We start from the raw sequence: 57133 nt of genomic DNA, 5'->3' as shown, positions 1-57133 counted from the left end.
AGCAAGCGGAGCACCTGCTCCGGGACCCCCAGACAAAAACATGGATGGACCAAGGGTTGCTGCAATATCTCGGGCCACAGGGAAGAGCCTGGTATGCCACTTCTTCTCTGCGCACCCTTTATCATCCCGAAGCCCGCTATATGGTGAAGGGATCGGTTCATATCAAAATCACCAACTCCCTCCGGCTCAATAAGTACAAAGAGCTGGAACGGGGAGTGGAGGTGTCCCGCATTCTCCAGACGAAGATCGGGCGGGAAATGAAGCAACGGTACCCTGCCTTTCAGGTGATCGAAGATCCCGCCTTTCTCACCCTGGTGGATCCCGAGCGGGAGGAATCAGGATTTGAGGTATCCCTCCGCGACAACCCTTTCCGAAGGGAAGAAGGGGAAGAGGTGACACTGATCGCTGGTCTGTGCCAGGACAGCATCCCCGGAGAACAGTCGCGCCTGGCCCATCTGATCACCTCCCTGGCCCAACAGGAGAGTCGGCCGGTGGAAGAGGTGAGTCTCGACTGGTTCCGCCGCTACCTGGACCTGGTTTTGGAACCGATGCTGTGGCTCTACATGCGTTATGGAATCGCATTGGAAGCCCACCAGCAAAACAGCCTCGTCAAGCTGGTAGAGGGATATCCCGGCCGCTTCTACTACCGGGATAATCAGGGCTACTACTACTGTCGCTCCACCTTCCCCCAACTGCAGCAACTGCTGCCGGGGATCAACGAAAAGAGCGATACCATGTGTGAGGACCATGTGGCCGATGAGCGGTTGCGCTATTATCTGTTCCTCAATCACCTGATTGGCTTGATCAACGGCTTCGGCACCGCCGGTCTGATTGACGAAAGCCTGCTGCTGAGAGAACTGAGGGAACGGCTCAGCGGGTGGCTCCCTAACAACCGGGAACCGTCCCGGTTGCTAGAAACTCTCCTGGAGGAGGAAGAGCTCCCCTGCAAGGCCAATCTGCTCACCCGCCTCCACGATATGGACGAACTGGTCGGCCCCATGGCCAGCCAATCAGTCTATGTCCGGGTCACCAATCCCATCCGAAAGGGAGTGAAGGAACCCCATGTCGTCGCACACACCAGCCGTTAACGGAAACGCCGAATCCTTCAGCCGGGTTCACCCCGCCATCGGTCGACGGATATCCTTCCGTCGGGTGGAGCTGGAGCGGGATCTGGACCGGCTCCACCGATGGCATCACGAGCCCCACGTGATTCCCTTCTGGAATCTGAATATCTCTTTGGAAAAGTACCGGCAGCACCTGACCTCCTTCCTAGCCGATACCCATAAATCCCTCCATATCGGCATGCTGGACGGTACCCCGATGAGCTACTGGGAGACCTACTGGGCGAAGGATGATATCCTCGGCAACTATTACGACTGGCATCCGGAAGATCAAGGGGTCCACCTGTTGATCGGCCCTCCTTCCTTTTTGGGGAAAGGATACGCCCTCCCTTTGTTGCAGACCATCACTCACTGGCTGTTCCAACATGAACCGACGGAAAAAGTGGTGGCGGAGCCGGATGTCCGCAACGCCAAGATGATCCACATCTTCGAGAAATGCGGGTTCCGCTTCCAACGGGAGATCGACCTGCCGGATAAGCGAGCCGCCCTGCTGTTTTGCAGTCGGGAGTCCTTTAACAACCCATTTGACAAAGGAGTGGAATCCACTGATGCCTGAGCAAGCCTTTTCCCGGGAAATCAAGGATGTGATTGGCGTGGGCATCGGCCCCTTCAACCTGGGGCTGGCTGCCATGCTGACCAAGACACCGGAGATTGACGCCTTGTTTTTGGAGCAAAAACCCCGCTTCGACTGGCATCCGGGCCTGTTGATCGAAGGAACCACCCTACAGGTCCCCTTTCTCGCCGACTTGGTCACCATGGCCGACCCGACGAGTCCCTACAGCTTTCTCAACTACCTGAAGGATCACCAGAGGCTGTATCACTTTTATTTCCTGGAACGCTTCCACATCCCCCGCCGGGAGTACAACCATTATTGCCAATGGGTCGCTGAACAACTGGACAGTTGCCGGTTCGGTCAAAAAGTGATCGATGTCCAAAAGGTGGATGAAGGGCCGGATAGCCATTACCGCGTGGAAGCCATCGATGAAGAAAACCAGGAGACCCGCATCTACCGCGCCCGTCATCTGGTGCTGGGCGTGGGCAGCGTTCCCCACATCCACGAGAAATTCGCCGACCTGCCCACACAGGATGTATTCCATTCCGCCGACTTCCTGAACCGACGGGAGCGCTTGCGCCAGGCCCGCTCCATCACGGTGGTCGGCTCCGGACAGAGCGCCGCTGAAGTCTTTTACACCTTGTTGCAGGAGCAAGAGGAGCAAGGCTACCGGCTCGACTGGTTTACTCGTTCCGCCGGCTTCTTCCCGATGGAGTATTCCAAGCTGGGGCTGGAACACTTTTCACCGGATTATATCCGCCACTTCCACTCCCTGCCCCAGGAACAGCGGGATGAAAAACTGCGCCATCAGGACCTTCTATACAAGGGAATCAGTGCGAACACCATCGCGGATATCTACGACCTGATGTACGAGCGAACCGTCGGCGGACGGGAGTTGGATGCACGGCTCCTTTCCCACACAGAAGTCCAGGAGATTCAGCCCCGGGAAGACGGCACCTACACCCTTCACTGTTACCACCGAGATCAGGGAGAAGCCTTTTCCCACAATAGCGATGTGGTCATCCTGGCCACCGGCTACCAGCACCGGGTCCCTCCCTTCATCTCCGGTCTCGGCTCTCTGATCGACTGGGACAGCGCCGGCCGCTTTATCGTGGAGAAGGATTACCGACTGGCGCTGACCCAGCGATCGTACAATGATATCTTTGTGCAAAACGGCGAACTGCACACCCACGGTGTCGGTGCCCCGGATTTAGGTTTAGGGGCCCACCGAAACTCGGTGATTATCAACACCCTGACCGGCCGGGAAGTCTACCCCATCTCTGAACAAAACGTTTTCCAACAATTCCGTGTCTCCAAAACACCTCAAGCAAGCCAAATCCCGGTGAAAGGATGAACGAGATGAAACCCACACCATCGATCACCCGCGTTCTCAATCCATCCGTCTGGGAAACCGTCTCCCGCAACCTGCTTACCAAGATGATCGCGGAGTTTATGTACGAGGATATCATCCAGCCTCAACTGATCCGCTCGGAAGGGTCCTTCAATTGCTATCTGCTGGAGCTGGATAACGGCGTTCGTTACACCTTCGCAGCGGAAAAACGGCTCTTCGACAGTTACGATGTGCGCGGAGAGACCATCAAACGGGAAGAGAAGGGACAGAGAGAACCGGCCACCAATCCCATTCGCTTTCTCCTCGATCTGCAGGGGACCATCGGCATGAGCGAAGAGACGACAGGCCATCTCATCCGGGAATACAACCACACCCTGCTTGCCGATGCCCACATGCTAGAGCATAAGCGCAGCCGGGAAGGGGATTTGACCGATCTGGATTATGCGGAACTGGAAGGGGAGATGGAAGGCCACCCCTGGATCACCTACAACAAAGGGCGCATCGGTTTCGGGTATGGAGATTACCTCGCCTACGCCCCAGAGCAAAAACAGCCTATTCGGATCGGCTGGATCGCCGTCCACCGGGACCAAACCCAATTTCACGCTGTGGACGGGGTGGATCACGAAAGCCTGATCCGAGGCGAGCTCGGGGATGAGCAGGTGGACCGTTTCCGTGAACAATTGGAGGCAGAGGGGGTGAACCCCGATGACTACTGGTTGATGCCGATTCACCAGTGGCAGTGGGACCGGTTTATCATCCCGCTCTTTGCTGAGGAACTAGCCCAGCGAAACATCATCCCTCTGGGAGAAGGGGAAGACCAATACCTCCCGCAACAATCGATCCGCACCTTTGTCAACATCAGCCACAAGGAGAAACATCATGTCAAGCTACCGATGAGCATTCTCAACACCTTGGTTTACCGGGGGCTGCCCGGGGAACGCACGGTGCTCGCACCCAAAATCACCGAATACATCAAAGGGATCCAGGCAAATGACCCCTTCCTGCGAGATGAATGCCGCGTGATCCTGCCCGGGGAGATCGCCAGTCTCAACTATGATCACCCCTACTACAGTCACCTGCCGGGAGTTCCCTATCAATACCTGGAGATGCTGGGCAGCATCTGGCGGGAAAGCATCTACACTTATCTAGAGGAAGGGGAGAAACCGATCACCCTGGCGGCGCTGCTCCATGTGGATGCAGACGGGACACCTTTTATCTCCAAACTGATCGAACGCTCCGGCCTGAGTGTCGATGAATGGGTCAAACGGCTCTCCGATGTGATTCTGCCGCCGATTCTTCATTTCCTGTACCGTTACGGGCTGGTGTTCTCTCCCCACGGTCAAAACACGATTTTGGTGCTGAAGGATCACATCCCGCATCGGTTGGCGGTTAAAGATTTTGTCGACGATGTCAATGTGAGCGACCAACCCCTGCCCGAGCTGGCCAACCTGTCCGACGATCTGCGGACGGTGCTGCGGAGTGAGCCACCGGAAGGCTTATGCCAGTTTATCTTCACCGGGCTGTTCATCTGCCATTTCCGCTACCTGTCGACCCTGTTGGATAAAGAGAAAGGCTACGGGGAATTTTCCTTCTGGTCCAGAATCCGGCAGACGATTCTTCGCTATCAACAAGAACACCCGGAACTGGCAGAGCGATTCCAACTTTTCGATCTGCTCAGGCCCCGCTTTACCAAGCTGTGCTTGAACCGGAACCGCATGCTGGACTATGGCTATGGGGATGATGTGGACCGCCCCCACGCCTCCGAATATGGCCAAGTAACCAACGCCCTAGCGGAAGTCGCCGCCAAGGAATCCATCCAGTCCTGAGCCCATAAGCCCATTTCGGTATCGTCGGTTGGAAGGAGTGTCCCTTGGATGCCGCCCCATTCCGTCATGGACATCAAAATGAATCAAGCCTCGCCTCCTGGATTGTGGACAAAGGATTTCATCCTGATCTGCCTGTCCAACTTTCTCGTCTTCGTCAGTTTTCAATTGCTTCTGCCCACCCTCCCGCTATATGTCAACCGACTCGGCGGTAACGAAGGGATGGTGGGGTGGATCGCCGGCGCCTTCACGCTGTCCGCTGTCCTCATTCGCCCCTTGATCGGGGGGATGGTGGATCGCCACGGCCGGCGGGGGATCTACTTGATCGGGCTGCTCTGTTTCTTTGCCACCACCTGGGGTTATCTCTATACCGCTGCCATCCTACCGCTGTTGCTGCTGCGGGTAGTTCACGGCTTCACCTGGGGAGCGGTGACCACCACCTCCGGTGCCGTGGCCACCGATCTGATTCCCGAAAAACAGCGAGGGGAAGGGATGGGCTATTACGGCTTGCTCACCAACCTGGCGGTCGCCTTCGGGCCGGTACTGGGATTGTGGGTAGTGGACCGTTTCTCTTATTCCCTTCTGTTCGTCCTTGCCGCCGGGCTGGTGCTGGCCGCCTGGGGAACGGCCCGGTTGATCCGATACCCAAAGGTGCCAACCGAAATCTCCGCCACCCCTTCCCAGGAGAGCGAACAGCAGTCGATCCCCCGAGGCGCTTGGGCCACCTCGATCATGGCGCTGTTGGTCACCTTTTCCCTGGGGGCGATTGTCACCTATCTCCCCCTGTTCGCAGAGGAACAAAAGATTCCCCACGTCGGTTGGTTTTTTACGGTATACGCCATCACGATGATGGCGGTCCGACCGAAGGCAGGCAAACTGTTTGACCGACAGGGGCCGCGGTTGACCATCCCCTTTGGCTTAGCCGCTATCGCTCTCTCCCTCATTCAACTGGCCATCGCTGATTCGATGTGGGATCTATTGGCCGCAGCCGCCTTCTTCGGAGCCGGGTTTGGCACGGTTCACCCCTCTCTTCAGGCATGGACCATTCAACAAGCGCCTCGCAACGCCACTGGTCGTGCCAACGGTGCCTTCTTCGCTTCCTTCGACCTGGGGATCGGAATCGGCACCGTCTGTTCCGGTTTCCTCGCGGAATGGACCGGATATCCCCCTTTGTTTTTGGCACTCACCCTCCCCCTAATTCTCGCCTTCCTCCTATTTCTCCACGCAGAGGGGCACCGGCGCTGATCCCCCACTTATAAAACCCCCCTTTCCCTCGAGTGCCGGAAAGGGGGATCTTTGTTCAAGGGTAAAAAAAATCGCGGCCCGCCTTCCAGCGAGTCCGCCACACAAAAAAAGATTCACTGACATTCATACTGTAACAAAGAACGGACCAAATGCCAAATAGCCGGCACGGATCCTCGGAAAACTGGCCATATTTTCCTCACAGGAACAAGGATCGGTTTAAACAGGGGCGGGACGTGGTAAAATGAAATTGCCTTTCGATTATCGAAAAAGGAGCAGGTAATATGAATCGGCATTTATTTTCACCATTGATCCTGAAAGGTATCACCCTTCGAAACCGCATTGGGGTTTCGCCGATGTGCCAATACAGTGCGGAGGACGGGACTCCCAACGACTGGCACCTAGTCCACCTGGGCTCTCGGGCCGTTGGCGGCGCGGGCCTAGTCATCGCCGAAGCGACAGCGGTAGAACCCCGAGGACGGATCTCTCCCGAAGACCTGGGCCTCTATAAAGAAAAACATATGGAGCCCTTCCGTCGCATCACCGACTTTATCCGAAAACAGGGAGCGGTGCCGGGAATCCAGCTGGCCCATGCCGGCCGCAAAGCCTCTACATACAGCCCCTGGAAACAGCGAGAGTTCGGCGTTTCGGTCCCTGACCAAGACGGCGGCTGGGAAGTGGTCGGCCCCAGTGCCCTCCCCTTTGCCGACGATCACCGGACCCCGAAGGAACTGAGCACCGACGAAATCAAAGAGATTCAGGAGGCCTTCCGAAGCGCCACCGCGCGAGCTCGGGAGGCGGGCTTTGAGTGGATGGAGTTCCACGCCGCTCACGGGTATCTCGCTCACAGCTTTTATTCCCCCTTGTCCAACCAACGGACCGATGCCTACGGGGGCAGTTTTGACAACCGAATTCGGTTTGTCCTGGAGACGGTCCGCCTGATGCGGAAGGAATGGCCCGAGGAGCTTCCCTTTACCGTCCGTCTCTCTTGCACCGATTGGGTCGACGGCGGCTGGACCCTGGAAGACTCTGTCGCCTTGTCCAAACGGCTAAAGGAGGAAGGCGTCGATCTGATCGACTGCAGCTCCGGCGGGAACACCCCCAACCCGAACATTCCGGTGGGAGCGGGATACCAGGTTCCCTTTGCAGAGACGATCCGTCAATCCGCCGACATCGCTACCGCCGCCGTAGGCATGATCACCCAAGGGATGCAGGCGGACGACATCATTCGCAACGGACGGGCCGATCTGGTCCTGTTGGCCCGGGAGCTGCTGCGAGATCCCCACTGGCCCCTGCGCGCTGCCCATGAAGTGCATCAACGGGAGGCTCTCCCGGTTCCGCCCCAGTATGAACGCGGCTGGAACTAAACCCAGGGAAGGATACACTTTATTACCAAGGAGGAATGGATATGTCTTTTCCCAGTAAACTGTCCGATACGGTTACCTTGACCGGCGGTGTCGAAATGCCTTGGTTCGGCCTCGGCGTCTGGAAGGCCAAAGAGGGGCGTGAAGTGGAAGAAGCGGTGAAAGCAGCCCTGCGCTTCGGTTACCGCAGCATCGATACAGCCGCCGTCTATAAAAACGAAGAAGGTGTCGGCCGCGCCATCCGGGAAGCCGGTGTGCCGCGGGAGGAGCTTTTTATCACCACCAAGGTATGGAACGACGACCAGGGTTACGACAAAACGCTAAACGCCTTTGAGGAGAGCCTGTCCAAGCTGGGGCTGGACTACGTGGACCTGTATCTGATCCATTGGCCAGTCACCGGAATGTACGTAGAAACTTGGCAAGCTCTGGAAAAATTGAAGCGGGACGGAAAAGTGCGAGCGATCGGCGTCTGCAACTTCAAGATTCACCACCTGGAAGAATTGATTCAACGGACCGATACCATTCCCGCCGTCAACCAGGTGGAATACCACCCGCGTCTCACGCAGAAAGAGCTGGCAGCTTATTGCCGCGAGCGGGGCATTCAGCTGGAAGCCTGGAGCCCGCTAATGCAGGGAGAGATCCTGCAAGAGCCGGTGATTCGTGAAATCGCCGAAGCTCACGGCCGTACCCCGGCGCAAATTGTTTTACGCTGGGATTTACAAAACGGGGTGGTCACCATCCCCAAATCGGTCAAGGAAGAACGGATCCGTTCCAATGCCGACGTGTTCGACTTTGAGCTCACTCCCCAAGAAATGGAACGCATCGACGCCCTCAATCAGGACCGGCGCGTCGGACCCGATCCCGATGACTTCTAAGCACCATCCATATAAAAAAGATCCGCCTTTTTCCCAGCGGATCTTTTTTATTTTATATGGAAGGAGACGAGGCCAACGCCGCCTCGCTTTTTACTGTCGTTCTGTTTTCCCGACACACCGCTTCCAATGATTCCGCCACCGCCAATACCCGCTCCTCCTGGCCGGGATGACCGACGATCTGAATCCCAAAGGGGAATCCTTTTTGGGTCTCTCCCACGGGCACCGTCATCGCCGGGCAGTCCAGGGCGTTCGCCATCACCAGGTAAGGGAGGACCCGGGAGCCCAGGTTATTGTACACCATCTGCGTAATCCCGCCGTGACGGGGAGCCGTTCGGGGATAAACCGGACATAAGAGCACCCCTTCCTCCCCGGTCACCTCCCGGAACTGCCGGCGAAAGGACGACAGCAGTTGCGAAAACTGGTTGATCCGCCGGGAATGGGGGCGGAACCATTTACCGCCGAGCAAAAGCTGCAGCACCCAGAGGTGGACTTTTTTCCGGCCAGTGACCCACCGCCACCATTCCCTACCTAAATGAAAGTCTGAACCCCCGACCTCTTTTCGGATGAAGGCGCCGCCGTCCTGCAGAATCATATCCAGCCAATATTGAAAAGACTCCTTGAAAAAACCGGGAGGTTTGGTGGGAATCCGCTTTCCCATCGCCTGTTCCCAACCGGAAATCACCTTCTGCAACCCCGTCCACACCTCCCTTTCGACAGGACAGCCATAAAGCGGTCCCGCCCACACCACAGAAATCGAGCGAACATCGGGTGTGGCCACCTCCTTCCCTCTCATGACCGCGTACAAGAGACGGATATCCCCTGTCCATCGGGCCATCGGTCCAATAGCATTCATATGACCATGGTGGGGGATATCCGGGTATTCTCCTTCATGGGGGATCTCCTCATGGGTGGGACGAAATCCGGCAATCCCACAGCAGTGGGCCGGCAACCGGATCGAACCGCCTAAATCGGTCCCGATTCCCCAGGGGGAGGCGAAGCTGGCGATCAGCGCCGCCTCTCCACCGGAGGAGCCGCCAGGGGTGCGGGAGTGGTCCAGAGGGTGATTGGTGCGTCCGTAAAGAAGGTTGTCTGTCTCATGAGCCATGGTCAAGGTGGATACGTTGGTTTTCCCTAAAATGATCGCTCCTGCACGTCGAATTCGCCTAATCACTTCTGCATCTTTAGTTGCCCGTCGATGTCGATGCTTAGAAAGCCCCCCTGTCGTCGGAAATCCCTCCACATCGAGGGTCTCCTTCACCGTAATCGGCATCCCCAACAATGGCAAATCTTCCTGCTCCCTCCGACGTCGGTCCGCTTCTTTCGCTTCCGCCAACGCCTGTTCAAAACGTTCACAAACCAATGCATTCAGCGACGGATGGATCGATTGAATTCGTTCGATGTGAGCGCTTACCAATTCAACCGAGGTGAATTCCTTCCTATCCAAACCTTCGATCATTTCCACTGCCGACCGGTGAATGATGTCCATCAAGGTTCCACCCCATTCAGTCCATCTTTTTCATAAGCCACATCTTATAAATGAAAAATTTCGACATTTCCGCTCAGGGAATGGACCCGAAGCGATATCGGGTCAACCATTCACCCTGTGGGTGGAAACTTCCTCACCATCCGTCGAATTCCTTCTCCGATACAATCAGATTCTTGACTTTTTCCCCATCCAACTGATCAAAAACATCACCACCCCAAAGGTGCTCACCGCCACCCCCGGGGTCAAGCGTTCCACAGCGGCTCGCAGTACCTCTTGTTGTTCCCAACCGTAGGGCAGCCAGGCGAAGACCAAAAACAGAAGCAGGAGGGCCGTCACCTGACCCCTCTTCCCGGTCCAACCCGCCAATCGGAACAAAGCCGGAATCCCTGCCGCCAGGGCGTAAATGAAAACATAGACGGTTTGCAGACGGATCACTCCTGCCGCATCCAACACGCCAAACAAAACCGCGCTGGCTGCCAACAAGCCGATTAAGATATAATAAAGCCGGTTCATGAGCGTTCCTCCTCTTCGGGGTCACCGCCCCCCCTGGAAAGGGTCCATTGGTGCCAGGGTTCGATTCTCTTCATCTTTTTCAAACAAAGGTAAGTCGATTGTATCCCCTCCACCTCGGTTTGTGAAGGCTTGGTTTAGGACGCTGAGGATTTGCCAAAATCATGCCCTTTTCATGGAGACATCTCAGTTTATCTGTTGCCCCCAAAAGAGGATTGATTTCTTTGCTGTGAAGAAGAGACTGATGTACGTTGACTACCCTATCGGCAGTCTTCCTGAAATCTTGCTGGAAGCAGCGGCACCATTGAAGTGTATGCCCACGAACAGGATAAGCCCTATATCGAGGGTAAATTCCCTCTACTAAAAGGAGTTCTCGCAATTGGAATTCCTTCCTTTATAAAAACGACGGGCCGGATATTTGTCGGCCAACACCCACACCAAAAAAGGAACGCCTTTTTTAAACACTACCTGAATCAGTTGCTTTCCGATCCCCTTTCCGACAATATTGCCAGTGCGCATTTTCGTCACTGCGATCCGGTGTTACCTGTTGTCGATTCGAAGGCTCTATTGGGCTTCCATTATCCCGGAACGATCCCTAGATAGTACTCTTCCAACGTCGACGTGAATGTTGGCTATTCCCCTAATGTCACTGGCGCTCTCTGCCAAATCTTCTCCATCCCTCCTTCTTTTCATGATACGGTTTTCTTTTTATCTTGGATACCATGGAGGTAGAGAACTTCTGCTTTCAAGTGGGAAAAGAAGCTTTCGATGCAGGCATTGTCAAAGCAATTGCTCTTCGCGACATACTGGGGGTTAGGGCCACCTGATCCAGCAGGTCGTGGTACGCTCGGAATGTGTACTGAAACCTCGGTCGCTATGGAGGATCATTCCGGACACATCCCTTCTTTTTTAAACCTCTTGTTCCACCGCCAGGGCATTATCCTTCCCGACGGCGATGAACCAACCCGTGATGCCACCCGGCGATCATCGTTTCCGTCTCTTTCCTGTGGACCCCCTTCTGCACCATCAGCAGCTTGTGCCGGAGGATTCTTTCAGTACACTGGTGACGCAGGACTGGAAGGGATCGTGATGAAGAGACTGGAAAAGCCGTTGTTTCGGTTCCCAATCCCCTGGCCGGCTCTTTCGGTGCTCCAGTGTCCCATTTAGATGTCGTTCACCCAGGCTTCTTTTACTATGATCAGGGATCGACAAATGAAATCAACTTATTCTTCCATATCGATGCCAAAATGACGCCGACAAAGCTGATGAAACCGCTCCTTATCCACTTCCTGCTTGGTTTTGTGGCCGTTGCGGGTAACGGTGAATGATTCCATTGTCAGCGTGATGTGTCCATCTTCAGTCAGTTTGGTGAAGAGAAGGGACTTGTTAAACTCGGATCTTTCATCGGTGAGAATGATATCTCGCACCCGGCTGAGATAAGCCTCATCGACGGGGTCGGTGGAAAAGGTGTAATAAATGGTCAACTTACCATCGTTGTACTTCTCGTAGGCATACTCGCCCCAGGGGGAATCCACCTTGCGGACCCGGTAGTCTCCGGTGTGGCTGGTGACAGTCTCCCCGTCCAAGGGCACCGGTTGCAACGCAAGGTTACTGCCAAAGCCGACATCCACGATATAAGACCGATCTTTGTGATGGAGGAGAGTGGCTACATGGGTGCCGATCAAGCCGTTATGTTCCCCATCGGCAAACACCGTCCCCGGCACCAGCTGTACATGAAATCCCACCTGTTTTAAGAAGGCGTAAAACAACGGGTTCAGTTCATAACAGAGTCCCCCTTCGTGACGATCCACGATTTTCTGCTTGACGCTGTCAAAAGTGATGGGGGAAGTCCCTTTTGCGATGACGGCCCGGTTTTCAAAAGGAACCGCCAGGGCAAAATGGCGTTGGATCGCCGGCAAATCAGCAAATGTAATATCTTTTTTATCGGCGCTGCCGCTGTATCGAATGCGGTCGAAAAAGGCATCGATGGGCAGGTTCATTTCAATTCCTCCTGTTTGTGGTGGATATCGCGCGATCCATGTCGCTTCTATTTTCATACTACAACAAAGGGTGCTTCAGCGGTAGCGAATACGGACAGGGTCGACATCAACCTCCCCCGCTACGCCGAATGCTATCCATAATCAGTCGTTCACCTGATTCAGTTATTTTATAATAGAGGTCGAATATATTCCAATAAAAGGAGGTGGTTGACAAAGTTACTGAAATGCGGACCCATTCCACCAATGGAATCCGAGCAAACCTTCCTGCATCCACCATTTCCCTCTCATGTTGATAAGAGAACCCTCCGCATTTTTAGCAGCCAGGAAAGGAGGTGAATCATGACTGGTTCAGAGTTGGATTTAAACCACGCTCAAACCCTTCTGTTCATCTACTTTTTTGTTTTTTTGTTGCATGAGTTGGAGGAGATCATCACAGTGGAAAACTGGTCAAAACGAAACAGAGACGACGTGATAAACCGGTTGCCCAAAAACCTGTCGTCTTCCTTTCAAGGTGTCCTCCATATGAATACATCTCAATTCGCGATCGCTGTCACCTGTGTTGTGATTGTTGCAGCCCTTGCCACCCTTTCCGCCTTTTTTTCCATTCGGGAAGGTGCTCTTTCCCTATTTTTCATATCCAGTTTCAACATTGTTTTTTTGCATTGTTTTACGCATTTAGGTCACACCCTCATTCTGAAAAAATATACGCCTGGGGTATGGACGGCTGGGCTATTGTTGATCCCCATCTCCATTTACATGTACCAATGGATGTTTCAACATGCTCTCGTCACCGGGTCCCAACTGTTCATCAGCTTGATTTGGGGGCTCCTAGCCATTCCCATCGTCTACATCGCACATGAGATCGGTCTGCGTTATAAATAAATCCAACAAAAACCAACCCGCAAACAACATCGCAAACCATCGCATGGACATGATTTTGCGCAAGAAAGCCGACTGTTTGTTCACAGACGGCTTTCTTAATCCGTTGGATTTTTTGATGACTCCATGGAAAACCAACCGGATGGTTCTTCTTCCCTGTCATCTCAACCTCGCACTTTCTTTTGTAGGGCGCACGACTTCCCCTATATAAGATGAACACCAAAGGGGTATTAGCTCCACCAGTGCTTTATAGCTCCTCTACCGTTTTCCCATCCAGCTTTTTGACCACCGCCGTCAGCAGGTCCGCCGCCTGTTCAAAATCCCTTTTCGACATGACCGAGTTGTGGCTGTGAACATAACGGGTGGGAAAACCGACGACCAGAGTAGGGCAGCCGATCCCGTGAAGGTGGAATTTGCCGCCATCCGTCCCTCCACCCATCAGGGCATCATACTGGAGAGAGATCCCTTTCTCCTCGGCAGTATCCAACACCAGATCCCTAAGCCCGGTGTGGGGAACCATCGTGGCATCCAGTAAAAGCACCAGGGGGCCGCCCCCTACTTCACAGGTTCCCGGATGGGATTCAAAACCCGGCGTATCATAGGCGATCCCCACGTCCAGGGCAAAAGCCACGTCCGGTTGCACCAGGTTGGCCACCGTCTGAGCGCCTCTAAGGCCCACCTCCTCCTGCACCGTCGCGCCGGCGTAAACCACGTTGGGGTGCTCTTCGCCCTGCAGCCGCCGCAAAACCTCCAGCGCGAGGGCGCAGCCGGCCCGGTTATCCAGGGCTTTGCCCGCCCAGAGCTCTCCCTCCCGCATGGTGAAGAAATCGGACACCGGGGTGATCCAATCGCCGGGACGGATCCCCATCCGTTCCGCATCCTCCCGGTCCTTCGCCCCTACATCGATAAACATCTGTTTCAGCTTCAACACCTTACCCGCTTCCTCCCTCGTCAGCACGTGGGGTGCCTTGGAACCGATGATACCGGTGTACGCCCCTTTGCGCGTATGGACCCTCACCCGTTGGGACAAAACATTGTGGGGCCACCATCCGCCCAACTGTTGAAAGCGCAAAAATCCTTTATCTGTAATATGGGTCACCATAAACCCGATCTCATCCAGATGACCGGCCAAAAGAATCTTGGGTCCTCCCGCCTGCCCCGTCTTTTTGCCGACAACACTGCCGAGGCGGTCTTTCAAGATATCATCGGAGAGGGGCTGGAGCATGCCCTTCATTTTGTCATGCACCTCTTTCTCCTGCCCCGGCACCCCGTCCAGCTCTGTCAGTTCTTTCATCAGATCGGTTAAACGTTCCATTTCATTTCCCCCTTCTGTTTTTTAGCCTGACCCTCCGTCGAAAGCAAACTATTGAATATTCTATCAGAAAAAAGCCTGATCTTCTTTGCCAACTGGAAGATCAGTGAAAAGTTACCCTGTATCCAGCACCCGAAACTGGGAGGTGACCAGGTGGAAATATTCGCCCTGCCGGCTCATCAACTGCCCATGGTTGCCCTCTTCGATCACCCGGCCCTGTTCGAGAACGATGATCTTGTCGGCGTCACGGATGGTGGAAAGGCGGTGGGCGATCAAAATAGCGGTTCGGCCGGCGAGGAGGGTGTTCATCGCCTGCTGGATTTTCAGCTCCGTCTCCGTATCGATACTGGCCGTCGCCTCGTCGAGAATCAGGATGCGGGGATCGGCCAAGAGGGTGCGGGCAAAAGAAAGGAGCTGTCGCTCCCCGGTGGAGAGGATGTTGCCCCGCTCCTCCACTTCCGTATCAAACCCCTTCGGCAAGCGCCGGATGAAGGTGTCGGCTCCCACCGCCTGCGCCGCAGCTTCCACGTCCTCATCGCTGGCGCCAGGGCGGCCAAAGCGGATATTTTCCCGGATGGTTCCGGAAAAGATGAAGGTCTCCTGCAACACCACGCTCACCTGGGAACGAAGATCATCCAGCTTCCACTCCCGCAGATCGCGACCGTCGATTTTGACCCGCCCCTCGGTGGGATCGTAGAAACGGCAGATCAGGTTGATAATCGAGCTTTTGCCCGAGCCGGTGTGGCCTACCAACGCTACCTTTTCCCCGGGGCGAAATTCTAAATTGATCCCGTCCAGGGCGTTCCGTTTGCCGTCGTAGGAAAAGATCAGCTCCTCCAATTCCACATGCCCGTCGATCTCCCCCATCGGGCGAGCGTCCGCTTTTTCCGGCACCAACGGTTTCTCATCCAGAAATTCAAAGATCCGCTCCGTGGACGCCATCGCCATCAAAAGCTGGTTGTAGACCTGACCCAATCGGGAGATCGGCTCCCAGAAGTTGCCCATGTAGGTGGCAAAGGCGACAAAGACGCCGATGGAGATGGACCCGATTTGGTAGAGGTGAGCCCCGTAGACAATCAGAATCACTGTCCCGATCGCCCCGGTGATCTCCACCATCGGCCGGAAAGTGGCGCTTTTTTTGGCGGCATCCTGCCAAGCATTGAAGTTGTCTCCGTTGAGCCGAGTGAAAAAGCCCATATTCTCTTCTTCCTGGGTGAAGGACTGGGTGACCCGCATCCCCTGGATGCTCTCATTTAAATGGGAATTGAGGATGGACTGCTTCACCCGCACCCTTTGCCAGGCGCGCCGAATCATCCGCCGCAATTTGACAGAGATGAGGAACATGATCGGCAGGATGATCAGGATGGCCGCGGTCAGGTTGGGGCTGAGCACCGTCAGCATCACGATGATCCCTCCGAGTAGGAGCAGATCCATGATCACGTTGACGATCCCGTTAGTCAGCAGCTCCTGCAGCGAGTTGATATCGTTGGTGATCCGCACCAGGATCGACCCGGCTGACCGTTGATCGAAAAAGCGGTGGGAAAGGCGCTGGATGTGCCGAAAGAGGTGCTGACGCAAGTCATAGATCACCGACTGTCCCAATACCTGCATCCAGCGGATTCGGAGGGTGTTTCCGATCCAGTTGAGAAGATACACCCCCGCCAGCACCCCCACAAAGGTGAACAACAGCGGCACATCTTTGTTCACCAAGGCATGGTCCACCGCCAGGCTAATCACATAGGGAGCAAACAGCCGGGCTCCGGTGGAGATCAGCATCGCCACCAGCGCTAAGGGTAAAAGCTTTTTCGTATAAGGTTTTACATAGCGGAGCAGCCGCCGCATCCGGGACCAGTTGAAAGGTTTGTCGATCACCCGCTCACTGGTATACTGAAATCGCTCGCGACGTTGACGTCCTGACAGTTCCCTCACCTCCTTCACGACGACAGGACCGCCTTCCGGTCCTGAAACTGAATCTCGTAAATGCGCTGATAGACCCCGCCGGAACGGAGCAGCTCGGCGTGGGTTCCCCGTTCGGCCACCCGTCCCTGCTCCAGCACCAGGATCTCGTCGGCTTCTTGGACGGAGGAGATGCGGTGGGCGATGATGAAGGTGGTTCTTCCCCGCATCACTTCCCGCATCGCCGCCTGGATCTTTTGCTCCGTCTCCATGTCGACGGCGCTGGTGGCATCGTCCAGGACCAGGATACTCGGGTTGATTACCAGGGCGCGAGCGATGGCCAACCGTTGCTTCTGACCTCCGGAGAGGCCCATCCCTCGTTCTCCCAACATGGTGTTGTATCCATGGGGGAACCGCTCGATAAACTCATGGGCCTGCGCCCGGCGGGCCGCCTGTCGGATCGCTTCCATGGACACATCGGGGTTGCCGTAGGCGATGTTGTCTTTGATGGTGGAGGAGAAGAGGAAGGACTCCTGAAAGACGACGCCGATGTTTTTGCGCAAGCTGCAAAGGTCATAGGCCTCCACCGGCTCTCCGTCGATGAGAACATCCCCTTCCGTCGCTTCGTAAAAGCGGGAGATCAGTTGGGTCAAGGAGGATTTCCCTGCCCCGGTGGCGCCGATCAAGCCGATCACTTTCCCCGGCGGGGCGTCGAAGCTGACCTTTTTCAACGCATATTCTCCGCCGCCGGGATAGCGGTGGGACACCCGTTCAAACCGGACATGGCCCGCCAACCGATCCACCTGGATCGCTCCGGGACGGGAGCTGATCTCCACCGGTTCATCCAGCACTTCCAAAAGACGCTCCCCCGCCGCTTTGGACTGAGAGTAGGTATTCAAAGTAAACCCGAGAAACATGAGCGGGCCGATGATATACCAGATCAGGCTGAAAAAGGCGACCAACTCTCCCAGGAGCAACTCCCCTTCCACTACCAGCCAGCCGCCGTAAGCCAACAGCGCCACCACGGAGATGTTGCCAACCAGCTCCATCAGTGGAAAATAGGTGCCCCAGATGTGCCCGGTCTCCACGTTGGTCCGTTTGTAATCCTCGTTTTTCCCATCAAACCGGCCGATCTCGAAATCCTCCCGGGCCAGGGCCTTAACGGTGTTCATCCCGCTGATATTCTCCTGCACCTTGGTGGTCAGGGCCGCAAAGGAGCGACGGATGCCCAGAAAGGCGGGATGTACCTTCCGGTCAAACCGATACACAGTCACCGCCAGAAAAGGCATCGCGAGCAGCGTCACCATCGCCAGGGACGGGTTGAGCCACACCATAATGCCTAAGCCGAAGGTGACCAGCAGGAGAAAATTGAGAAACTGCGCGCAGCCGAAGGAGAGAAAAGAGCGGAACGCCTCCACATCTGCCGTCAGCCGGGACATCAAATCCCCGGTTTTGGCATTGTCATAAAACCGGAAAGGGAGCACCTCCAGCTTCTGGTAGAGCGTGTTCCGCAACTCATAGACCGATCGGATGCCAAACAGATCCCCGTAATATTGGTGAAAAAAAGCGGCTGCCGCCTTGAGCATCATCAACAGCAGAAAGCCTGCAGCGATCCAGGGCACCCACTCCACTCGTCCCTCACCGATCACACCATCGATGGTCACCTTCAGGATCAGGGGATAGATCACCGTCACCCCAGTCACCAAGAGCAAAGTGCCAATCGATACGAAAAAATAGGTTTTGTAAGGCCAGTAAAAGGCCTTCAACCGTTTAAAGATATCCATGAAACGGCGCACCCCTCCATCCATTTCAACACGAACCCCACAAAACAAAAAAAGGCCACCCGACCGTTCATCACATGGCCAAACCCTCCTATCGATTCCATACGCATCCAAATTTATTCAATCACTTGCTCCACTATCCCTGCAAATGAAAAGAAAAAAAGAATTCTTCAGGAGGAAATAGAAGGCGGCTACCCATCTGTAAAATAACAAAAACGACTCCCTGGCCATCCAGAGAGTCATTTATGTGACCCTTGTCCGTAACCGATCCGGTGAATCGATCAAGATATCCGATCACACAACCCTCGGATACGATCGATCAGGTGGGAGGTCAACAGGATACTCAATCCTGTTTTTGCAGATTCATCTCCCCTTTTCCGATTCGCTGAGCACGCTTTCTTTCCTCCCATCATAGTTTAATAGAAAGAAGGGAGGTGAGAGGAAGGATGAAAAGCAGCCGTCGCGTGAAGAGAGGAGATTGCGTCGGGGTGCTGTTCCGGGATGACAACGGCCGCGTACGGGTCCGAAACGGCGTTCTGTTGAGGCGTAGACGACGGAGATCTCTCCGTTTGAGGCGATTAAATCGATCAGGAAAGATCGTTGTGTCACGGATTCCGAAAAACCGGGTCATCCGGCTGAGGAAACTGGATAACTGATCCCTATACCATGTTGACTGAAGAGCCCAACTATAAAGTAGAGACTCAAATAAACGGGACTGCCCAGATGATCAACCCGGATATCTTGTTAAAAACCGAAATTACTCCTGCCTTTAGCTTTTTGAGAATGTAGCCGACAACGGCAAATCAGATGAAGGAGACCAGAATGCCGGCGAAGGCGAACCAAAATGTACCGGAATCCTGATACTGGTTCGCTAGCTCTATCACCCCGGTCCTGTCCAGGATCGCATAGGGATTCAACAGGGAGAAGGAAGAAAACCCCGCCTTGAATGACGGGGTTTCGTGTTGAATCAGCTTTGAATCCGTTGTTCATAATGTTCCGGTCGGCACCGGTCGATGTATGCCTCTGCCGCCTCTCGTTCCTGTTTGGTGGGCTGGGTGGTGGTATGGACACTGGTCAGTTCACCGACGCTTTCCAAGAGTCCCGCCCGCGCCCGCCGCTCCACTTCATCGGAGGGGCCGAGAACAAAGGAGGACAGCGTGGCGACGGTATCGATATAGACAGGGCGGCCGCCTTCCGCCATCTCATAAAAGGCGTTCAAGGCGGAAACCACCCGCTCCCGATCCACCTGGGTCAGTAAAGTGGCATGGGCCAGGATATACCCGGGACGGTGGGAAACGAGCCCGGCGGGTCCCCCTTTCCAGATCTGGGAGGTGCCGACGATCTTTTTACCGCCGACCACCACATTGTAGCGGCCGTCACAGAAGGAGCCGGGAACCTCCCCGAAGTAAGCGGACAGATCGAAGGTCCGGTCCAACATCCGGATCAAGGGCAAACCCAACATGCGATAAATGTCGTCGATATTCCAGCGTATGTCCCTGGGGCGGGGCAAAAACAGGGACAGATTGATCGTCCCCGGCCCATGGGGCACGGCGGTGCCTCCGCTCTGCCGCACATAAACCGGCCAGTCCACCTGTTTCATCATCTGGGCGGCCTGCAGGGCCCGGGGCGTCCGGATATCTTTTTTGGCCACTACCAGGGCTTGCGGTCCCTGCCAGATGCGGAGCGTCGCCGGCACCTCCCTCCGGGCGACCGCCTCCCCGACCGCTTCTTCCATCGCATAATCAAGGGGGCCGGTTTCCCCATCCAGCTCATCCAGGACCCGCCACTCATCGATCTCCCGATAGTGCACTTCCGACCGTTTCAGTATGTCATCCATAGTCTACGATCCTCCCCGTTTCTCACCTCGTCCATTATACCTGAAGCTGCCTTCGGGTTCGATCCCGTCTCCAAAAGAAGGAAACGATTGGACTGTTGGAGCATCTATGGCCGACTTCGATGATCCATACCCGGCGGTCTTGGGAGTAATTGCTCTTTATCTACGCTAACTTCCTAGTCAGTATCCTATCCTACAAGTGTCCCCATACGTTTCTTGTTAAAAAGCACCACCAGCGAGTGGGGAACATTTTTGCACATTTCACTCTCTACTTTTTATGCTGTTTGATCAAAGCAATGGTGTGGTACAGTAAACTCTTATTTCCCCAGTCTCCATGCCCAGGTACAACGGTTTTGACGTGTGGGTATCTGTCAATTACCTTTTTAACGGAGTCATCCCATTGTTCTACATTTGCATCAGAAAGGTTACCAAGATCTTTTGCATCTAGTGATTTGATGAGGCAACCGCCAAATAACAATTTATATTGGGGAAGCCAAACCGTAATGTTATCTTGTGAATGGCCTTCGCCAGGATAAAAGGATTCAACGACGGTGTCGCCAACTTTCATTACGGGGTTTACATCGAGTGTCGGATTCGGCGAAGGATATCCATATTCCTTCGCTAGTTTTGCTGTCAAATGTGTGCTGCGTACATCAATTCCCTGATTCAGTAACGCCTGAATCCCGCCAATGCTATCATCATGCGCATGTGTAACGAGGGCCAAAACCACTTTTTTCTTCAAATGTTTTTTGATCATCTTTAATAGCTCTTCTGTTTTTTGGTAGTTATCCACGGTATCCCATGCTGTATCAATTAGGACGACTCCTTTGGAAGTTAAAATTATTAACCCCTTGTGGTCGTAGGTTGTGCCATTCCATTCATTATAAGATGTATGTGCCCATACTTTGTCATTCAATTTCGTTAGCACAATCGTCTTTTCTGGATTGGTAATCGGGGTAGGGGATGATTGATTAGATTGAGCCATCGTTTGATAATGAAACGATGGCATAGCAACGGATAATGTTAGTAACAAACTGACCACAACTTTTCCGATCCATCCCTTGCTAGTTTTCAAATGGAATCTCACCTTTCCAATCGGATTTCAAACCTGATAGACCTGATCGCACCTCTAATCCCAAAAGAAGGAAATTACTAGTTCATTATATACCAGAAAAGCACCTATTTCTATATTTGGAAATTTTAAATCATTCCTGGTTTAATGGAGACAACTTCTTTGCTCCTAAACATCACTATTTTCAGAAGTTAGTGGAAGGCTCGCTCCACGGATCGACGTATCGAACGGAGCAATCGCCAACTTGTATCGATTGCCAGACGGCGCTTTTTTTATTTCAACAATTGGCTTATCCACGGAAATGAGACAGCTGTGTTACGTCCCGTTACTCCAAGATTAAATGTAGTTTACAAATCGCCACACCGTCACAAATGTACCCGTTGAGAGATTATAATAAAGTTACCAAAAAGGAACGGGAGGAATAATCATGAATCAAGCCATCGGACTTTTTAATGCCATCTTGTTCAGCATCCCCTGCTGGTATGGGATCGTGTACGCTTTGGGTCATTTGGTTTAAAGCGGATCGGCAACGACGCAACATACGGGCCCGTTTTGCCAACCTATTGAGTGGATGTAGTTTAATGGAAGAACACCGGTAAGCCCGGCCGGCGGCACAGGTTCGATTCCTGTCGTCCGCGTTGACATCGGAAAAACCCGCTTCCCCGACGGGGAAAGCGGGTTTTGTTTATTTTCGTTCGTGATAGGGCCATCAGCATCGCCTGTTTCAACAAAGCTTCCCCTCCGTCAAATTAAAGATCGTTGATCACATCGATCAGGAGGAGAGCGGTATCGGGCCCATCGTGAAGGTCAGCGTTTTTCGCCGGAGACAGCTTATTGAATCCCCCCTTCTCCTTACCACCTTTCTCTGTCAGACGGTCAAAAAACTTAGGAGGCACCTTGTGCATGATTCGATCGGAATTCCACATTAAACGCTGATCATGGATAAAACATTTTGTAAAATAGGAATAGAAATACTCCTATCTCAAGGGGGAAAGGATGATAGGGAATGGACAAGCGCCTCAACCGGAAAGTGTTGATCGCCAGTCTGACCGGCAGTTCCATCGAGTGGTTTGATTATTTTTTGTATGGAACCGTGGCCGCACTGGTGTTTAATCGGTTGTTTTTCCCCAGCTTTGACCCGGTGGTCGGACTGTTGTTGGCCTACGCTTCCTTTTCGTTGACCTTTTTTATCCGTCCCTTGGGCGGCTTGGTCTTCTCCCATATCGGGGATCGGATCGGCAGAAAGAAAACCCTGGTGCTGACCCTCTCCCTGATGGGAGGTGCTACCGTCTGTATCGGATTACTTCCCACCTATGCCCAGATCGGAGTCTGGGCGCCGATACTCTTGATTCTGCTGCGGCTGATCCAGGGATTGGGCATCGGGGGAGAGTGGGGAGGCGCGCTTCTGTTAGCGGTGGAGTATGCGCCGGCTCACAAAAAAGGTTTTTTCGGGAGCGTTCCCCAGATGGGCGTCACCATCGGCATGCTTTTAAGCACCCTGGCTCTCTCTTTGATGAGCCTGTTGCCCAACCCCGCCTTTTTATCCTGGGGATGGCGGGTGCCCTTTATTTTGAGTGCGATCCTGGTCTTTCTCGGTTTGTGGATCCGGAATGGCATCGATGAAACTCCCGCTTTCAAAGAGGCGAAGCAAGCGGGTGACGTCTCCAGGGTCCCCGTCGTCGACACCTTGAAACATCACTGGCGGGAAGTGCTGATCGTGGTCGGCGCCAAGGTGGTGGAGACGGCGCCCTTTTACATCTTTTCCACCTTTGTGGTCAGCTACGCCACCGGCACCCTGGGCTATGAGCGGATTCCGGTGTTAAACTCGGTCACCATCGCCACGCTGGTCACTACAGTGATGATCCCGATCATGGGCAAATGGGCCGACAAAGTGGGGCGTAAACCCCTTTATGTCATCGGTACCATCGGCATGATTCTGTTCGCCTACCCTTACTTCCTGCTGTTAACCATCGGGAAAACCTGGGCGTTGGCTCTGGCCACAGTGATCGGCCTCGGCATCATCTGGGCCCCGATCACCGCGGTTCTGGGGACGATGTTTTCAGACATCTTCTCCACCCGCGTCCGCTATACCGGCATCACCCTGGGCTATCAAATCGGGGCCGCGGCGGCCGGCGGCACCGCGCCTTTAATCGCCACCTGGCTCCTCAGTCGGTTTAATCAATCCTGGTCCCCGGTTGCCCTGTATATCATCTTCACCTCGATTCTGTCCTTGATCGCCATCTGGTTTACAAAACAGATCAAGCCCTCAGCCAAAAACGACGACTACCATCAGAAGGAGGCCTGAACCTTTCTATGAAAGTGATCACCCATCGCGACATCACATCCGTCTACTCCATGGACACTTGTATCGAAGACATGAAGGAAGCCTTTCGTCTGTATATGGAGCAAAAGACCCATGCCCCGGTGCGAACGGTATTGGATCATACCGGCTCTGAGGCCAACACCCTGGTGATGCCCTCTTATGTCGAAGAGTTGGAAGTAGAAGCGGTCAAAGTGGTCAGTATCTTCCCTGACAACCCGGAAGCGGGACTTCCCACTTTACAGGGGATGATCTTGCTGACGGAAACGCAGCACGGACGACATCTCGCCGCCATCGAAGCCAGCGGGCTGACGGTGCTGCGGACCGGGGCCGCCGCCGGTGTGGCTACCCAGTACCTGGCCCGCGAACAGGCGAACCGCCTCTCTATCTTAGGCTGCGGCGCCCAGGCCCGAGGTCAGTTGGAGGCGGTGCTGGCAGTCCGACCCATCGATCAGGTCTTCCTCTGGAACCGGACCCGGGAGAAAGCCGTCGCCTTTCAAAAAGAGATCCAAACACAACACCCCGATTGGCACGGAAAAGTCGTCGTCTGTGACACCGCTGATGAGGCGGCGAACCAGGCGGATATCCTCGTCTTGAGCAGCCGCTCGGAGGAACCTCTCTTTAACGCTGACGTGTTGCGTCCTGGTGTCCACATCAACGCCATCGGCGCCTATCGGCCCAACCTGCGGGAGTTTGGCGTCGATACCCTGGAACGGACGGACCAAGTTTGGGTTGACTCCCTGGAAGGAGCCCGCCACGAAGCTGGAGACCTGATTCAACCGGCCCAACAGGGCTTGTGGTCCTGGGACCAAGTCCAGGGCGAGATCGCCGAGCTGGTCACCGACCAACAAAGGCTACACCGTCAACCACAGGAGATCACCCTCTACAAATCCGTCGGTGTCGCCTATATGGATACCGTCGCTGCGGCCAAAGTTTATCAACATCTATCGGCAAAAGAGAAAAACAAATCCCCGTGAATCCTTACAAAAGAATCCCTCCATCTCACAAGAGGCGGCCTTGGGGCCGCCTCTTCCCTTTGGCCAATCTTAGCACAAATGAAACCCTTCATATTATAATGGTCTTGATTGAATGCCATGATCCGCTCCATCGAAAGATTTCGATTGTCGGTTTCACTTGTCTCCTGTCTTCTTCCATCTGATTTACAGCGGGCTGCTAATATATTGGCATGCTGCTGTTGACCAATGGGTACATAACACAAAAAAGGCTGTCGAAACAGCCCGTAAAAGCCACCTGAAAGGCAGCCTGTCTCTTTTTATCGGTGGTCAGTCTGTATCAGCACCCGTTTTTGGGATCAGGGAGGGGCACTTATGTCTTGTGATGCCTCAGTTCCTCCAGAACGCGCTCCAGCAACAGCGCCTCCTCCCGATACCACTCAATCCGACGCCCCGTCCGATCGCCCTCCAAGATTTTCTGTCTCAACTCCTTGTACCGACGTTCGATACAGTTCAAGGCGGCCAGCCATTCCTCGGCAGACAAGCTCAGCTCCACTCTCATCCCTTCACGCTCCCCATCCAGCCTGGTTCACTCTTACAATGTATGAAACGGAGCTTGTCCCCTTGACCATGAACGTCCCCATTTTTCGGCTTTTCGTCGCCGGTATCCTCCGATAACGCCGACGGGGTCCGCCCGGTCAAGAAAATCAACCTGAAAAAACGCTCCCGGGTAATCTCCGGAGGGGCGCTTTTTGACGTTCCTTTAGACTTTGGAAATGACGCCGCTTTGGAGCGTTGAACTCATTTGGAAGGAACTGCTGTCACCAATAAGATGATCAACAACGCGATATAGATGGGTCATTCCTCCCCCCACAGGGAAGGTACCGGATCACCCCGCTCCCGAAAGTGGTGACGAATCCCAACACCAGGGTACCGAACAGATCGTATTTTCTTCTATCGCCACCAGTGTCCCGTGACGGCAAAAGCAACCACACCGATCAGGTTGAACGTTTCCTACAGCACCTTTTCCATCCTCCTTTCCTTGCGTCATTTCTAATCTGCAAAACACCCGCCTCATGTTTTCGACGGGTGCTCAATAGATCCCTTATTCCGCTCCCAGGGCTTTGCCCAGGTTTTTCGCGTTTTTTTCCATCAGGGTCAAGTAATCTTCCCCCTGCTCAATCTCCTCTTTCGTCCGCCCTTCCAGGGTATGGAGGGTGAGCGAGCCGACTCCCAGTTCCCGCTTCACCGTCTGGGCCACCTTGGGGTTGACCAGATTTTCAAACAGGATGTATTCCACCTCATGCTCCCTGGCTGTATGGATCACGTCCCGAATCTCCCTGGCGCTCGGTTCATCAGAGGGGGCGATCCCGGAGACGGCCACTTGTTTCAATCCGTATCGGTCGGCCAGGTATCCGAAAGCGGCGTGGGAGACGACAAAGACCTTTTTATCCCCTCGGTCCACGCTCTGTTGAAACGTATCATGCAACCGATCCAGTTTATCGGCCAACTGCTTATAATTGTGTTCATAGACCTTTCGATTCTCAGGATCCTGTTGCACCAGCGCGTCGCGAACCACGGCGGCCTGTTGTTTCGCGCGGTGCGGATCCAGCCAAACGTGGGGATCATCCTCGCCGTGGGCATGATTGTGTTCACCGCTGTGAGCATGGCCGTCCGCGTGAATCAAGGATATCCCTTCGGTGGTGTTGACAAAGCGGATTCCTTCGGAAGCGAGCATCCGTTTCACCTGATCCACCCAGCCCTCCAATCCGACCCCATTGTAAAAAAAGAGATCCGTCGCACTGATCCCGGCAATCTCTTTGGCTGTCGGTTCAAACTGGTGCGGGTCGGTGCCCGCCGGCACCAAAGAGACGACTTTTACCTTGCTGCCGCCGATCTCTTCGGCAAAAAACTCCAGCGGATAGATACTAGCTGCCACCTGCAACTTTCCATCGGCGGTATTGCTTAGTTTGTTCCCGTCTCCGCAGCCGGCTGCCACCCACATCAGACTGATAAACAGGAGGACCAGGCCCATTCGTTTCAAAACCACTCACCCCATCCCGCTCAATTCCGAGTCACGTACCTTTCTCATTATAAGGGGTGATGCCTCAGTTGTAAATCGTAATTATTACGATTTTTAAGCTGAACGACATAACAAAGACCCCTTCCCATTGACAGGGGTCTTCATCCTTTGTTACTCCAAGGAGCGGATATCTTGCAAAAGTTGGTCATAATTAGGGGAAAGCCCATTGTATGCGCCCATTACCCTACCGTCTTTGCCAACCAGATAAAAACGGGAGGAATGTCGGATCTGAGGCGGTCCGTCGTCGGCAGGGGAGGTTTGCCGTTCAACCGGTGCAGTGAAGGCTGTTTTTAGGAAGCGGTGGAGCTCTGGTTCATCGTTATGGGTGAGGAAATTCCAGTTGGAGAATTCCACCCGGAGCCGATCCGCAAATGTTTTCAGCACATGGGGGCGGTCAAACAGTGGATCAGCGCTGAAGGAGACCAACTCCGCATCCAGATGGGCCTTGCGCAGCTTTTCTTGCAATCGAGCCATATTAGCTGTCATCGGGGAGGCGATAGTCGGACAGCGGGTGTAGATCACATTGGCCACCCAGACTGAGCCCCGCAACTCCTCGCTGCCAAACCTTTTCCCTTCCTGGTTGGTATACGTAAATTCAGGAATGGGAGAGCTGGTGACTCCCATCGAAGCCGGTTGTGTCACCTGCGTTTCCCGCTCGGAATTGAGCCAACCATAGATCGTCAACACCACCGCCGCCACTATCACAGCCAGTGTCTTGCCCCCGGGAATACCCGCCATAGGCCCTCCTCCTTTCCGGGATAAAGTGGATGTTCCGACAGACTGTTTTCCTGGGTTGAATATATGCGAGGGAGCCCGGTTTATGACAAGCCTCCAACCGCTTGGGAAGGAACGTATAATCCCGATAAGCAAAACGGAACCTTATATTAGATGGAACCCGGTCTGCCGAGTTGTCATCATATGCTCACGGCCAAGGGAAACCAAACCCCTGTGAAACCCGTCTTCTATTGCAGAAGAATGTTACTCACATCCACACCCCAGCATAAGGAGTTATCGACATGAACAATCGGCTGACTGAACAACGACTCTTTCTCAGCAAATTTCTGCAGTCACCGCGCAACATCGGATCAGTTCTGCCCAGCTCCCGCTTCTTGGTGCAAAGGATGCTGCAACCCGTCAACTGGCAGCAAATCGAAACTCTGGTGGAACTGGGGGCCGGCACAGGGGTGCTCACCCGCGAGTTGGAGCGCCGGGTGCGTCCGGACTGCCAGGTGGCGATCTTCGAACGGGATCCGGAGCTGCGCAGCCACCTGGCGCAACAATTCCCCCGCTTTCGCCATTACGCCAAGGCGGAGGAACTGAACATCGCCCGACAATCCTGGGCTCCCAATCAGGTGGACTGCATCTTGTCCAGTCTTCCTTTTACCAATTTCCCGCCGGATCAACGAAGCCGCATCCTGGAAGAGATTTTCCGATCCTTAAAAACAGGGGGAACGTTCGTCACTTATCAGTACTCCTTGCAGTTAAAACGAGAACTGAGTCAATATTTTCGATTACGCCATCTTTATTTTGTCCCCCTCAATATTCCCTGCGCCTTTGTGTATGTTTGTCAAAAGTAAGATCCGTAAGGAGCAAACCCGATGCGTTTACGTCAACTGCAGCCGATCGATTATGATGCGATCATCTCCGTGCTCAATCGTTGGTGGGGCGGCCGACATGTGTCAGACATGCTTCCCAAACTCTTTTTCAATCATTTTCACCCGACCAGTTGGGTGATCGAAGCGAAGAACCGACCGATCGCCTTTCTGGTGGGCTTTATCTCTCCTGGGGAGCCGGAGGAGTCCTACATCCACTTTGTCGGGATCCACCCGGAGTACCGGAGACAGGGGCTGGGGCGCCGCTTATATCAGGCCTTTTTCCAGACGGCCTCCGATCACGGCTGCCGCCGGGTTCGCTGCCTGACTTCCCCCATCAACAAACGTTCCATCGCCTTTCACCGATCCCTCGGCTTCCAATTGGTCCCGTCCCAGACTGTTGAGGAAGACCTCCCGATCCATAAGGATTACGACGGCCCCGGTCGCGATCGGGTTCTCTTCGTGAAAGAGCTGTAAAAAAGCGACCCCCTCGTGTTCCTGCGAAGGGGTCGCTTTTTTATTGATTATCGGATCAGTCAAACCGAAGCTTCCACATAGGGAATCGGATCTTCCGCACCCGCCTCGTGAAAGCCTTTCAGGCGGAGGCGGCAGCTGTCGCAAACGCCACAAGCTAAATCTTCCCCCCGGTAACAGGAGGTGGTCAGGTGGTAGGGGACCTCCAGACGGAGGCCTTCCCGAATGGTGTCCGCTTTAGAAAGGTCCAGCAACGGCGTCTCTAGCTGGATCGGGTATCCGGTCACTCCGGCTTTGGTCGCCTGGCGGATGGTCTCTTCCATGCTTTGGATGAAGGAGGGACGGCAGTCGGGATAACCGCTGTAATCGACAGCGGAGACGCCAGTGTAAATGGCCTTTGCCCCGATTACTTCCGCATAGGCGGCGGCCAGGGAAAGAAAAATCAGGTTGCGGGCCGGAACATAGGTAGATGGGATCCCTTCCACAGCCTCATCGGCGTCTGGAACCTCCATTCCGTCATCCGTCAGGGCACTCCCACCGATCTGCCGGAAAAAGCCCACATTCACCACCCGGTGTTCCTTCACCTGAAAGTATTCGGCCACTTGCCGAGCCTGCTCCACCTCCCGATCATGCTGTTGTCCGTAGTGAAAAGTGATCGGGTAAAGCTGATACCCTTGCTCCCGGGCGATCCCCATGCAGGTGGTGCTGTCCAACCCGCCACTCAAGACGACAACCGCTTTTTTCTCCATGTCACACCCCCCTTTGTGATGGATCCCAGATCCATTTGTGCAATTGCAAACTCAGTTTCACTTGAGGAAGGGGTTCCGCCAACATCCACTTCACCAATTTTCGCGGGGGCAGCATCTCAAACACGGGGCTGAACAAAACCTGCCCCTTCCGATGATGCGCCTCTACCGTGCGAATGGCCGCCTGAAAATCTTCTCGATTCCCGATCACAAATTTGATCTCGTCCTGTTCCGTCAACAGGCGGAAATTATCCGTGATCATCCGGTGCTCTTCACCGGAGGCGGCCAGCTTGTAATCCATGATAAAGCGGATCTTCTCCTCCCGTGAGGGGTCCTGGCGACGCAGCTGATCAAAGGGTTTCAGATCGATCGCTCCATTGGTTTCCACATGGACATCCTCCACGTGATCCAGATCGGCCAAGGCAGCCAACAGCGCTGCCGATTTCTCCCGGTGCATCAGCGGTTCGCCGCCGGTAAAGCAGATCCGGCGACTGGAGTAGGATTGCACCCGATCCAGGATCTCCCCGATGGTCGCTTCAAACTCCGGCCGGGCCGGGGCATAGCTGTATGGGGTGTCGCACCAGGAACAGCGCAGGTTGCAGTGAAACAGGCGGACAAACACCGTGGGAAAGCCAGCGGCCCTCCCTTCCCCCTCCACCGTTTCAAAGATTTCCACCATCGGCAGCTTCCAATTGACGTATTCCTCCGGTGAGGGCAACTCCCATTTAGTCAACCGAATCACCTGCTTCCATCCACTCCCGTTTGATCGTGGCCCGGCTGGTGGGGGTTTCATACAAAGTCAACTCTTCCAATCGAAAACCGGCCGCTTTCCAGCCGTCCCGTTCGAGGCGGGCGTCCAGCTGTTCCCACATCCAGACCACCATATTTTCCGCCGAGGTATTCATCTTGGGCAAAACCTCATTTAGATAACGATGATCCAGCCGATATTCGATCTCTTCCTTGTACATGCGCTTCAATTCCCCAAAATCGATGGCGATTCCGATCTCATTGACAAAACCGCTCACCGTAATCACCAGCCGATAGGTGTGGCCGTGCAGGTTTTTACACTTTCCTTCATACCGATGCAGATGGTGGGCGGCATCAAAGGTAAATTCCTTGCTCACCGCCACCCGTTTCCGATGGTAGCGGAGTTCATCCTGATGGATATCTACGCCTAGCCGTTCCACCTGATCCGGGATTTTAAATTCCATAAAAAACGCCCCTTTCCACGGGGACGGAAAACAACCACAGGGGAGAGACAACTCCCCCTCCGTGTGGTTCGTATCTATCGATCAGTCCCCTAGTGTTGTTTAACGAGTGGTGGGTTCCCGACACTCATAGCTATACAGGATTTTCTTACCCGCCTCCAGTTTATCACATTTGAAAAGGGGGATGATCATAATCATGAGAGTTGATCGATGATCGGTTGTTAGCTCACCCGCTCCGGGAAAGGCCTCGACCGTCTGTTGGCCGTCATCTTGCTGATTATAAACGGGTCACTATCGAGTTGACTCCGGACATCTTGCAAAACTGTCCTCGTTTCTGCCGAATGTCGAGGGCTTACGTGACAGTATTGACCTGGACAACCGGCCCCGATCGTACTGAGCTTGTTCTGGCTGATCCCTCTTTTCCTTTGGCTGCTTCTGCAAAGGCGGTATTTCCGGCCAGGCGACCTGAGAGAACGGAACGACCTGGAGGCTTTTTAAAGGGCGCCCACACGGGACGCCCTGTCGATTTCCCCTTATTCTCCTAAACGAAAGGTAGCCAGCGGATGGTACATCGGGGAGCGGTAGATATGGGTCTCATACAGCACCAATTCCCGGACCGTCCACTCACAAACTGCGGGATCGGTCCGAAAATGTTCCTCCAGGGTCTCATGGGGAAAGTCATTGTACTTGTACTTTTTGGCCAGTGTGATATGGGGTCGATACGACCGCTTTTCCCGTTGAAAGCCTAAGGGCTCGACCGTGTCGGTCACCGCCGAGTACAACTGATGAAGCGTTTTTCGGTCCCCCCCTACGCCAGCCCACAAAATCCGGGGCCGGTGAGGGACGCCGAAAGTTCCGAGGCCGTCAATACGCAATGAAAACGGCTCCATTTGCGGAACTAGCTCTTTGAGAGCTTTTTTCACCTCTCGTCCTTGCCGGAAGGTACAGGGGCCGAGAAATTGAAGGGTGATATGGTAGTCGGAGGGATGGACCCATTTTTTAAAGGACCAACGTTCCGACAGGAGCCTGCTCCAGTGGGACAACCATTCCTTTTGTACCCGTGGCAACGGGATGGCGATAAAGAGACGGTGTAGCGGATTGGAGCCCAAAAACCACCACCTGCCTTTCCACTCATCCCATGAGTCATCAAACGAGGGACGGATTCGGGGCAAAAGCTCGCCTCTCCGCTGATATCGGAGAACCGCCGACACCTGTCTCTATCCTATATCTTATACAATGCCGGATACAGTAGTGATGTTCATGTAAAGAAAAACCCGGGCCGTATACCCGGGTTTCGGTTTTGCTGATTAGAGAGCTTTTTTGGCAGCAGCCACCGCCGCCTCGTAATCCGGGTGGTTGGTGGCTTCGGGTACAACCTCCACGTGAACCAATTTGTCGTCTCGATCAACGACAAACACCGCTCGGGCCAGCAAGCGAAGTTCTTTGATCGCCACTCCGTATGCCGTTCCGAAGGACAGGTCCCGATGATCAGAAACTGTCTGCACCCGTTCCACCCCGGCGGCACCGCACCAACGTTTCTGAGCGAAGGGCAGATCGACGCTGACAGTGATCACCTTCACATCATCCCCCAGCCCGGCCGCTTCCTCATTAAACCGGCGAGTCTGGGCATCGCAGACACCGGTGTCGAGGGATGGGACCACACTGAAGATCCGGACATGGCCTTGACTATCCTTCAAGGTGACCGGGCTCAGATCATTGGCCAACACATGAAAATCAGGTGCTGTTTCTCCTGTCTTCAACTCTGGCCCTAACAGCGTTACCGGATTTTGCTTAAATGTGATGGCACCTTCCCGTTCCTGCGGCATTCCCAAGAACCTCCTTATGTAACAGTCATCAGAATCTTTCTATAGTCTATCTTAACATACTTCCCCCTGCTTCAGGTCTCCTATGATAGAAGAGCGGCTATTTAATTACAGGAAACGTAACTGATTATTCTATCACCCTTTTATTTTTGAATTTTTATATTTATACTTAATACACATACCATTTATATTCAGAAAGGAAGAGGTATTGTTGAATCGTTTATTCCGTTATCTGATGATCCCAGCAATGGTTTTATTATTGGCGGCTTGCCAAAATTCCACCGCTGACAGCGGATCACCAAACAAAGAAGCTGCTGAGGAGGAAAAGCTGAGCGTCAATGAAGTGATCCAGAAAACACAGGAAGCCTCACAGCAGGCAAAGGGGCAAACCCTTCAGGTGGAAGGGAAACAGGACTTCAACCTGGAAGCGGAAGGGCAAAGTCAAGGGATTACTCAGAGTTTCGATATGAACATGGAACTCACCAAGGACCCCGCTGCCGTTCATTTGACCGGAACCATGAAAAGCGCTGGTGAGACCGGAGAAATGGAAGCGTATCAAGTGGGAGATGAATTCTATCAAAGTATGGACGGCGGCACAACCTGGCTGAAAAGCGAGGGCGCCGACTTGAATCAGTTTGGCGGCGATCAGGCTCAGAACCCCTCTAAAGCGCTGCAAAAGTTGGAGGAACTGGTCTCCAAGTTCCAAGGAGACAAAAATGATATGTTTAACATGAAGGAAACCGAAGACCAATACGTGATCACCCTTAATGTGGACAAAGATCTGAAGCAGGTGAAAGACCTTTACATGAAACAGCTGAAGGGGTCGGCGGTACCTGCACTGAAACAGGCGGGATTGCCCGTCAAGGAAGATGAGGTCAAACTGAACAATATCAAACAGGTCGTATATATCGACAAGAAGAGCTTTGAGCAGGAAAAGGTGGATCAGAAAACCGAAATCGAGATCCCCCTCGATGACGGCACCACATCCGGGATGATCACCGCCAAGCAAGAGATGACGATCACCCTCAAAGGGGAATACAAAGGAACCATCGAGGTGCCCCAGGAGGTTAAAGACAACGCCCAAACCGCGCCCTCCCCGGAACAATAAAACCGAATACCAAAAACCCACCGAGACTCCAGTCCGGTGGGTTTATCTTATATCGGCTTATCCGCTGTTTGGTCCCGATGGAATCAGCCGTTGACCACCACACCGCCATTAGGGTGGAGAACTTGACCGGTCATGTAGGAGGAATCCGACGAAGCGAGAAATACGTAGCTGGCCGCCAGTTCCGCCGGTTGTCCCGCTCGCCCCATCGGTGTGCTGGAGCCGAAAGATTCCACCTGCTCAGTGGAAAAGGTGGATGGGATCAAGGGAGTCCAGATGGGTCCTGGGGCCACGGCATTGACTCGGATCCCCTTTTTCACCAGCGACTGGGACAGGGACCGGGTGAAGGCTACGATCGCCCCTTTCGTGGAGGAATAATCCAATAACACGGGGTTGCCTTTGTAAGCGGTAACCGATGTGGTATTGATGATGACATCCCCGGCCATCATCTGCGGCAAAGCGGCTTGGGTCATATAAAAAAGGGAGAAAACATTGGTCCGGAAAGTCTGCTCCAACTGTTCCGGGGAAATCAGCTCGATCCCATCCTGGGGATGCTGCTCGGCAGCATTGTTGACCAGGATGTTTAAACCGCCCAGGGTACGGATCGTCTTTTCCACCGCTTGCCGGCAAAAGGACGCATCCCCGAGATCGCCGGATAACAGAAAGCAACACCGTCCCTCTTCCTCCACCTCCCGCTTCGTCTCTTCCGCATCCCCGTGTTCATCCAGATACAGAACCGCCACATCGGCCCCTTCTTTGGCGAAGGCGATAGCCACTGCCCGCCCGATCCCGCTATCCCCGCCAGTGATCAGGGCCACTTTCCCTGCAAGTTTCCCGCTTCCCAAATAATCCATCTTCTCCGCCAAGGGGCGGGGGGCCATCTCCGATTCCAACCCTGGTTGCCGGTTTTGATGCTGCGGGGGTTGAAGTTGTTTCGACATCGGATTCTCCTCCTCGCACCGTGAAATGATCAAACCTAGTTTCCCCTGACGGACCGCCGACAATCCCTTCCTTTCACCGATTTTCTAGGTGATGATCGTAAAGAATCCGTACCTCCGTTACTGCCTCCGATGGACAGATAAAACGGTTCTTTTGTCTGATAGCCACAGCTGTCGATTCACGTTATGATTAATTCATGTCGGCAGTGCTTGCTTGTGATCAACAACCTTCTTTCTTGCTCCTGGAACGTTGGCTGATTCATTCACACTCTCCTTATTCACGCATCCAATAACTTTTGGGGCTGTCCTCCGGGCAGCCTATTTTTATTTCTTTTACTCATATACAGAATGGGCCCTACCCACCATTTTCAATATTCTACTACCATTCCGAATTTTTTCTTCAGACGTCGGCGTAGACGGCGATGGTAGGCGGAACTGACAACCCCCTCACTGCCCCGCAGGATTTCTCTGGCATAATGCTCCGGGGGAGCGGTTTCTTTCTTTTTATCGATGACGATAAAGGTGAGAACATTTTCCACCATTTTTCCCTCGATCACCACGGGAACCCAGGCGGGGCGATACACTCCGCTGTGCACTCCTTCTCTCCAAAAGAGATAATCCAGCCCTCGGGGGCTGGTTCGGTAGACTTTTCCTTCCACCCTTCGCCCCCGCTGTTCCACAATGTCGGCCCTTCCCCCGTCCGAATAAGGAAGGGTGTAGCGCATAGCATGACGTCTCAACACCCCGCGGCCCAACACATCGTGAAACTCCTCTGCAACCCCTTGAGAATGAAAGCGCTCATCATCCATACAGGAACCGTAAGCGAAGTAGAGCCATTCCTTTTGCTGTCCCAAATGACGCGCTTTCCAGTCGCCATACATCACCTTTCGAAAGGGGTGGGTCTCCGGCATTTCAAAGAGATAGACGTAAGCTTTCACCGGGCCCCGGTCAGTGTATATACGCCGCCACACCCGCCGGTAACCTCCCGGTTTTACCGGAGCATCGGATTGATAACCCTCCAAATGGTCCAACCGAGCCAAGGTCTTCTCATCGACTCGATACAACTCTCCGTAAACGCGGTCTTCCCCTTCCATCAGCCCGGGATACCCCCAACCGGTATCGATCAGTTCCCCTTTGGTCCAGGCCTGCAACGCCTCCACCTTGGACTCCGCTAATAGCAAGTGGTACCGCTCGCCTCGGCGCAGGGATCCGTAGACAAACACCCGCTGTTTCGCCCCAGTCAAAGCACCCATCACCCCTTTCTGTTATTTTCCAGCCGAATCACCACTTCTCTATAATAGATGCGACGGAAACGCTTATAGTCACGGTTCTCCCTCCGATTTCCACCGCAGCGGAAGGAAAACAGCCCCAATTATCGTAACCATACCTTAATACGATAGATATAGAATTGAAGAAAGAGGGTCAAATATATGAGCGATTGGGAACCCCAGGTTGTATTCGCTTTGTGGATCGTCACCGGACTCCTGCTTTCCGTTTCGGGTGCGCTGTTGTTGGAGAAATGGATCCAGCGCCTCGCCAATCGAAAGCGGCGAAACGGCTTTACGGTCATTCATGTGGGAAAGGACAAAAGTCGTCAACCCCTTTCAGCAGACCGGCAAACCCGGAAGCCGGAGCAGGAGTGAACATCCCATGTCCTGCTGCTAAATGGTTAACCAAGATAACTGTTATCAGCGCCATGAAAAAGCGTAGGCACGAAAGGATCTTCATTCATAAACAGCCGGCTCAAGGACTTCCTTGATCCGAAGGTCAAGGGGAGAAAGCCATACCGACGGTGAAGGACCGTAACCGATGGATCCACCCGGTGGTAGCGGAGCAGCCGCTGCCGATACCAGCAGCAGCCATGGCCGGCAGGAGATCAACAAGCGTCGAATGCCGCCGATTTACCCAAGGGTGGGCAGGCCGCACAAACCAAGTAGACAGCATCCAGGCAACCAGGCCGACAGCGATAAAAATAACGGCTCTTCGAAATATATTTGATATCTCAATAACAATTCAATCATCCTCTATCGGATGCTTACGTTTTCGAACATTGAGTTACTGATCACGACATGACAGACAATTGGGGGGTCGAAGACGAGAAACGCGAAAAAACCGGCATCGCCCCAGCCACTCCGGAGCCAGCCAAACACTCGGTCCCACTGTTCAGGCGGGACTGTTTTTTCGCGACAGAGACGGTTCGATATGCTTTAACTCATCACCAGACCCCCGTCCACATACAGGATTTGCCCGGTCATAAACCGGCTGTAGTCCGAGGCGAGAAAGAGAACGGGGCCCGTCACATCTTCGGGGGTAGCGATCCTTCTCAGCGGGGTTTGGTCAGCGATGGCCTCCCGGATCGATTCCTTGGTATGACGGCTGGAATCCGTCGGATAGACCAGACCCGGAGCTACGCAGTTGATGCGAATACCATAAGCCCCCATTTCAGCAGCCAGGTTTCGGGTAAAGCCAACCACCGCCGACTTGGCCGTGGTGTACTCGTGGTAAGGAACCGTCGGGCGGGCAATCAGGTCGGTAACGATGTTGACGATGCTTCCGGACTTCTTTGCCTGCATCTGGGGCAGGACAGACTGAGTGACGTGATAAACCCCTGTCAAGACCCCCTCCAATTGATCCCGGTAATCCTTCCATTCTAAGCGGGAAAAGGGCTTTCTTCCCTCTGGATCAAAGGGATAAGGGCGAAAGGCGTTATTGATCACCACATCGAGGGCACCCCATTCTGCAAAAATATGTTCCGACATCCGACGAACCTCCTGTTCATCGGTAACATCGGCCTGGACCGGCAAGGCGTCGCCACCGAATTGACGGCAGGATCGGACGGTTGCTTCCGCCGCCTCCCGGTTCTCGCGATAGTTGACGGCCACGGCGGCACCTTGACGGGCGAAGGCCCGGGCGATCGCGGCGCCGATCCCTCGGCTGCCGCCGGTGACCAGCACCCTCTGGCTCTTGAGATCCATCTTCTATTCCTCCTGTTCACATCATTCCGAATAGGGGTTGTGGGGTTCCGCCGCCACTTCTGCAGATGGTTCCACATCAACCAGTCGGACCAAATCTTTCAAGACGGGACGTCCGTCATGATGCCAACCTGAGGAAGGTACCGTCATATGGCCGAGGGCACAGATCCTTGTGATACCCGTCTCGGCCAGCCGATCCGCCAGCTGAAACATCCGCCGGGAGGAAGCGGCGATCCCCGCGGTCTGCAGGTAGGCCCTAAAAGGAGCGATCCGTCCCGCCACCTCCTCCAGGTCGTTGACCGCCGACACCAACACAGCTCGGTTCAGACAGGTAGGCAGCAGAGAAGCATCCCCTGTCTCCTCATAGGCGACGGACCAGAAACGACCATCTCCCCCGATCCACTCCGCTTCCTCCCCTTCCAGGGCTCGCCACTCCGCTTGTTGGTTCCATCGGTTCCATTCGCCGATCTCTCTCGGGGAAAGGGTGCGGCGGGGATAGCGAATCTGCATGATATCCAGCTCATGGGCCAGCATGCGAGCAAATTGGCGAGGGGAGAGCACACCCCCTTTCTCCACATAAAAACAATGGGGAGAGTAACAACCTTGCTGGTCATAGATAGCCACATCCCGTGCCGCCTTGCGAAGGACATCCGCCACCCGGGCTGGGTTGAGTGCCTCTTTTCCCACCAGAGCCAGTCCGAAGCGATGGCCATGGGGCAAAAAGCGAGTGGTTACCGGAATCCGGCTTTGAATCGCCTCCAGGGTTTCATTGCTCCCGTAAGCGGAAACCACTTCCGCTTCTTGAAATAGCAGCCGCTCCCTCGATTCATCGCCGCCCTGCCAACCGACCACCGCCAGGCATCGGGCCAACTTGGGATCCACTTCCTCCAGAGCCTGGGCAAACCAGCCAGCCATCAAGGGCTCCGCCGAGGCCACTTTTCCAATCTGGGCCGATCGGACCAATAACCCTGAGACCAAACTCCACAGGGGAATTCCCGGTACATTGCCCGACCAGATGTGGACCAACAAATGAGGTGATATAGCCCGGGTAAACCCGCCGTTCACCCGGGGCTGAAAGCTGTCCAACATGGCCGGATTCCCAAAATCTTCAGCCAACCAACGCAGCAGCTGGGGTTTGCGGAAGGTTTTCATGGAGGCGGTCAACCCGGTGCGAATCACATCAGGAGCCAGGCCCGTCACCACGGGCAGCCAATCTTCCATCCTGCGGCGGAGCGGGTGATTCCGGTCCAGCAGACGCTCCACCGTTTGGTCGATGCGATGGACCACCTCAGACACAGAGAGTGAGGCCAAGTCGGTTTGTCTGTTTTTCCTCACCACCTCCACTAAACGCTGCAACCCCTTTTCATCGGGTACTGGAACTCGTACCCGACGCCGCTCGCCCCCTTGTTCAAAGGTTTGTTCCCGCCATTGGACCTCTGTCTCCCCCAGTCCGGGATGATAACCCGCTGTCTCCCACATTTCCATCACCCTTTGCTGGAGCGAAGGAATTCTTCAGCTGCCAGAGAGCATCCCCTGGCTTCGGCTCCCTCCGCCCGTCCCATCAGAATAAATCCGCCCTCCACCGCCTTGCCCCAATCTTCAGTCATAACGGCTAAAACCGAGTGAACATTGGCCAGATCATAGTGGACGAGCACACCGGTTTCTCCATAGGGGACGTCCTCGCCACTGACCGGATCGATCACTCGGGTCCGGATCCAATAGGGACCCGATTTTTTAGAGGGGACGGTCTCGTTCCCGTCGTCGTAGAACTGGGTGCTCAATTCCGTCAAACCGTACATATTGATGCAGCGATGACGGGGAACACCGAAGCGCGCCGCCAATCCCGCATAAAACACGTCCGGATCCACATGGCGGCTCTGCCCTTTCAATCCCCCCGTGTCCAGTATCCGGCTTCCCTCCGGCAACCGGAAGGAGAGTCCCTCCTGTTCCAAAAAGTCCATTACATGAACAAAGTGGAAGGAAGCCCCCAACAAGGCACAGGGTTCACCGCTCCTTTCCGCTTCCCGCAGAAAATGGAGCAGACGGGAAAAATGGACCTCCTCCCCGTCGACCAAATAGGAACTGTGTTCCCCGCCAAACTCCCGCACAGCCAGGGACAGGTAGTGGGCCAGGGACGAGTGGGGAAGGGTTTCCGGCCGGGGAAATAAGATTCCCATGGAAAGCACATCCCTTGCTCCCATAAATCGCTGCCGAAAGTTGCGGAGCATGGACCGGTTGTAAATATCCAGCGTCGGGTGCACATGTTTTCCCCGTTTTCCGGGCCGGGTGGTCCCGCTGGTCATAAACACTGCCTCCGCCTCTGCAGGATCGTTACAGCTAAGCGTCGCCTCTTTAAACGCCCTCATCGGCACAGCGGGAATTTCCCACCAATCCTTTACGATGCGGGGAGTGCGTCCGCGGCTTTGGCAAAAACGGCGGTATGGCGGATTGTGCCGGTATTGATATTGAAACAGCTGCAAGGCGAGGTTTTGGAAGGCCGCCTCATCCGCTTCAACCGCTTTCATCATATCTTTCAACCCTTGCAAAACCTCTTTCTCCCCCATCCCACTTCCCTCCTCAAATAAAAAAGCACATTGCGTACGCAAAGTGCTTGAAGATCACCTATCACAAGGTCACTCTCCCTACGCTGGCATTACCCAACAGGTTCCGATGGTCAACGACGGCATAGTCGTAATCTCAGCCCGCTTCCCGCGAGCTCCCATGTGTGGATATGCAATTGTCCCGTTAGCCTTAATGATAGTGGAATCCCCGTCCCCGGTCAAGATAGAATCTAATTTCCCCAGGTATCCCGGTAGATCAGCCGGTTCAGGTCCAAGCGGGATTTCCACCCGGTTTGCTGTAGCATCGGCTCCGACTGGAATTCCACCGGATAACCGATACAGAGATAGGCGACAAGTTGGACGTGATCCGGGAGACCGAGGATCGATTCGGTTTCTTTTGTATCCAGGATGCTGACCCAACCGAGGCCGATTCCTTCCGCCCGGGCAGCCAACCACATGTTTTGTACCGCCAGACAGGTACTGTAAACATCCGTATCCGGCATCGGTCGCTGACCGAGGACAAAGGGAGCATCCCGCCGCCGATCGCAGGTGACGGCAATATTGAGCGGGGACTCCATGATCCCCTCCAGCTTCAACCGGCTGTACAGCTCCTTTCTTTCATCGGCTTCCAGCCGGGCCAACTCCTCGGCATTCACCCGTTCAAACCCCTGTTTGATCCGTCGGCGAATCTTTTCAGATGTGATCAAAATAAAATTCCAGGGCTGCTTAAATCCGACGGAGGGAGCGTGGTGGGCCGCCTCCAAAATCCGTGCCAAAGCCTCCTCCGGGATCGGCTGCGGTGTAAAACGCCGGATATCGCGCCGTGCCCGGATCACTCGATAAATCGCTTCCCGTTCCTCTGGTGAAAAATCCATAGAGACCTCCCCACACTGATGATCCCTCTTCAAAACGTTTTCCATCACGACACGGTAAATCGATAAAGACGATCCTCTTGTTCCTCTCCGGAAAAGGTGCGTTCCACAAAACCAACCTGACCATTGTTGTCCACGGTCAAGATGGTGGAAGAGCGGGTGCCGTAGCCCGGAAGGTCGATCCAGATGGAAGAAAGGCCCCGCTCCATCTCCAAACCGACCCCGGTATCGGGCAGGGTGTGATCAGGAGCCGGATCAGCATCTGCCAGCACCTGAAAGAGGGCCTCCTGCTCCCAGTCGCCGCCACAGTCGCTCAACATCTCCTTTCCCCGTTCCACTTTGGGCCAGGGTGTATCGAGCAAGGCGTTGCTGAGACCGTGGATACCCGGTTGTACCTCCACAATCTCACCTTGACGATTGGAATAATACCAGAGTTGCTCCCGGTCCCCGACGAGAAGATTAAACCCCGCATAGCTCTGGGCTTCGGCCGCCACTTCGGCGAGATATTGCCGAGGTGGTACCTTCTGCATCAAGTAATCCCGGACCAGCACCCCGCGCGAACGTTTCCCCGCAGTCGATTCTTCCGGTTCCCGGTAGTTGGTCAGGGCGGCAAACCGGCCGGCACGGGTCACCCCCATCCAGGTTCCGCCACCGATCCGGTCCCGCCCGGCCAGCAATTGGGGCGCTTCCGGCCAGAAATGGGCTGGCTCCGTCGGTCGTTCGCGAAATTCATCCCGGTTGGCAGCCATCACCAGGGGCATCTGTGGATCCTCCCGAAACGAGAACAGAATCAAACACATTGGTTTTCCCCCTCCATTAGCACTCATTCCCAGAAGATCCAGCCTGTTGGAGCCGGGCCAACAGTTTGCTCGGCCTCTCCTCCGACAGCAACAGCCGGCTGCTTCGCTCCGGAATAAATCCCGCATCCACGATTTTTTGCACCATGTGGATCAGCGGGTTGTAGAAACCGCCGATATTTAACAGTCCGATCGGCTTATGATGGAGACCTAAATGCCCCCAGCTGACCACCTCAAACACTTCTTCCAGAGTGCCGTATCCCCCTGGCAAAGCGATGAAGGCGTCGGCCAGCTCCCCCATCTTCCCCTTACGTTCATGCATATTCCTCACTTCGATCAGTTGCGTCACTTGATGATGGGCCACTTCCCGATCGAACAGTTCCGTCGGCATCACCCCGGTCACCTTCCCGCCCCGTTCCAGAACCGTATCCGCCATCCGACCCATCAAGCCGACCTGGGAGCCGCCGTAGACCAGCTCTAGCCCCTTAGCGGCCAACTCCTCCCCCAATTCCCGAGCCGCCTCCATAAACTGCGGATCCCGTCCCGGACGGGATCCGGCAAAAACACAAATCCGTCTCATCCATTTTCGCCTCCTATGAAAATGGCCCGGTTGCCCGGACCATTTCGCTGTACCGCTTAGTAATAAGGTGAGATCAGGATGTAGACCAGCACCCCTGTAATGCTGACATACAGCCACAAGGGCATCGTCCACCGAGCGATTTTGCGGTGTTTTTCTACTTTCATATTGATTCCCCTGAAAAAAGTGACCAATGCCAAGGGAACGATCACCGCAGCCAGCACAATGTGGGTGATCAGGATGAAATAATAGACAGTCGCGATCAACCCTTCCCCGCCAAAACTGGTAGAGGGGGCATTGGCATGGTAGTAAAGATAAGAGATCAAAAAGAGAAAGGTGGATCCGAACGCCGCAAAGATAAACCGGCGGTGCATCACAATATTCTTTTTCCGGATAAAATAGAAGGCCACCAACAGAAACAAGGTGGTAAAGGTGTTAAAGATCGCATTTAAACGCGGCAAAAACAGGAGCTGCTCGTGCCCCGTCGTCTGTTCTTTCGGCATCAGGTACAGCCCGGTCAAGCCGGCCAGGATGAAGATCGACAACCCGATCACCCAAGGGGTGTAGTTTGCCTTTTTCCCTTGTCCTTCATCCCGACGTTTTTCGTTATGCTGCTTCATCGCATAATCACCTGTCTGTTTTGAAAGTTTCTGCCGATATTATAGCATGGCCGACATAGCAGCCGGATATGGGAAATTAACAAAAGCGTGGCGACGATTGATACTTAAGTATTAATCCGATTTAAAACTTCAAACGCATTGCGGTAAAATCATACAATCGATAAAATGTCCTCGGAAGACCATCACCGTATAGATGAAATCATCAAAGGGAGTGCGTATGTCACAATACCATGAGTGGAAGGGAACCACCCTGACTCGGAAAGAAAAATACCGATGGGCCAAATACGGTGGGTACCACCCTTTGGTTTGGTTCCTGATCGTCGGGACGGCGATCACGCGTATCGCCTCATTCATGAGCCTTCCATTCCTGGCTATCCATCTTTCGGAAAACCTCCATCTCGATGCGTTTACAGTGGGGCTCACTCTCGGTATGGCGGGCTTGACCGGATCCGTCGGCGGATTTATCGGCGGTTATCTGTCCGACCGCTGGGGTCGCGGCCGCATCATGTCGTCTTCTTTTTTTGTCTGGACCGGGGTCTTCTTCGGCTTCTTTTTTGCCGAATCTTTTCGCGATTTTTTATTGCTCAATACATTGAACGGACTGTGCCGCGCTTTTTTTGAACCCACATCCCAAGCGCTGATGGCCGATGTATCCACGCAAAAGCAGCGGCTCAAAATTTTCAGCTACCGCTACATTGCCATCAACGTTGGCATGGTGGTAGGCCCCCTGTTAGGCGCTCTCCTGTACGGCATCATCGGGATGCACGTGTTTTTGTACACAGGAATCATCTATACCGGCTATTATTTATTGCTCAACGTCATTCTGCTGATCTACCGAAAGGATACCGGTGTCCGCAGACAAAGCCGGAAGGAAGAGCGCATCCACTTCCGTGACTGTGTAAGGGTGGTTCGTCGGGACCGGGCTTTGAGATATTTCGTTTTGGCGGGAATTTTATTTTTTGTCGCCTACTCCCAAGTGGAATCCTCCCTGCCCATCTATATGGTCGCACAGGAGGGCACCGGGGAAAGCCTGTATCCAGTCCTGTTGTCGATCAATGCGGGAATGGTCGTCTTTCTTCAATACTTCATTTCCACGTGGGCAGAAAAAAGAAATATCCTTACCAGCTTGTGGATCGGATCCCTGTTCTGCGCCGGCGGTTTTTTTGCTTTTGCCGCTGGCAGCCAAGATACCGCCTTTATCAGCGGCATTGTGATGATCACCCTGGGAGAGATTTTGATTTTCCCCGTATCCAGCCTGTTTATCGACCGCATTGCCCACGAACGGATGCGGGGGACTTATTACGGCGCCAACAACCTGGGACAACTGGGATTATTTATCGGTCCTTTGGCCGGTGGATGGCTTCTCGATCAGATCGAGGGCCACAAGCTCTGGTTGCTCATGGCTTTTATCAACATGCATATTATCATTTTTTATGCTTTAGGTTACCGAGCCTATGGGAAACAACAAGGGATCACCATTCTGGATACCCTGCGCAGCATCGCCGTGGATTTAAAATTGATCTCCCCTCTCAAATGGAGCATCAAGGCGATACCCATCGTCTCTTTTATCGGACTGGCGGTGTTACTGCCTTACCCAGTCTTTGAACAAGGACTGAAAGCTCCGGCCCGCACGGAGACGGTGCAGATCCACATCCCAGAGGGAGCCTCCTATTCTGACGTCGGAAAAATGCTAGCCAACAAGCAGGTGATCCACAACCATTTGATCTTCCCCTTGTACGCCACCAGCCACACCCTGTTTCGCGACTTCCACCTGCAACCGGGAACCTATCAAATTCCGCCAGACATGGAGATCCAGCAAGTGATGTCCACCTTGTCCAAAGGGACGATCCAGTTTACCGTTCCACCGGGAAGCGATGTGCAAGATGTGGCGGATATTTTGGAAAGAGAAGGGATTCCAAAACAGTCCTTTTACCAGGCGATCAACCAGGCAAAATATGATTTCTCCTTCCTGGCTCATCACAACGCCACAGGGGACAACCACCGTCTAGAAGGCTATCTTTTTCCCGGGTCCTACGAATTTAATCGCGACGTCAAAGCGAAAACCATCGTCCATCACATGCTGCAACGCTTTGAACAGCAATTAACCACCGACATGGAACAACAATTAAAACAGGGAAACCTGTCGGTAAAGCAGTGGGTTACCGTCGCCTCCCTGATCGAAGAGCGGAGGAGCGACGATCAGCAAAAGCCTGATATCGCCCGGGAAATATACGACAAAATCAATCGAAATCAGTTGCAACTGCCTCCGGAACCCGTCAATAATCCGGGACCGGAATCCTTACATGCAGCCGCGAACCCAGCTCCTAGGGAGACGGTCCCTACTTCCCCATCGACTGTATCATCCCGGGATCGGGCCGAAGAAGGAACAGAGACAAGTGACCTGCCACAGAAAAAAGAGACCGCACCCTGATCGATCGGACCCGGTGTATCACCCGGGTTTTATCTATAACACCAACCCCCGGAAGCATCATGTGAAGAAAACCTGAATTTTTCTTACAGTCCTGTTGTCTCATTAAACGACATTCGGCTACTATTGTTATACAACAGGAGAAAGGGTGTTTCTGTGAAAACAGCGGACGTATGCGACCAATATCATGAAGAGTTGCAAATCTGTGAACCGATGTTCCGCTCCTTTGGAGGAAAACAGCAATTTTCCGGTCCCATCGCCACGGTGAAGGTATTTAAAGACAATGTACTGGTTCGCGAGGCCCTGGAAACCGTACCGGAAGGCTCCGTCCTGGTCGTGGACGGCGGCGGTTCCAAACAATGCGCCCTGATGGGGGACCGGCTGGGAGAGATCGCCGTCTCCCGGGGACTGGCCGGCGTGATTATCAACGGCTGTGTCCGGGACTCGGCTGAGTTGAGCCAGATGGAGATCGGTGTGATGGCCCTCGCCCCGATGCCGCTAAAAAGCCGCAAAGAAGGAAAAGGCGACCGGGATATCCCCGTAACCTTCGGCGGAGTCAACTGGGAGCCCGGCCACTATGTATACGCTGACGAAGACGGCATCGTCGTCTCCCCTAGGTCCTTAGAATTCTGATCCCACACAAAAAAGACCGGCTTCACACCAGCCTCCAGCTGTCGAGTACGCTCGGCAGCTTGTTTTTTGCTTCCCCACACCCATTTGAATGCTGCTCCCCTCATTCGTCTTTCCTGTAAGGTGCCAACATGTCGTCCACTGTGTGGATCCACCCGTTTTTCATGACCTTTTGCACGTGATTAGCTTCCTGCGGATTGCCTGTAACAAATACGAAGTCGGCCAGTTTTCCGCGTTCATTGGTGCCAAGATCCTCGGCGACGCCCATCTTTTTCACCGGTAGGTAGGTAACCGTGCGAAGGACTCCATCAGGCGTCATCCCATAGCGCACCATCGCCCGAAGGTTTAAATGCAAGCTGACAGCCACATCCTATATTTATACTATTACGAAAACTATATCCGACTCGGGGACGTTTTCTCGACCATGTCCGTCAACTAAAAAGAGTGTGGAGTTTCACCTCCACACCCATTTCCTCATCGGATCATTTTTTCGCCTGTTCCCCGACAAAGAGGGGATAGGCATGAGCTTCAACTTGAGTGGCTTGATCGGTAACTTCGGCCGGGAGTTGGTCATCCTGGGCTGTAAAGCCAATCCTGTCTCCCGGGCGAATGTCGCGGTTCAAATAATCGCCGATGACGGCTACCAATTGACCCTCTTTATCTTTGAGAGCGGTGACCACAAATACGTCTTGCACAGTTTCCCGGTCAGGGTTAGCCACCTTGCCTCTCACTACCGGTTGGCGATCGTCCCTCTCGTCGCGTTGGAGCTCTTTCACCTGAAGTTCCGCCGGTTCCTTATAAGCCGGATGGTATTCTGTATGTAAGGTGACCTCGCGCAGCTCCTCCGGTTTTTGGGCCGCTTCCATCGGGACGGTGCTGCCCACATAAGCGGACTCACCCGGATGGATCACCTTGGGTACGACGGCCAGGACTTCTTCCTTGGCTAACAGACGCCCATCTTTGTCCTGGAAACGGAGTTGTACCGAATCAAAACGAACCGGTTTTTTCCTGTATTTTTTATCTCAGCAGCCCCATGGGCCATCACTTTTCCCTCGGATGTCTTCCAGGAATCCCACACCGGAGTGCTTTTCACCTTAAACTGTCGGGGGGCTTCCGCTTGCGCCAACTGAACTTGTTCCTTCGGGTTTGCTTTCGCTTCCTCTGGCGTCTCACTATCGGAGGAGCAGGCGGACACCAATAGCAACAAACCCACCCCGATCCAACTCACCGATCTCATCTTTCTGGCGACCACGTTTCTCCCTCCTGTCTCTATCTCTTAACCCTTATCTGGTATACAGATCATATCTTACCACACTCGAAAGCTGACAAGGACAGTTTTTCTCACAAAAAAGCCTCCACCGATAGGTGGAGGGTTGTCGGGAGCTGATGGGGTCAGCCGGTCAGGAGAGCTGGACCAAGATACGGCCGCGCACCCCGCCTTCCAGGATCGTGGACATCGCTCGGGGCAGCTCCTCCAACGTGATTTCCTCCGCCCCGATATAGGGGAGCTGTCCTTCCGGTTTCAAGTCTGCCGCCAGACGATTCCATACTTTCCGACGAAAATCGTTGGAAATATGGGCCGAGTCAATCCCGAGCAGGTTCACCCCTCGCAAGATGAAGGGGAAAACCGTCGACGAAAACTTCGGTCCTCCAGCCAAGCCGCTCAGGGCGACACAGCCGCCGAAATCCATGGTACTGAGCAGGTAGGTCAAGGTCTCGCCACCGACGGGATCCACTGCCCCAGCCCAACGTCGCTTCTGCAGCGGACGTTTTGCTCCGGACAGTTCCTCCCGAGATAAAATTTCAGAAGCCCCCAATTGGCGGAGATAATCATGCTCGGAACTTTTCCCCGTTCCGCAAACGACAGTGTAACCTCTTTTCGCCAGCATGGCGACAGCGGTGCTGCCCACTCCGCCAGTTGCACCCGCTACCAATACGGGCCCTTTTTCCGGATTCAACCCGTTCTCCTCCATCCGCTGGATCGACATAGCGGCAGTAAAACCGGCGGTTCCGTATACCATCGCCTCCTTGAGGGTCAACCCTTCCGGCAGGGGAATGATCCAATCCCCCGGCACCCGGGCCATTTCACTAAATCCACCATCATGGGAAACCCCCAGCTGAGCACTGGCAACAATCACCTCATCCCCTTCTTTATAGCGGGGATCGTCGGAATGGACGACGGTACCTGCCAAGTCGATCCCGGGGATCAAGGGGTAGGTTTCCACCACGTTTCCGTCGGGAATGCCGGCCAGTCCATCCTTGTAATTGACGCCAGACCAAGCGACGCGAACCACCACTTCGCCCGGGGAAAGGTCGTCTACAGTCAACTCTTTCAAATCCAGAGAAAACGAATCATTGGACTTGTCCACTACCCATGCGCGAAACCGCTGACTCAAAAGGATCCCTCCCAGTTGAAAGCGTTCTTCAACATTGTACCACCTCGATGGCCGACGCAGCCATCAGCGACCCGGACGAACGGCTGGGTTCATCAGCCCATCCACCTTTCCCTATTCAACCGGCGCCGTCCATCAGCTCGATCACACCGAAATACCCGATCACATAAGCCAAGACCATGCACATGAGAGCAAAAACCCAAAAACGCATAAGCCCCTTCCCCTTCCCGTTTAGATTTTACAAATACATTTATACCACCGGTCCCATCGAGGCTCAATCCGACAAAGGATCCAGTCGATTCTCCCTTCGCCGTATTAGAATAAGGAGTTCGCTCCATAAAAAAAGCCGGCGCCAAGCGCCGACCGTACAAATCGAAAGCATTATTGGGTCATGGTATTGTACAGCATGATCCAGATCGAACCCGCCACCACCACAATGGCGACAAAGATACCATAACCGAGGGAGAGGAGCTGGTAGATTTTGCTTCCTTCTGTCACATGCATGAAATAGATCAGCTGTACGACCATCTGCAGGATAGCCAGAACAACGATTCCGATCAATTTCACCGAGGCAGGCAGCGATGTGTAGAGCGCCACAAACAGGGCGACAAAGGTTAACACCAGCGAAAAGGCGTAACCGGCCACATGATGTTTAGCCGACGCTTGTTTTTGTTGACTCATTTAGCTCACCAACCCCGTCAAGTAGACTGCTGTAAAGACGAAGATCCAGACGACATCGAGGAAGTGCCAGTACAAACCGGCGATAAACAGTTTGCGAGAAGTGATCGGGGTCAGTCCCCGTTTCACCACCTGGATGAGGAGCAGGGAGACCCACAATATCCCGAGTGAGACGTGGACGCCGTGGGTACTCAGCAGCACGTAGAACGCGGAGAGGAAGGCGCTGGTGCCGATGGTGGCGCCCTCGCCTACATATTTGATAAATTCTCCGATCTCCATGACCATAAAACCGAGCCCGAGAAGGAGGGTGAGTCCCATCCACATCAGGACGCCTTTCTTTTGGCCCAACCGCATCTTCAGTGTGGCCAAACCGCAGGTAAAGCTGGAGGTCAACAAGATTAAGGTTTCCGCCATAAACTCCTTAACCTCAAACAAATCCTTCGCTGTCGGCCCACCGGCGGTCTGATCCTTAAAAACTAGGTAGGTGGCAAACAGGGTGGAAAACAGAACCACCTCCGCCGCCAGGAACACCCAAAACCCGAAAATTTTCAGCCGGCCATCCTCGGTTTGGTACTCGGGAAAATCGGGCAGATTGACCTTTTGATCCAATTCAGCCATCGTTTACGACCCCCCTCGCGCTTCTTCCGCCGGCATTTTTGATTTCCTCCGCTGCTGCATCCCGGAGCTCTGTTACCGGCACTTCATGGTGGTCGTGGTAATCAGTGAGGGAGCGCCACATCATGCAGAGAAGAACTCCCAGAATGCCTGCAAGGCCGACTGGGATCCACTCGAAGACAAACCCGAATCCAGCAACAAACCAGAATCCGGCCATCACCGCCGGTATACCAGTGTGGTTAGGCATATGGATCGGCTTTAAGGGTGTCTTCTCCTCGAAGATGGTCTCCCCTTTCTTCTTGGCCCGCCACAGTGGATCCTGACCGGTTATACGGGGGACACGGGCAAAGTTGTAATGGGGAGGCGGCGAAGCAATCGCCCATTCGAGGGTGCGTCCGTTCCATGGATCGCTCTCATAATCCCGTTTCGCGTGACGGATGCTGTAAATGATCGCCCACACCAGCAGGACGAAACCGGCTCCCATGACAAAGGTACCGACGGTTTCGATGAAGTTTAAGCCTGTCCAACCGAGACCTTCTCGGTAGGTGTAAATCCGCCGCGGCATCCCCTTCAGACCGACCAGATACATTGGGATGAAGGTCATGTTAAAGCCGATCACAAACACCCAGAAAGCCCACTTGGAGATCCGTTCGTTGATTTTAAACCCGAACATCTTGGGCCACCAGTAATACAGGCCGGCCAGACAGCCGAAGACGGTTCCGCCGATCAGCACATAGTGGAAGTGACTGATCAAGAAGTAACTGTTGTGGTATTGATAATCCGCAGGGGCGGATGCCAGCATCACCCCGGTCACCCCACCGATAATAAAGTTGGGGATAAAAGCCAGGGACCAGAGCATCGGGGTTGTAAACTCGATACGCCCTTTGTACATGGTAAACAACCAGTTAAACACCTTCACCCCGGTGGGGATGGCGATCGCCATCGTCGTGATCGAAAACACGGAGTTGATCCAGGGACCGTTCCCCATGGTGAAGAAGTGGTGAACCCAGACGAGGAAGCTGAGTGCCGAAATGGCCACGATCGACACCACCATCGCCGAATAGCCGAAGAGACGTTTGCGGGCGAAGGTGCTAATCACTTCCGAGAAGATCCCGAAGGCGGGCAAAATCACGATATACACTTCGGGGTGTCCCCAAATCCAGAAAAGGTTGGCCCACATCATCGGCATGCCGCCACCATCGATGGTGAAAAAGTGAGCCCCCAACAGGCGATCAAAGGTGAGCAGGGCCAAGGCCACCGTCAACACCGGGAAAGCGAAGACGATGATCACCGATGTGATCAAAGTAGACCAGGTGAACATCGGCATCCGCATCAGGGTCATCCCCGGCGCGCGCATCTTGAGAATGGTGACCAGGAAGTTGATCCCTGTAGCCAGAGTCCCGATCCCGGAGATCTGCAAGCCCCACAGATAGTAGTTGATCCCGATACCCGGAGTTAACTCTTCACCGGCCAGAGGCACATAGTTGGTCCAACCCGCGTCGGGGGAACCCCCGATCACAAAGGAGAGGTTAAACAACAGCGCCCCGGCAAAAAACAGCCAAAAACTGATGGCGTTTAAGGTGGGAAAAGCCACATCCCGCGCCCCAATCTGAAGCGGGACAGCCACGTTCATCAGCCCGATCAGAAAGGGCATCGCCATAAAGATAATCATCACCGTACCGTGAGTGGTGAATATCTCGTTGTAATGCTGGGCATCCAAAAATTCCAAGTTGGGCAGCGCCAACTGTATCCGCATCAGGAGCGCGTCCACGCCTCCTCGAAACAGCATCAGCAGCGCGGACACAATATACATAATCCCGATTTTCTTATGATCGACGGTGGTCAGCCATTCGTCCCACAGCCACCGCCATTTTTTATATTTCGTGAGGACGAAGACGATGCCGAGGGTGACGAGGATAATGGATATCCACGCCCCGTTGATCAAAGGGTTACCCCAGACGATCAATTGATCCGGCATCTTCATATCAAACAGGTCCACGGCTCCGACCTCCTTTTCGCTCAATGGGAGTTAGACTCATGATGTTCTTTGGATGATCCGTGCCCGTGTCCATGATCGGATGAATCCTTCTTCTCATCTTCCGGATAAGAGGAGAACGTCATCCGTCCCACTGTGCCCGGCTCCAACAGCTTCTCAAACTCTTCTTTTGACTGGGCGGGAGCCGTCTCTTTCACCTGCTTCACCCAGTCGTCAAAATCGGAAGGCTTCTCCGCTTCCACAGTAAATTCCATCTTTGCAAAGTCCCTACCGGTAAAGTTCGCCCCTCGGCCTAGGTAAGTGCCTGGTTTATCCGCTTCCAGCCAGAGATACATCGGCATCTTGGCCATGGTATATTCCTGTCCTCCCAACTCCGGCACCCAGAAGGAGTTCATCGCATCATGGGATTCCAACTGGAATCGAACCGGCACGTTGGCAGGGATTTTTACGTAGTTCACCGTCTCGATCCCCTGCACCGGATATTTAAAAATCCATTTCCACTGAGCCGACTCCGCTTCAATGGTGATCGGCTCCTTATCCGGGCTGGGAGACTTCTCGAGATCAAAGGTGGTGGTCACTGTCGGAACGGCCAATGCGATCACGATAATGACCGGAATCATGGTCCAAACCACTTCAAGAAGTCGATTGCCCTCTTGATCCGGCGGCTCATACCCTTCATTTTCCGGGCGCGCCCGGTACTTGATCAGAATCACCACAAATAGGGTAAATACGACCACCAGGATCACCGACATCAAGATGATGGACCACATGATCAGGTCGTACTGTTTTTGGGCCACTGGCCCCTGGGGATTCAGTACCCCAGCCTTGATATTGCTGCTGCAGCCGGTGAGAAAAAACATCAGCATGCCGACGACAGTCAGCCATTTCCATCGCCCTTTCAGGAACGGTTCCATCCCCATCCCCTCCCTCGATCGTGATGTCATAGGAAAACGTGTATTTCAGTAGGTGCCAGGTCACGATGTCCACGCATCCCGGCGGGCGATCACTTGTTAAATGTGCAATACATCACGTTTATGTGTGCGTTTTATCACTTTTATCGTAGCAAACGGACCGATCGTTGACGTCTTCTGCCATCGATATTGATAAAAGTTTCACCAGTCAGTAACGAACCTGTCAGCAATCCTCCACGTTTTCGACACATCCCAGGAAATGTTTGAGAAACCAAAAAAAAGACCCTTTCGGGTCACTGGTGCTTCTTTTGCGGAAATAAAAGATCTGTTATAGTTATGGATATTGCCAAGGATCTGTAAGATAGGGAGGAAATACAGGTGAATATCCGGATCAGTAACCAGGCAGCAGCACGACTTCACGCGCTGTTACTGGAAGAGCCAGACCAGGACAAGCTGAGTGTACGATTGGTTCCTCTCACCACCGGATGCGGCACCCCTTCCTTTGCGCTGGAGCTGACCGAGGTGCGCCCTGGTTTTTTCACTACAGAAACCAAAGGCATTCGTTTCAGTTATTCAACGGAAGAAAAAGACTGGCTGGACGGCATCGTGATTGACTGGAACCGGGAAACTCACAAATTTTCCATCTTTCACCCGGATCCTCTCCTCTCAGATGATTGCCCTGCTCCTGACACAGACGGTTTTTGCCGCCAGGAGGCGAGAGAGTGATCCATGCACTGGATAGCCATCCTTATCTGCGTTGCTGCCATCACTGGCAGCTTCTGGTTGTGGGGTTCCGTTTCCGCCTACCGGAACAGAGAGACGCCATCGATCCAAAGGGAGGGGGCAATCATTCTCGGGGCTTCTCTTTCCGGTAACAGAGCCAGCCCCGCTCTGATCGAGCGGATGGAGCATGGCCTGAGCCTCTACCGGAAAGGAATCACCCCTCTGTTGATCCTGTCGGGAGGGAGTCCACGGGGAAAGCAGGTGAGCGAAACGGAAGTGATGCAGGATTATCTGCAAGCCCGCGGGGTGCCGAAGTCCGCCCTCCTATTGGAACCTCATTCATCCAATACGATGGAAAACCTGTCCCATACCCGGGACATCGTTAAAGCTCGGGGGATCGGGACCGTCTACCTGGTCACCCATGATTATCACATGTTTCGAGCCCTCCGCTGTGCCCGTGACGTCGGTCTTTCAGTGGCGCCTGCACCGGTCCACAGCCGCACCTTATGGATGCCTTACCACAAGTGTCGGGAATGCCTCGCACTGATCAAATACCTCCTGATGACAAAAGCGCGATGATAAAAGACACCGTGTTTTATGTTGTCGGAAAAGAAGGTGTGGTTCAGGGCGTGTCTCTCTCAAAGGCCCCATCCACTTCTTTGCGGTCGCAAAACGCTTCCCAAGGGTAATACCAGTACCGCACTTCTTCTTCATCGGCTGTCCAACAGAGAAGCACCTCTTCTCCCTGTCGCAGAGCAGGAAATAGCACCCTCCCGCCCTTGATCTCCTTTATCTGAACACCGGTCCGATTCATTCCGTCGATCATCGCTCGGACCTGGATGTTGACAAATTCCAGCTCCGCCTCCAATGTGAAATAGGAATCTTCCCCATCAGCACCCCCGCCGATGCGAGTCCGCTGAGCTTTCAGTTCCCGATATTTTTTCTCAAATTGGCGACGTAGTGAGTGAAGTCCATCCAAATGCTTTCTCAGCTGAGGAAGCATTCGATTCGCCTCGGCCACGGTAAAATATTTTTTCTCCTTTTCCATTTGAATCACCTGTCTCAAAAAGATCGGTTGAACAGCCGCTCCGCATTGGCGGTCGTCTGTTTAGCCACTTGCAACAGGGAGATCCCTTTTACTTGGGAGACCGCTTCCGCCGTACGCTCCACCCAAGCCGGCTCGGCTGGCCGATTGCGGAAGGGCCCCCCATGGGGCCAAGGGGCGTCCGTTTCCAACAGCAGCGAAGATAACGGAATCCGTTTGACTAACTCCCGATCCCGCTTCCGATAACACACTTCCGGTGTGACTGAGATCATGTATCCAGCACCTACAATCTCATCTACCACCTGTTCCGGTGCTTTCAGCCAGTGAAAAACCGCTTGTCTCACGCTGTGGGCCTGAAGCAGGCGAAAAACGGCCTCCGCGCTGTCATGAACCGCATGCAGGATCACCGGCACATCCAATTCCACCGCGATTTGCAAAAATCGTTCCAATACTCCCTTGTGCTCCGGGTTAGGTGGCGCTGTCCGCTCCGTTGGGGACAATGTATACCAGGGAAGTCCCACTTCGCCTACGGCACAGATCTGATTCCGGCGGGCCCGAATCTGTTGGAGCACCCCGTTCACCTCGCCCCAGTTCACTTTTTGCTCCGGATGATAGCCTAAGGCGATCTGCAGAAAATCGGAATATCGTCTTTTCATCTGGAGTAGATCCGTACAGGAAGCGGCATCCGTACCTACAGCTACGGCGCCGACCACTCCCGCTTTTCGCGCCCGATCCACCATGCTATCCAGCTTATCTTCCGGAAGCCGGTCCCAGTGTACATGGGTATCTACTAAACGAACAGTGTGCATCCATCTTTCCCTCCTTCATTCATAAAGGCCTTCCATTCAGTCGGTCAACAGACGGTGCTCCCCTCCCGGTCAAATGATCAATTATCAATCCCTCTCTCTTATCTTCCCCCCCTGTCCATCTCCCTCACACGCTTTTGCAGGCGGGGGTCGAGGATCCGAATATTCAAATCGAGAAAGGAGGAGGGGACCTCACTCTTCAGCCGTCTCAGATAGTATTCCGCATCCCGCTGAAGACGGGCCAAATCAATGCCCAACGCATCATCGGGATAAGGGCTCAGTTTATCGAGAGCCCGTTGAAACAGTTTGCGGGCACCGTTTACATTGCCGTTGCGATGATGGTACAAAGCGACAGCTACCTGCAACAACCCCTGGTACAACAGCTCCCGTCCTTCCTCCATCCACAGTTCCTCCAACACCTCATGACATTCAAAGTAATCCCGATCCACGTTAAAATGATAAAGAAATCGGATAAACAGGGGAGAAAACCGGCGATCCGGATCAGAAGTCACTTTTTTCCCTCCTTTTTCTATAGGCTTGATTTTGGTCCCTGGTTGAATGTAGCATCATGAATGAGATATGGGAGCTTCTCTTCTCACACTGAAACCGGATTCTGATCAGCGAAGACCGCGGTCAGAGAGGAGGATACGATGAATCTGGATCAACCGAGCCGGGAAAATCTGACCTTTATGATTAATGAGATCAAAGACAGGCTCAACCTGGTAAACGCCGCCATCATCCGCCCGGAAGATTACCCCATGGACGTTTACGAAGATGTGCAGGAGATTTATGAAATGGTGGAAAAGAAACAGGGTTCACTCACCATGATGGAGCTGGAAGGGATTCTGCAGGAATTGGGGGACCTCCGAAAATAAGGGGAATGAAGAAAAACCGCCGAATGGGGCGGTTTTTTGGTCAGGAAAATTGCCGGGCCAACTCTTCAGGCATAGGAACGCTCCGCCTCTCCTTCAGATCGATGGTCACACTGACCACCTCCGCATCGGCCACACGATCCCCTTGCTCATTTTCAATCACATGCTCCAGCACATAACTGCTCCGCCCCTTCCGCAAGGGGCGGGTTTTGATCGTCAGCTGTTCTCCCTGCCGAGCTTCTTTTCGATAATTGATATTGATATTGACGGTCACCGTCCCCACATTCATCTCCGTAAATCGGTCAAAGGAAAGGTTTGCCCGATTGTACCAGTCTTCCCGTCCCCATTCCATGTACTCCAAATATTTTGCGTTATTTACATGACCCATCACGTCGATCTCTGTCGGGCGTACTTCGATGGTAATCGATGTCTCCATCCTGCATCCCCTTTCCAAACCGATGTTTGCGCATATTCTACCACGGTTTGATACACCCTACCAGTAATGCCATTCTTAGCAGGTGCATATGGAAAAAATTACGCAAAAAAGCCAACCTGGAAAAAAGGCGTCACACCTTCTCTTTCGTTATTATATACTGTTTAATGCCATATAACCTATTGACATCCGTATAAAACGGAGTATCTTTAAATTAGAGTATATTTACTCCCTATATCACCATAAAGGAGGGATAACCATGAAAAAACAGCAGGCGGCCAACCAAGTTCGCGAGGAATTTCCCGTACCTGCCGGGATCATCCCCCACTTTCTTCTCAAAAAGAAGAAGCGAGGCAAGCGGCTGAGCCAAGCATCTACAGACAACAAACTTCAATGATGAGGTGATGAGCATCCGATCATCCAACAAAGCAATGTTGGCATACAAAAACCCGCCGTAGACTTCCCCTTCGGGAAGGTTTACGGCGGGTTTTTTCATTAATGGAAAACCCCCGGCTTTCTGCCGTGATGTGCACCCCTTAAAGTAGACACAGGAAAAACCCCCTGTGAACGGAACTACTTTTAAGGGGTGTTTTCATGGCGAAAAAAGGACAGAAGTTCAGGCATTATCCCTTTTCACTGAAGATGCAAGCCGTTCAAATGAGACTGCAGGGTGTAACCAAACGGGAGGTAGCCGAAAGGTTGGGGATCCATGACGTGAGCCGCTTGAAGGTCTGGTTGCGTCAATATAAGTTAAAAGGATCCGAAGGGCTACAAGACCGCCGGGGAGGGCGAAAGAGGCCACTGCAAAAGGATGAATATGTCCGTCAGCTGGAATTGGAGAACGATGTCTTAAAAAAGTGGTT

Annotated in this window: 58 protein-coding genes, 1 tRNA gene, 2 pseudogenes and 1 riboswitch (1 of these 62 cut by a window edge); of the genes and pseudogenes, 23 read left to right on the top strand and 38 right to left on the bottom strand. The window is 53.8% G+C overall.

The features are described 5' to 3' along the window. The 7 genes from BLP91_RS04710 to BLP91_RS04680 all read left to right on the top strand — a co-directional run. Window positions 1–1088: the 3' portion of an IucA/IucC family protein gene (locus tag BLP91_RS04710; RefSeq protein ID WP_091567195.1), read on the top strand. 754 nt of this gene lie to the left of the window's left edge; only the last 1088 of its 1842 coding nucleotides appear in the window; the start codon falls outside the window, past its left edge; its stop codon occupies window positions 1086–1088. After that, window positions 1063–1677, top strand: coding sequence for a GNAT family N-acetyltransferase (locus BLP91_RS04705; RefSeq protein ID WP_091567193.1), 615 nt, complete (start codon window positions 1063–1065; stop codon window positions 1675–1677). Before BLP91_RS04710 ends, BLP91_RS04705 begins: the two co-directional genes overlap by 26 nt. Beyond that, a complete protein-coding gene (locus tag BLP91_RS04700; RefSeq protein ID WP_176757816.1) occupies window positions 1670–3028 on the top strand; it encodes a lysine N(6)-hydroxylase/L-ornithine N(5)-oxygenase family protein in 1359 nt (452 codons plus the stop codon). Before BLP91_RS04705 ends, BLP91_RS04700 begins: the two co-directional genes overlap by 8 nt. 5 nt (window positions 3029–3033) lie before the next feature. After that, window positions 3034–4851, top strand: coding sequence for an IucA/IucC family protein (locus BLP91_RS04695; protein WP_143003463.1), 1818 nt, complete (start codon window positions 3034–3036; stop codon window positions 4849–4851). A gap of 48 nt (window positions 4852–4899) precedes the next feature. Then, the gene (locus tag BLP91_RS04690; protein ID WP_091567191.1) at window positions 4900–6093 is read left to right on the top strand and encodes an MFS transporter; all 1194 of its coding nucleotides are present in this window, start codon (window positions 4900–4902) and stop codon (window positions 6091–6093) included. 281 nt (window positions 6094–6374) lie between these two features. Continuing rightward, a complete protein-coding gene (locus BLP91_RS04685) occupies window positions 6375–7457 on the top strand; it encodes an NADH:flavin oxidoreductase/NADH oxidase (RefSeq protein WP_143003462.1) in 1083 nt (360 codons plus the stop codon). Between the two features lie 35 nt (window positions 7458–7492). Next, the gene (locus tag BLP91_RS04680; protein ID WP_091567189.1) at window positions 7493–8329 is read left to right on the top strand and encodes an aldo/keto reductase; all 837 of its coding nucleotides are present in this window, start codon (window positions 7493–7495) and stop codon (window positions 8327–8329) included. 52 nt (window positions 8330–8381) lie between these two features. Here BLP91_RS04680 and BLP91_RS04675 read toward each other — a convergent pair whose 3' ends face one another. Then, on the bottom strand, window positions 8382–9815 hold the full coding sequence (locus tag BLP91_RS04675) for an amidase (protein ID WP_091567187.1): 1434 nt from the start codon (window positions 9813–9815) through the stop codon (window positions 8382–8384). A gap of 165 nt (window positions 9816–9980) precedes the next feature. Then, entirely contained in the window at window positions 9981–10328 is a 348-nt protein-coding gene (locus BLP91_RS04670; RefSeq protein WP_091567185.1) for a hypothetical protein, read from the bottom strand. Between the two features lie 259 nt (window positions 10329–10587). On the opposite strand from BLP91_RS04670, the pseudogene BLP91_RS17025 reads away from it, so the two are divergent. Then, a pseudogene (locus BLP91_RS17025) lies at window positions 10588–10694 on the top strand (MBL fold metallo-hydrolase); the annotation flags it as partial. Window positions 10695–11050: 356 nt separating this feature from the next. Here BLP91_RS17025 and BLP91_RS17020 read toward each other — a convergent pair. Together BLP91_RS17020 and BLP91_RS04665 are read right to left on the bottom strand one after the other, a co-directional pair. After that, window positions 11051–11190 (bottom strand): annotated as a pseudogene (locus tag BLP91_RS17020) (IS3 family transposase); the annotation flags it as partial. Between the two features lie 358 nt (window positions 11191–11548). Next, window positions 11549–12325, bottom strand: a complete 777-nt coding sequence (locus BLP91_RS04665) for an arylamine N-acetyltransferase family protein (protein WP_176757815.1) — start codon at window positions 12323–12325, stop codon at window positions 11549–11551. A gap of 339 nt (window positions 12326–12664) precedes the next feature. Between BLP91_RS04665 and BLP91_RS04660 the strand changes: the two genes are divergently transcribed. Then, window positions 12665–13207: an HXXEE domain-containing protein gene (locus tag BLP91_RS04660; RefSeq protein ID WP_091567181.1), complete on the top strand. Its 543-nt coding sequence runs from the start codon at window positions 12665–12667 to the stop codon at window positions 13205–13207. 244 nt (window positions 13208–13451) lie between these two features. Here BLP91_RS04660 and BLP91_RS04655 read toward each other — a convergent pair whose 3' ends face one another. The 5 genes from BLP91_RS04655 to bla all read right to left on the bottom strand — a co-directional run bounded on the left by BLP91_RS04655 (window position 13452) and on the right by bla (window position 21102). Next, window positions 13452–14519: a M42 family metallopeptidase gene (locus BLP91_RS04655; protein ID WP_091567179.1), complete on the bottom strand. Its 1068-nt coding sequence runs from the start codon at window positions 14517–14519 to the stop codon at window positions 13452–13454. A gap of 111 nt (window positions 14520–14630) precedes the next feature. Next, window positions 14631–16445 carry an ABC transporter ATP-binding protein gene (locus tag BLP91_RS04650; RefSeq protein WP_245662128.1) on the bottom strand — a complete coding sequence of 605 codons (1815 nt, stop codon included), beginning with the start codon at window positions 16443–16445 and terminating at the stop codon, window positions 14631–14633. 5 nt (window positions 16446–16450) lie between these two features. After that, window positions 16451–18196: an ABC transporter ATP-binding protein gene (locus BLP91_RS04645; protein WP_091567411.1), complete on the bottom strand. Its 1746-nt coding sequence runs from the start codon at window positions 18194–18196 to the stop codon at window positions 16451–16453. Between the two features lie 964 nt (window positions 18197–19160). Then, complete coding sequence (locus BLP91_RS04640) at window positions 19161–20030, bottom strand: lipoate--protein ligase family protein (RefSeq protein ID WP_091567177.1); 870 nt, start codon at window positions 20028–20030, stop codon at window positions 19161–19163. 265 nt (window positions 20031–20295) lie between these two features. Further along, window positions 20296–21102: a subclass B1 metallo-beta-lactamase gene (gene bla, locus BLP91_RS04635; RefSeq protein WP_091567175.1), complete on the bottom strand. Its 807-nt coding sequence runs from the start codon at window positions 21100–21102 to the stop codon at window positions 20296–20298. A 564-nt stretch (window positions 21103–21666) separates the two neighbouring features. Between bla and BLP91_RS04630 the strand changes: the two genes are divergently transcribed. From BLP91_RS04630 to BLP91_RS04620, 3 genes are all read left to right on the top strand, one after another. Continuing rightward, a tRNA-OTHER gene (locus BLP91_RS04630) sits at window positions 21667–21737 on the top strand. Window positions 21738–22105: 368 nt separating this feature from the next. Beyond that, on the top strand, window positions 22106–23404 hold the full coding sequence (locus tag BLP91_RS04625; RefSeq protein WP_091567173.1) for an MFS transporter: 1299 nt from the start codon (window positions 22106–22108) through the stop codon (window positions 23402–23404). Window positions 23405–23412: 8 nt separating this feature from the next. After that, on the top strand, window positions 23413–24396 hold the full coding sequence (locus BLP91_RS04620; RefSeq protein WP_091567170.1) for an ornithine cyclodeaminase family protein: 984 nt from the start codon (window positions 23413–23415) through the stop codon (window positions 24394–24396). 349 nt (window positions 24397–24745) lie between these two features. On the opposite strand, the gene BLP91_RS04615 is transcribed toward BLP91_RS04620, so the two are convergent. The 3 genes from BLP91_RS04615 to BLP91_RS04605 all read right to left on the bottom strand — a co-directional run bounded on the left by BLP91_RS04615 (window position 24746) and on the right by BLP91_RS04605 (window position 27193). Beyond that, window positions 24746–24934: a hypothetical protein gene (locus tag BLP91_RS04615; protein WP_091567168.1), complete on the bottom strand. Its 189-nt coding sequence runs from the start codon at window positions 24932–24934 to the stop codon at window positions 24746–24748. Window positions 24935–25477: 543 nt separating this feature from the next. After that, entirely contained in the window at window positions 25478–26407 is a 930-nt protein-coding gene (locus BLP91_RS04610; protein WP_245662127.1) for a metal ABC transporter substrate-binding protein, read from the bottom strand. A gap of 159 nt (window positions 26408–26566) precedes the next feature. Further along, on the bottom strand, window positions 26567–27193 hold the full coding sequence (locus tag BLP91_RS04605; RefSeq protein ID WP_091567164.1) for an SCO family protein: 627 nt from the start codon (window positions 27191–27193) through the stop codon (window positions 26567–26569). Between the two features lie 278 nt (window positions 27194–27471). Here BLP91_RS04605 and BLP91_RS04600 point away from each other — a divergent pair, with 278 nt between their 5' ends. Both BLP91_RS04600 and BLP91_RS04595 read left to right on the top strand, forming a co-directional pair. Next, window positions 27472–28032 (top strand): class I SAM-dependent methyltransferase, encoded by a 561-nt coding sequence (locus BLP91_RS04600; protein WP_091567162.1) that lies wholly within the window; start codon window positions 27472–27474, stop codon window positions 28030–28032. A 21-nt stretch (window positions 28033–28053) separates the two neighbouring features. Then, on the top strand, window positions 28054–28524 hold the full coding sequence (locus BLP91_RS04595; protein ID WP_091567160.1) for a GNAT family N-acetyltransferase: 471 nt from the start codon (window positions 28054–28056) through the stop codon (window positions 28522–28524). 59 nt (window positions 28525–28583) lie between these two features. Here the strand turns inward: BLP91_RS04595 and queC are convergent, their stop codons facing one another. The 5 genes from queC to tpx all read right to left on the bottom strand — a co-directional run bounded on the left by queC (window position 28584) and on the right by tpx (window position 32301). Next, the gene (gene queC / locus BLP91_RS04590) at window positions 28584–29270 is read right to left on the bottom strand and encodes a 7-cyano-7-deazaguanine synthase QueC (protein ID WP_091567158.1); all 687 of its coding nucleotides are present in this window, start codon (window positions 29268–29270) and stop codon (window positions 28584–28586) included. Window position 29271: 1 nt separating this feature from the next. Continuing rightward, window positions 29272–30009 carry a radical SAM protein gene (locus tag BLP91_RS04585; protein WP_342670269.1) on the bottom strand — a complete coding sequence of 246 codons (738 nt, stop codon included), beginning with the start codon at window positions 30007–30009 and terminating at the stop codon, window positions 29272–29274. Beyond that, a complete protein-coding gene (queD, locus tag BLP91_RS04580; protein WP_091567154.1) occupies window positions 29993–30478 on the bottom strand; it encodes a 6-carboxytetrahydropterin synthase QueD in 486 nt (161 codons plus the stop codon). The genes BLP91_RS04585 and queD overlap by 17 nt, the downstream gene beginning before the upstream one ends. Window positions 30479–31008: 530 nt before the next feature. Continuing rightward, complete coding sequence (thpR, locus tag BLP91_RS04575; RefSeq protein ID WP_176757814.1) at window positions 31009–31584, bottom strand: RNA 2',3'-cyclic phosphodiesterase; 576 nt, start codon at window positions 31582–31584, stop codon at window positions 31009–31011. A 198-nt stretch (window positions 31585–31782) separates the two neighbouring features. Then, window positions 31783–32301, bottom strand: a complete 519-nt coding sequence (gene tpx / locus BLP91_RS04570; RefSeq protein WP_091567150.1) for a thiol peroxidase — start codon at window positions 32299–32301, stop codon at window positions 31783–31785. 208 nt (window positions 32302–32509) lie between these two features. Between tpx and BLP91_RS04565 the strand changes: the two genes are divergently transcribed. Next, window positions 32510–33406: a DUF6612 family protein gene (locus BLP91_RS04565; protein ID WP_091567148.1), complete on the top strand. Its 897-nt coding sequence runs from the start codon at window positions 32510–32512 to the stop codon at window positions 33404–33406. 83 nt (window positions 33407–33489) lie between these two features. Here BLP91_RS04565 and BLP91_RS04560 read toward each other — a convergent pair whose 3' ends face one another. Both BLP91_RS04560 and BLP91_RS04555 read right to left on the bottom strand, forming a co-directional pair. Then, window positions 33490–34344, bottom strand: coding sequence for an SDR family oxidoreductase (locus tag BLP91_RS04560; protein ID WP_091567146.1), 855 nt, complete (start codon window positions 34342–34344; stop codon window positions 33490–33492). Between the two features lie 365 nt (window positions 34345–34709). Then, complete coding sequence (locus BLP91_RS04555; RefSeq protein ID WP_091567144.1) at window positions 34710–35594, bottom strand: gamma-glutamylcyclotransferase family protein; 885 nt, start codon at window positions 35592–35594, stop codon at window positions 34710–34712. 177 nt (window positions 35595–35771) lie between these two features. Here BLP91_RS04555 and BLP91_RS04550 point away from each other — a divergent pair, with 177 nt between their 5' ends. Then, window positions 35772–35984, top strand: coding sequence for a hypothetical protein (locus BLP91_RS04550; RefSeq protein WP_091567142.1), 213 nt, complete (start codon window positions 35772–35774; stop codon window positions 35982–35984). 564 nt (window positions 35985–36548) lie between these two features. Here BLP91_RS04550 and BLP91_RS04545 read toward each other — a convergent pair. The 7 genes from BLP91_RS04545 to BLP91_RS04515 form a co-directional block, all read right to left on the bottom strand. Next, window positions 36549–37316, bottom strand: a complete 768-nt coding sequence (locus BLP91_RS04545; RefSeq protein WP_091567140.1) for an SDR family oxidoreductase — start codon at window positions 37314–37316, stop codon at window positions 36549–36551. 21 nt (window positions 37317–37337) lie between these two features. Then, the gene (locus BLP91_RS04540; protein ID WP_091567138.1) at window positions 37338–38792 is read right to left on the bottom strand and encodes an acyl-CoA reductase; all 1455 of its coding nucleotides are present in this window, start codon (window positions 38790–38792) and stop codon (window positions 37338–37340) included. A gap of 5 nt (window positions 38793–38797) precedes the next feature. After that, entirely contained in the window at window positions 38798–39877 is a 1080-nt protein-coding gene (locus BLP91_RS04535; RefSeq protein ID WP_091567136.1) for a LuxE/PaaK family acyltransferase, read from the bottom strand. A gap of 58 nt (window positions 39878–39935) precedes the next feature. Beyond that, window positions 39936–40046, bottom strand: a riboswitch (TPP riboswitch). 58 nt (window positions 40047–40104) lie between these two features. Continuing rightward, complete coding sequence (gene bluB, locus BLP91_RS04530) at window positions 40105–40749, bottom strand: 5,6-dimethylbenzimidazole synthase (RefSeq protein WP_091567409.1); 645 nt, start codon at window positions 40747–40749, stop codon at window positions 40105–40107. Between the two features lie 44 nt (window positions 40750–40793). Beyond that, window positions 40794–41546, bottom strand: coding sequence for an NRDE family protein (locus BLP91_RS04525; RefSeq protein WP_091567134.1), 753 nt, complete (start codon window positions 41544–41546; stop codon window positions 40794–40796). 16 nt (window positions 41547–41562) lie between these two features. Then, window positions 41563–42123 carry an LOG family protein gene (locus tag BLP91_RS04520; RefSeq protein WP_091567132.1) on the bottom strand — a complete coding sequence of 187 codons (561 nt, stop codon included), beginning with the start codon at window positions 42121–42123 and terminating at the stop codon, window positions 41563–41565. Window positions 42124–42179: 56 nt separating this feature from the next. Then, a complete protein-coding gene (locus BLP91_RS04515; RefSeq protein ID WP_091567130.1) occupies window positions 42180–42740 on the bottom strand; it encodes a DUF420 domain-containing protein in 561 nt (186 codons plus the stop codon). Window positions 42741–42957: 217 nt separating this feature from the next. Between BLP91_RS04515 and BLP91_RS04510 the strand changes: the two genes are divergently transcribed. Together BLP91_RS04510 and rraA are read left to right on the top strand one after the other, a co-directional pair. Then, a complete protein-coding gene (locus tag BLP91_RS04510) occupies window positions 42958–45171 on the top strand; it encodes an endolytic transglycosylase MltG (protein WP_176757813.1) in 2214 nt (737 codons plus the stop codon). A gap of 153 nt (window positions 45172–45324) precedes the next feature. Then, window positions 45325–45801 carry a ribonuclease E activity regulator RraA gene (rraA, locus tag BLP91_RS04505; RefSeq protein WP_091567126.1) on the top strand — a complete coding sequence of 159 codons (477 nt, stop codon included), beginning with the start codon at window positions 45325–45327 and terminating at the stop codon, window positions 45799–45801. A gap of 100 nt (window positions 45802–45901) precedes the next feature. Here rraA and BLP91_RS04500 read toward each other — a convergent pair whose 3' ends face one another. The 8 genes from BLP91_RS04500 to qoxA all read right to left on the bottom strand — a co-directional run bounded on the left by BLP91_RS04500 (window position 45902) and on the right by qoxA (window position 52394). Then, window positions 45902–46153, bottom strand: a complete 252-nt coding sequence (locus tag BLP91_RS04500) for an amidohydrolase family protein (RefSeq protein ID WP_091567124.1) — start codon at window positions 46151–46153, stop codon at window positions 45902–45904. Window positions 46154–46280: 127 nt separating this feature from the next. Next, window positions 46281–46682 (bottom strand): FxLYD domain-containing protein, encoded by a 402-nt coding sequence (locus tag BLP91_RS04495; protein ID WP_143003460.1) that lies wholly within the window; start codon window positions 46680–46682, stop codon window positions 46281–46283. Between the two features lie 59 nt (window positions 46683–46741). Continuing rightward, complete coding sequence (locus tag BLP91_RS04490) at window positions 46742–47050, bottom strand: hypothetical protein (RefSeq protein WP_091567120.1); 309 nt, start codon at window positions 47048–47050, stop codon at window positions 46742–46744. Between the two features lie 148 nt (window positions 47051–47198). Further along, window positions 47199–48194, bottom strand: coding sequence for an acrylyl-CoA reductase family protein (locus tag BLP91_RS04485; protein WP_091567118.1), 996 nt, complete (start codon window positions 48192–48194; stop codon window positions 47199–47201). A gap of 378 nt (window positions 48195–48572) precedes the next feature. Beyond that, on the bottom strand, window positions 48573–48872 hold the full coding sequence (qoxD, locus tag BLP91_RS04480) for a cytochrome aa3 quinol oxidase subunit IV (protein ID WP_091567116.1): 300 nt from the start codon (window positions 48870–48872) through the stop codon (window positions 48573–48575). Beyond that, entirely contained in the window at window positions 48873–49487 is a 615-nt protein-coding gene (gene qoxC / locus BLP91_RS04475; protein ID WP_091567114.1) for a cytochrome aa3 quinol oxidase subunit III, read from the bottom strand. Beyond that, a complete protein-coding gene (gene qoxB, locus BLP91_RS04470) occupies window positions 49480–51468 on the bottom strand; it encodes a cytochrome aa3 quinol oxidase subunit I (protein WP_091567407.1) in 1989 nt (662 codons plus the stop codon). Before qoxB ends, qoxC begins: the two co-directional genes overlap by 8 nt. A 35-nt stretch (window positions 51469–51503) precedes the next feature. Continuing rightward, window positions 51504–52394 carry a cytochrome aa3 quinol oxidase subunit II gene (gene qoxA, locus BLP91_RS04465; RefSeq protein ID WP_091567112.1) on the bottom strand — a complete coding sequence of 297 codons (891 nt, stop codon included), beginning with the start codon at window positions 52392–52394 and terminating at the stop codon, window positions 51504–51506. Between the two features lie 375 nt (window positions 52395–52769). On the opposite strand from qoxA, the gene BLP91_RS04460 reads away from it, so the two are divergent. Together BLP91_RS04460 and BLP91_RS04455 are read left to right on the top strand one after the other, a co-directional pair. Then, a complete protein-coding gene (locus BLP91_RS04460) occupies window positions 52770–53117 on the top strand; it encodes a hypothetical protein (protein ID WP_091567107.1) in 348 nt (115 codons plus the stop codon). A gap of 3 nt (window positions 53118–53120) precedes the next feature. Next, on the top strand, window positions 53121–53693 hold the full coding sequence (locus BLP91_RS04455) for a YdcF family protein (RefSeq protein WP_091567105.1): 573 nt from the start codon (window positions 53121–53123) through the stop codon (window positions 53691–53693). A 43-nt stretch (window positions 53694–53736) separates the two neighbouring features. On the opposite strand, the gene BLP91_RS04450 is transcribed toward BLP91_RS04455, so the two are convergent. The 3 genes from BLP91_RS04450 to BLP91_RS04440 form a co-directional block, all read right to left on the bottom strand. Then, a complete protein-coding gene (locus tag BLP91_RS04450; RefSeq protein WP_091567103.1) occupies window positions 53737–54162 on the bottom strand; it encodes a DUF2203 domain-containing protein in 426 nt (141 codons plus the stop codon). Window positions 54163–54176: 14 nt separating this feature from the next. After that, window positions 54177–54968 (bottom strand): TatD family hydrolase, encoded by a 792-nt coding sequence (locus BLP91_RS04445; protein WP_091567101.1) that lies wholly within the window; start codon window positions 54966–54968, stop codon window positions 54177–54179. Between the two features lie 98 nt (window positions 54969–55066). Continuing rightward, entirely contained in the window at window positions 55067–55477 is a 411-nt protein-coding gene (locus BLP91_RS04440) for a DUF309 domain-containing protein (protein ID WP_091567099.1), read from the bottom strand. Window positions 55478–55615: 138 nt separating this feature from the next. On the opposite strand from BLP91_RS04440, the gene BLP91_RS04435 reads away from it, so the two are divergent. Next, window positions 55616–55840 carry a DUF1128 domain-containing protein gene (locus BLP91_RS04435; RefSeq protein ID WP_091567097.1) on the top strand — a complete coding sequence of 75 codons (225 nt, stop codon included), beginning with the start codon at window positions 55616–55618 and terminating at the stop codon, window positions 55838–55840. A 40-nt stretch (window positions 55841–55880) separates the two neighbouring features. On the opposite strand, the gene BLP91_RS04430 is transcribed toward BLP91_RS04435, so the two are convergent. After that, window positions 55881–56273 (bottom strand): acyl-CoA thioesterase, encoded by a 393-nt coding sequence (locus BLP91_RS04430; RefSeq protein WP_091567096.1) that lies wholly within the window; start codon window positions 56271–56273, stop codon window positions 55881–55883. Window positions 56274–56529: 256 nt separating this feature from the next. Between BLP91_RS04430 and BLP91_RS16595 the strand changes: the two genes are divergently transcribed. Then, window positions 56530–56667 carry a hypothetical protein gene (locus BLP91_RS16595; RefSeq protein ID WP_176757812.1) on the top strand — a complete coding sequence of 46 codons (138 nt, stop codon included), beginning with the start codon at window positions 56530–56532 and terminating at the stop codon, window positions 56665–56667. A 197-nt stretch (window positions 56668–56864) separates the two neighbouring features. Then, window positions 56865–57133, top strand: a 269-nt coding sequence (locus BLP91_RS04420) for a helix-turn-helix domain-containing protein (RefSeq protein WP_143003459.1), incomplete at its 3' end; no start/stop codon positions are given.

Source organism: Melghirimyces thermohalophilus (assembly GCF_900102685.1).
GTDB classification, from domain to species: Bacteria; Bacillota; Bacilli; order Thermoactinomycetales; family DSM-45169; genus Melghirimyces; species Melghirimyces thermohalophilus.
This window is presented reverse-complemented; position numbering and strand designations above follow the sequence as displayed.

What these genes read in the sequence shown, in the direction of transcription:
- BLP91_RS04705 (WP_091567193.1), top strand. Translation starts at nt 1,063, where the DNA reads ATGTCGTCGCACACACCAGCCGTTAACGGAAACGCCGAATCCTTCAGC.
- BLP91_RS04700 (WP_176757816.1), top strand. Translation starts at nt 1,670, where the DNA reads ATGCCTGAGCAAGCCTTTTCCCGGGAAATCAAGGATGTGATTGGCGTG.
- BLP91_RS04695 (WP_143003463.1), top strand. Translation starts at nt 3,034, where the DNA reads ATGAAACCCACACCATCGATCACCCGCGTTCTCAATCCATCCGTCTGG.
- BLP91_RS04690 (WP_091567191.1), top strand. Translation starts at nt 4,900, where the DNA reads ATGCCGCCCCATTCCGTCATGGACATCAAAATGAATCAAGCCTCGCCT.
- BLP91_RS04685 (WP_143003462.1), top strand. Translation starts at nt 6,375, where the DNA reads ATGAATCGGCATTTATTTTCACCATTGATCCTGAAAGGTATCACCCTT.
- BLP91_RS04680 (WP_091567189.1), top strand. Translation starts at nt 7,493, where the DNA reads ATGGATATGTCTTTTCCCAGTAAACTGTCCGATACGGTTACCTTGACC.
- BLP91_RS04675 (WP_091567187.1), bottom strand. Translation starts at nt 9,815, where the DNA reads ATGGACATCATTCACCGGTCGGCAGTGGAAATGATCGAAGGTTTGGAT.
- BLP91_RS04670 (WP_091567185.1), bottom strand. Translation starts at nt 10,328, where the DNA reads ATGAACCGGCTTTATTATATCTTAATCGGCTTGTTGGCAGCCAGCGCG.
- BLP91_RS04665 (WP_176757815.1), bottom strand. Translation starts at nt 12,325, where the DNA reads ATGAACCTGCCCATCGATGCCTTTTTCGACCGCATTCGATACAGCGGC.
- BLP91_RS04660 (WP_091567181.1), top strand. Translation starts at nt 12,665, where the DNA reads ATGACTGGTTCAGAGTTGGATTTAAACCACGCTCAAACCCTTCTGTTC.
- BLP91_RS04655 (WP_091567179.1), bottom strand. Translation starts at nt 14,519, where the DNA reads ATGGAACGTTTAACCGATCTGATGAAAGAACTGACAGAGCTGGACGGG.
- BLP91_RS04645 (WP_091567411.1), bottom strand. Translation starts at nt 18,196, where the DNA reads ATGGATATCTTTAAACGGTTGAAGGCCTTTTACTGGCCTTACAAAACC.
- BLP91_RS04640 (WP_091567177.1), bottom strand. Translation starts at nt 20,030, where the DNA reads ATGGATGACATACTGAAACGGTCGGAAGTGCACTATCGGGAGATCGAT.
- BLP91_RS04625 (WP_091567173.1), top strand. Translation starts at nt 22,106, where the DNA reads ATGGACAAGCGCCTCAACCGGAAAGTGTTGATCGCCAGTCTGACCGGC.
- BLP91_RS04620 (WP_091567170.1), top strand. Translation starts at nt 23,413, where the DNA reads ATGAAAGTGATCACCCATCGCGACATCACATCCGTCTACTCCATGGAC.
- BLP91_RS04615 (WP_091567168.1), bottom strand. Translation starts at nt 24,934, where the DNA reads ATGAGAGTGGAGCTGAGCTTGTCTGCCGAGGAATGGCTGGCCGCCTTG.
- BLP91_RS04610 (WP_245662127.1), bottom strand. Translation starts at nt 26,407, where the DNA reads ATGGGCCTGGTCCTCCTGTTTATCAGTCTGATGTGGGTGGCAGCCGGC.
- BLP91_RS04605 (WP_091567164.1), bottom strand. Translation starts at nt 27,193, where the DNA reads ATGGCGGGTATTCCCGGGGGCAAGACACTGGCTGTGATAGTGGCGGCG.
- BLP91_RS04600 (WP_091567162.1), top strand. Translation starts at nt 27,472, where the DNA reads ATGAACAATCGGCTGACTGAACAACGACTCTTTCTCAGCAAATTTCTG.
- BLP91_RS04595 (WP_091567160.1), top strand. Translation starts at nt 28,054, where the DNA reads ATGCGTTTACGTCAACTGCAGCCGATCGATTATGATGCGATCATCTCC.
- queC (WP_091567158.1), bottom strand. Translation starts at nt 29,270, where the DNA reads ATGGAGAAAAAAGCGGTTGTCGTCTTGAGTGGCGGGTTGGACAGCACC.
- queD (WP_091567154.1), bottom strand. Translation starts at nt 30,478, where the DNA reads ATGGAATTTAAAATCCCGGATCAGGTGGAACGGCTAGGCGTAGATATC.
- tpx (WP_091567150.1), bottom strand. Translation starts at nt 32,301, where the DNA reads ATGCCGCAGGAACGGGAAGGTGCCATCACATTTAAGCAAAATCCGGTA.
- BLP91_RS04560 (WP_091567146.1), bottom strand. Translation starts at nt 34,344, where the DNA reads ATGTCGAAACAACTTCAACCCCCGCAGCATCAAAACCGGCAACCAGGG.
- BLP91_RS04555 (WP_091567144.1), bottom strand. Translation starts at nt 35,594, where the DNA reads ATGGGTGCTTTGACTGGGGCGAAACAGCGGGTGTTTGTCTACGGATCC.
- BLP91_RS04550 (WP_091567142.1), top strand. Translation starts at nt 35,772, where the DNA reads ATGAGCGATTGGGAACCCCAGGTTGTATTCGCTTTGTGGATCGTCACC.
- BLP91_RS04545 (WP_091567140.1), bottom strand. Translation starts at nt 37,316, where the DNA reads ATGGATCTCAAGAGCCAGAGGGTGCTGGTCACCGGCGGCAGCCGAGGG.
- BLP91_RS04540 (WP_091567138.1), bottom strand. Translation starts at nt 38,792, where the DNA reads ATGTGGGAGACAGCGGGTTATCATCCCGGACTGGGGGAGACAGAGGTC.
- BLP91_RS04535 (WP_091567136.1), bottom strand. Translation starts at nt 39,877, where the DNA reads ATGGGGGAGAAAGAGGTTTTGCAAGGGTTGAAAGATATGATGAAAGCG.
- bluB (WP_091567409.1), bottom strand. Translation starts at nt 40,749, where the DNA reads ATGGATTTTTCACCAGAGGAACGGGAAGCGATTTATCGAGTGATCCGG.
- BLP91_RS04525 (WP_091567134.1), bottom strand. Translation starts at nt 41,546, where the DNA reads ATGTGTTTGATTCTGTTCTCGTTTCGGGAGGATCCACAGATGCCCCTG.
- BLP91_RS04520 (WP_091567132.1), bottom strand. Translation starts at nt 42,123, where the DNA reads ATGAGACGGATTTGTGTTTTTGCCGGATCCCGTCCGGGACGGGATCCG.
- BLP91_RS04515 (WP_091567130.1), bottom strand. Translation starts at nt 42,740, where the DNA reads ATGAAGCAGCATAACGAAAAACGTCGGGATGAAGGACAAGGGAAAAAG.
- BLP91_RS04510 (WP_176757813.1), top strand. Translation starts at nt 42,958, where the DNA reads ATGTCACAATACCATGAGTGGAAGGGAACCACCCTGACTCGGAAAGAA.
- qoxD (WP_091567116.1), bottom strand. Translation starts at nt 48,872, where the DNA reads ATGAGTCAACAAAAACAAGCGTCGGCTAAACATCATGTGGCCGGTTAC.
- qoxC (WP_091567114.1), bottom strand. Translation starts at nt 49,487, where the DNA reads ATGGCTGAATTGGATCAAAAGGTCAATCTGCCCGATTTTCCCGAGTAC.
- qoxB (WP_091567407.1), bottom strand. Translation starts at nt 51,468, where the DNA reads ATGAAGATGCCGGATCAATTGATCGTCTGGGGTAACCCTTTGATCAAC.
- qoxA (WP_091567112.1), bottom strand. Translation starts at nt 52,394, where the DNA reads ATGGAACCGTTCCTGAAAGGGCGATGGAAATGGCTGACTGTCGTCGGC.
- BLP91_RS04455 (WP_091567105.1), top strand. Translation starts at nt 53,121, where the DNA reads ATGCACTGGATAGCCATCCTTATCTGCGTTGCTGCCATCACTGGCAGC.
- BLP91_RS04450 (WP_091567103.1), bottom strand. Translation starts at nt 54,162, where the DNA reads ATGGAAAAGGAGAAAAAATATTTTACCGTGGCCGAGGCGAATCGAATG.
- BLP91_RS04445 (WP_091567101.1), bottom strand. Translation starts at nt 54,968, where the DNA reads ATGCACACTGTTCGTTTAGTAGATACCCATGTACACTGGGACCGGCTT.
- BLP91_RS04435 (WP_091567097.1), top strand. Translation starts at nt 55,616, where the DNA reads ATGAATCTGGATCAACCGAGCCGGGAAAATCTGACCTTTATGATTAAT.
- BLP91_RS04430 (WP_091567096.1), bottom strand. Translation starts at nt 56,273, where the DNA reads ATGGAGACATCGATTACCATCGAAGTACGCCCGACAGAGATCGACGTG.
- BLP91_RS16595 (WP_176757812.1), top strand. Translation starts at nt 56,530, where the DNA reads ATGAAAAAACAGCAGGCGGCCAACCAAGTTCGCGAGGAATTTCCCGTA.